We start from the raw sequence: 57,671 nt of genomic DNA on the forward strand, positions 1-57,671 counted from the left end.
GGCCACACCCGTCGTCCGCTACCGCACCCGCGACCTCACCCGGCTGCTGCCCGGGACCGCGCGCCCGGCCTTCCGGCGGATGGAGAAGGTCACGGGCCGCAGCGACGACATGATCATCCTGCGGGGCGTCAATCTCTTCCCCGCGCAGATCGAGGAGGCCGTGCTGGGCATCCCCGGCGTCGCACCCCACTTCCAGCTGCGGCTGACCCGCGAGGGGCGCATGGACCACCTGACCGTGCGGGCCGAGGCGCGCCCGGAGGCGACCTCCGCGCAGCGCGCGGCGGCCGCCGGGGAGCTCGTCCGGCGGGTGAAGGACGGCATCGGGGTGTCGGTGGGGGTCGAGATCGTCGACCCGGAGACGCTGGAGCGGTCGGTGGGCAAGATCAAACGGATAATCGACCTCAGGGGAAGGGGAAAGGACCGGGGGTGAGCGGCCCTCACGGCGGGAGGGCGGGGCGAAGGCGAGAGGGCCCACGGGGCGGGCGAGGCGGGGCGGGCGTGGGGCCCCACAGGCAGGGGCCCCCACGGGCAGGGCCCCACAGGCAAGGGGTCCCACGGACGGAGCCCCCACGGATGGGGGCTCTACGGACGGGGGCTCCACGGGCAGGGACCCCGTACGCCCCTCATACGCCGTAGCGTTCCCTCAGCTCCCGTTTGAGGATCTTGCCGCTGGCGTTCCGGGGCAGTTCCGCCGTGAACACCACCCGCTTCGGCGCCTTGAAGTGGGCGAGCCGCTCCCGCGCGTGGGCGAGCAGTTCCTCCTCCGTCACCGGCGCCCGGACGACGACCACGGCCGTGACGGCCTCGATCCAGCGCTCGTCGGGCAGCCCGACGACGGCGGCCTCCACGACGGCGGGGTGCGTGTAGAGGGCGTCCTCCACCTCGCGGGAGGCGACCAGCACTCCCCCGGAGTTGATGACGTCCTTGATCCTGTCCACGACGGTGAGGTAGCCCTCGGCGTCGCGGACGGCCATGTCACCCGAGTGGAACCAGCCGCCCCGGAACGCCTCCTCGGTCTCCTCGGGGCTGTTCCAGTAGCCGTCGCACAACTGCGGTGAGCGGTAGACCACTTCGCCCGGCGTACCGGCCGGCACCTCCCGGCCCTTCGCGTCCACGACGCCGGCCTCCACGAAGAGCACCGGCCGCCCGCACGACGCCGACCGGCCGGCGTGCTCCTCGGGGCGCAGCACGGTGGTCAGCGGTCCCGTCTCGGTCTGCCCGAAGCAGTTGTAGAAGGCGAGCCCGGGCAGCCGGGCCCGGAGCCGTTCGAGGACGGGCACGGGCATGATCGACGCTCCGTAGTACGCCTTGCGCAGCCCGGAGAGGTCGCGGCCGGTGAACCCGGGATGGCGGGCGAGGTCGATCCAGACGGTGGGCGGGGCGAAGAGGCTGTCCACGCCACCGTTCTCGACCAGTTCGAGGAGGCGGTCCGGGTCGGGGGCGTCGATGATCACGTTCTCGGCGCCGACCGCCAGGTAAGGCAGCAGGAAGACGTGCGTCTGCGCGGAGTGGTACAGCGGCAGGGCGTGGACCGGCCTGTCGGTCTCCTTGAGGTCGAGGGCGGTGATGGCGCTGGCGTACGCGTGCACGAAGGCGCGGTGCGTCATCATCGCACCCTTGGGCAGCGCGGTGGTGCCGGAGGTGTAGAGGAGCTGCGCCAGGTCGTCCGCCCCGGGACCGCCGACGGCGAGGACGGCCGTCCCGGGGCGGTCGGCCAGCCGTTCCAGCAGCGAGCCCGTGGCGTCCCGCAGGGGAAGGGCGCGTACGCCGCCGGGCAGGCGGTGCTCGAGGTGCGGGTCGGTGAGAACCAGGGAGCTGCCGGAATGTTCGAGGATGTGGCGCAGGTCGGCGCCGGTGAGGCGGTGGTTGACGGGGACGTGGACGAGCCCGGCGCGGGCGCAGCCGAGGAAGCCGATCAGATAGGCGTCGGAGTTGTGCCCGTAGGCGGCGACGCGGTCGCCCGCGCGCAGGCCGGTGCCGAGGAGTGCGCGGGCGGCGGCGGTCACGGCGTCGTCGAGCTCGCGGTAGGTCCAGGCGCGGTCCTGGAAACGGATGGCCGTGCGGGTGGGGGTGCGGGTGGCTGTGCGGTGGAGGATGCCGTCGACGGTGCTGGTGCGGGGTGGGGTCATGGGCGGGGTTCTCCCCTACCCGCCCCTTCCCGTAACCGGGGGCTTCGCCCCCGGGCCCCCCTTTTTCCGCGCTTCGCGCGGTGTCCTCAATCGCCGGACGGGCTGATTTCAGCCCGTCCCACCACTACCGGCAGCACTCCCTCCGTCTTCAAGCCGCCCCTACCGGCCGCCATACTGGACGGGCCGGGGGATGCACGCGACGCGACGGGGGCGGCGGCGAGGGATGGTGGAATCCAGGCTGATCCAGGGTCGGTACGAGCTGCTCGACCGGATCGGGCGAGGCGGCATGGGCGAAGTGTGGCGCGCCCGTGACACCTCGCTCGGGCGGCAGGTCGCGGTCAAGTGCCTCAAGCCGATGGGGCCCCGGCACGAGCACTCCTACCTGCGGGTGCTGCGCGAGCGGTTCCGGCGCGAGGCGCGGGTCGCGGCGGCCCTCCAGCACCGGGGCATCACCGTCGTGCACGACTTCGGCGAGTCCGACGGCGTGCTGTTCCTCGTCATGGAGCTGCTCGACGGCCGTAACCTCAGCGAGCTCATGGACGACAACCGGCGGTACCCGCTGCCCGTGCCGGAGCTCGTCGACATCGCGGAGCAGGTCGCCGCGGCCCTCGACTACACCCACCGGCAGGGCGTCGTCCACCGGGACCTCAAGCCCGCCAACGTGATGCGGCTCGCCGACGGCGGCGTGAAGATCTGTGACTTCGGCATCGCCCGGCTCGGTGACATGGGCTACGGCTCCGCCTCGTCCCTCTCCTCCCGTCTCACCGGTACCGGCATCGCCATGGGCACGCCGCATTACATGTCGCCGGAGCAGATCGGCGGCGGTCAGGTCGACCAGCGCAGCGATCTGTACTCGCTGGGCTGTGTGCTGTACGAACTGGCCACGGGCGCTCCGCCCTTCGACATGGACGACGCCTGGGCCGTCCTCGTCGGCCACCGGGACCGGGCGCCCCGGCCGCCGCGCGAGCTGTGCCCCGAGCTTCCCGCGCCCCTTGAGGGCATCATCCTCGACCTCCTCGCCAAGGACCCGGACGACCGGCCGCCCGACGCCGCCGACCTGCACGCCCGGCTGCTCGCCCTCGGCCCGGCCGCCCACGCCGGCACCCTGCCCCGGCCGCTGCCCGGGATCGCGCCGCGGCCGCCGCGCGCCTCGGTGCGGCTGCCCGACCCGCCCCGGCTGCCCGGCTGGGCGAGGAACATGACCACCGGTTCCAAGGCGACCGGCCCCGGCCCCCGGCCGGTCCTGCCGCCCGACCCCGTGGTCTCCCTGACCGGCGCCTGGACCGGCGTCGCCGCCGGAGCCCTGACCGGTCCGCCGGCCAAGGGCGGTGCCGGCGGCCGGTCCGCCGTCGTCGAACTCCCGTCCCCGGAGGTCCTCACCCGGCTCGCCGGACGGCACCAGGAGGCGCTGCGGCTCGGCCGGCTGGGCCGCTGGGCCGAGGCCGGCGAGGCCCACCGGGGCGTCGCCGCCGAGCGGGAGCTCATCCTCGGCCCCGACCACCCCGACACCCTGGCCAGCCGGTACGAGGCCGCGTTCACCCTCAGCCGGCAGGGCCGTACGGGCGAGGCGCTGCGGGAGTACGCCCGCGCGGCGGCCGGCCGGGAGCGGGCGCTGGGCCCCGACCACCCCGACACGCTGGCCGCGCGGCAGGAGACGGCGTACGTCCTCGGGCAGCTCGGCAAGCACGTTGAGGCCCATCAGGTGTACGTGGCGGTGCTCGCCGCCCGTGAGCGCACCATGGGCCCCGACCACCCCGACACCCTCCGCTGCCGCCACAACCTCGCCTTCAACCTCGGCCGGCTGGGCCGGCCGGAGGAGGCGTACGGCATGGCCCGCGACGTCGCCGCCGCCCGCGCGCGCGTCCTCGGCGCGAGCCACCCGGACACCCTCGTCACCCGCTACGAGGTCGGTTACGCGCTGGGCCGGCTGGGCCGCTGGACCGACGCGCTGCGGACCTATCACGAGGTCGCCGCCGCCCGGCAGCGGGTGCTGGGCGCGGAGCACCCCGACACCCTCGCCGCCCGTTACGAGGCGGGCATCTGTCTCGGCCGGCTCGGCCGCAGCGGGGAGGCCCTGAAGCTCTTCCGCGAACTCGTCGACGAGCGCACCCAGGCGCAGGGCCCCGACCACCCCGACACCCTGCGCGCCCGGCACTGCCTCGGCGTCAACCTCGGCCGCCTCGGCCGCTGGGAGGAGGCGCTGGCCGAGGCGCGCGACGTCTGCGCGCTCCGCGAAGGTCTGCTGGGCGCCGACCACCCCGAGACGCTGGTCAGCCGTCGCGAGATCGCGGTCGGGCTCGGCTGGCTCGGCCGTTGGAAGGACGCCCTCGTGCTCTACCGCGAGGTCGCCCAGGCCCGCCAGCGCGTCCTGGGCGCCGACCACCCGGACGCCCTGACCAGCCGTAACGACGAGGCCCACTGCCTGGAGCAGCTCGGCCGCTCGACCGAGGCCGTCGAGCTCTACCGCCAGGTGGCGGCGGTCCGGAGGGCACGGGCGGGGCGGGGACAGCCGCACGGGGGCTGACGGAGGGGCGGTGCGCGTGAGCCGGAGGTGTACGAGCGCGTCGTCGCGGACCACCGCACCCCGGGACCGGCTCCACCCGTCCGCCCGCCCATACACCCATCCGCCTGTCCGCCCGCCTGTCCGCCCGTCCGTCCACCCGCCCGTCCGCCCGTCCACCCGTCCACCCGTCCACCCGGGCCGAATTCATCTGACGCATCATCAGAAACCTCTTCCCTCGACCGGCGGGCTGCGGCATCCTGCCGCCCATGCAGACGGAGCTGAGCCGGCGACTGGGCATCGAACACGCGGTCTTCGGCTTCACCCCCTTCCCGGCGGTGGCCGCCGCCATCAGCCGCGCCGGCGGGCTCGGCGTGCTCGGGGCCGTGCGCTACGCGGACCCCGGCGCCCTCCACCGCGACCTCGACTGGATCGAGGCCCGCACCGGCGGCCGGCCGTACGGACTCGACGTCGTCATGCCGGCGCGGAAGGTCGAAGGGGTGACCGAGGCCGATGTCGAGGCCATGATCCCGGACGGCCACCGGCGGTTCGTGGAGGAGACGCTCGCCCGGCACGGCGTCCCGGGGCTCGGCCCCGGCGACCGCTCGGGCTGGCGCATCACGGGCTGGATGGAGGACGTGGCCCGCGCCCAGCTCGACGTCGCCTTCGACCACCCGATCGCCCTGCTCGCCAACGCGCTCGGCCCGCCGCCCGCCGATGTCGTCGCCCGCGCGCACGCCCACGGGATCCTCGTCGCCGCGCTGGCCGGCAGCGCCCGGCACGCGGTCCGGCACGCCGAGGCGGGCATCGACATCGTCGTCGCCCAGGGCTACGAGGCGGGCGGCCACACCGGGGAGATCGCCACCATGGTGCTCACCCCCGAGGTGGTCCACGCGGTCGACCCGCTGCCCGTACTGGCCGCCGGCGGCATCGGCGGCGGCGAGCAGATCGCCGCCGGCCTCGCCCTGGGCGCCCAGGGCGTCTGGCTCGGTTCCCTCTGGCTGACCACCGACGAGGCCGAGCTGCACTCACCGGCCCTGACCGCCAAACTCCTGGCCGCGGGCTCGGGCGACACCGTCCGCTCCCGCGCCCTCACCGGCAAGCCCGCCCGCCAGTTGCGCACCGCCTGGACGGACGCCTGGGACGACCCCGACGGCCCCGGCCCCCTCCCCATGCCGCTCCAGGGGCTGCTCGTCGCCGAGGCCCTCTCCCGGATCCAGCGGTACGAGGCCGCACCGCTGCTGGGCACACCGGTCGGCCAGATCGTCGGCCGGATGACCTCCCGGCGCCCCGTACAGGCCGTATTCGACGAGCTCACCAGGGATTTCACCCGGGCGGTGGCGAGGCTGGGGCGGATCGCGGGCGGGACGGAGGGGGCGTGACGGAGCGGGCGGCGACGCGGTGGGCCGTACGGGGCGGGCCGGCGCCGACGGCGTCCACCGGCGGATCGAGGGCTTCGCGTGCGAGAGCGCCGTCACCCCCGGCGCGGCCGCCGGCTCCCGGAACACGGCCGGCCCGCCACGACGGCCCGGAGCGGGCCGGGCCCTCGCGGTGCCCGGCGGAGCGTGACCGCGCCGACCGGGCACCGACCGGCCGGGCCCCGAGCGAGTTCCGGCCGGGCGGCACCCGCCCGGCACGACCGAGAGGACGGACCACGCCATGCCCCAACCACCCAACGGCTTCTGGGCCCTGGCCGCCGCCGACCCCGGCCGTGCCGTCCTCACCACCCCCACCGGCGGGACCTGGACCGCGGGCCGGCTGCACTCCGCCGCCAACCGGCTCGTCCGCGGGCTGCGCGAAGCCGGTCTGCGGGCCGGGGACGCCTTCGCCGTCCTCCTCCCGAACGGCGTCGAACTCCTCACCGCCCACCTCGCCGCCACCCAGGCCGGCCTCTACCTCGTCCCCGTCAACCACCACCTCGTGGGGCCCGAGACCGCCTGGATCCTCGCCGACTCCGGAGCCCGGGTCCTGATCGCCCACGAGCGTTTCGCCGCCACCGCGACCGCCGCCGCGGACGAGGCCGGCCTGCCCGCCGCCCGCCGCCACGCCGTCGGCGACATCGCCGGCTTCCGCCCGTACGCGGACCTCCTCGACGGCCGGCCCGGCACCCCGCCACCGGACCGCACGCTCGGCTGGGTCATGAACTACACCTCCGGCACCACCGGCCGCCCCCGGGGCATCCGCCGCCCCCTGCCGGGAAAGCCCCCGGAGGAGTCCTACCTCGGCGGATTCCTCGGCATCTTCGGCATCAAGCCCTTCGACGGCCATACGCACCTGGTCTGTTCACCGCTCTACCACACGGCCGTGCTCCAGTTCGCCGCCGCGTCCCTGCACCTCGGCCACCGCCTGGTGGTGATGGACAAGTGGACGCCGGAGGAGATGCTCCGCCTGATCGACGCCCACCGGTGCACCCACACCCATATGGTCCCCACCCAGTTCCAGCGGCTCCTGGGCCTGCCCGAACGGGTCCGCGGAGGCTACGACGTGTCATCGATGCGCCATGCCCTGCATGGCGCCGCGCCCTGCCCGGACCACGTCAAACGCGCGATGATCGACTGGTGGGGGAACTGCGTCGAGGAGTACTACGCGGCCAGTGAGGGCGGCGGTGCGTTCGCCACCGCCGAGGACTGGCTGAAGAAGCCCGGAACCGTCGGCAAGGCATGGCCCATCAGCGAACTCGCGATCTTCGACGACGACGGGGAACGGCTGCCGCCGGGCCGGCTCGGCACCGTCTATATGAAAATGACGACCGGAGGGTTCGCCTACCACAAGGACGACGCCAAGACCCGGGAGAGCCGCATCGGCGACTTCTTCACCGTCGGCGACCTCGGCCACCTCGACGAGGACGGCTATCTCTTCCTGCGTGACCGCAAGATCGACCTGATCATCTCCGGCGGCGTCAACATCTACCCCGCGGAGGTCGAGTCCGTGCTCCTCGCCCACGAGGCCGTGGCCGACGCGGCCGTCTTCGGCGTCCCGCACGACGACTGGGGCGAGGAGGTGAAGGCCGTCGTCGAACCCGCGGAGGGGCATGCGCCCGGGGCGCGGCTCGCGGAGGAGCTTCTCGCGCACTGCGCGGGGCGGTTGGCGGGGTACAAGCGGCCGCGGTCGGTGGAGTTCATCGCGGCGATGCCGCGGGATCCGAACGGGAAGCTGTACAAACGGCGGCTGCGGGAGCCGTACTGGAACGGGGGGCGGGGGCGGTAGCCGGGGGCGGTGTGCCCTGCGGGCGGCCTTTTCCCCACCCCGCCCCTTCCCGAATGTCCTCAAGCGCCGGACGGGCTGAAAATCAGCCCGCCCGGGGCACCTCCCCCTCCCCCACCCGCGTCACGACCACGAACCGCAGATCCGGCTGCTCCGCGGGCACCAGCACATGGCTGGTCACCTGTACGTCCACGCCGTCGTGGCACGGCAACCGCAGCCGGAGCCGGTGTCCGCCGGGGTGTTCGACCACCGCGTGCTGCTCCGCCCAGATCCGGCGGCACGTGCCATTGGCCGCCAGGATGTCCGCGATCAGCGCCTGGATCTCGGCGTTGCGCGGCGCCCGGTGGCTGGCGACGCGCAGCATCGGCAGGTAGATGCGGGCGCAGGTGTCCTCCCAGCCGAGGATCTGTTCGCGGGCCTCGGCCGAGGTCAGGGCCCAGCGCATCAGGTTGGGGCGCGGGCCGAGGGTGAAGGGGAACCACTCCGTCATGGGGGCGTTGGCGGCGACGATGTTCCAGGCGGCGTCGGAGACGTAGGCCGGGTGCGGCGCCTGGTGTTCGAGGAGGGTCACGGTCGCCGGGTCCACCGCGGTCCCGGCCCGGTGCACGCCGCTCATGGGCGGGCGGCGGCCGGAGACGCCGAGGAAGAGCGTGAGGGTCTCGGTCTCGCTGAGCCGCAGCGCCTCGGCGACCCGCAGCAGGAAGGCGTCCGAGAACTCCCGGGGCGCGCCGGTCTCCAGCGCCCGGTACCAGCCCTCGCTCACCCCGGTCAGCCTGGCGACGTCCGCCTGGGACATCCGGGACCCCGCGCGGTGTCCCCAGACGCGCAGCTCGGGTATCCGGCGGCGGTCGACGCGCGCCCGCCAGGCGCGCAGCAGCCGGCTGACGGACTGTCCGCCCGCCGGTGTGGCAGACAGGGCCGCCGGGCCCCCCGGTCGCGTCGGCGACTCGGGACTTTGGTCCTGTTTCACCTTCGGATGTCTCCCCCGGCTTTAACTGATCATTGCCATGCCCGTTTCTACCGGATCGGGGCGGCGCTGACCAGTCCGGTCCAACTCCTGAACAATGCCCGGTGAGTTGTTTAACGATTGATTTTGCATACGCGCCACCTTCCGCGACCCGCACTGGAACTCACGACACTGCGAGTGACGGATTTCCTGTTGCAGACTCTGAGGGCGAAGAAGGCGTCGCGGCCTCGACCACCCCGCGCTGCCCGATGCCGCGTGTCCATGGATGGGAACCCATAAGGATTCGTTGGAGGTGTCAGAATATGCGCTTTCAGATTCTCGGCCCTTTGCGGATCGCCGACGGCCCCGACGTGGTCGTGCTCCCGCCCTCGAAACCCACCGTCCTGCTGGCCGCCCTGCTGCTGCGGCCGGGCACGGTGGTGCCGGTCGCGTTCCTGCGGCGGGCGATCTGGGGCGACGAGGAACCCTCCTCGGCGAAGGCGGCGTTGCACGCCTGTGTGCTGCGGCTGCGGAAGACGTTCGCCAAGTACGGGATCTCCGGCGCGGTGATCGAGTCCGTGCCGGGCGGGTACCGCGCCGCGGTCGAACCGGGCTCGCTGGATCTCGTCGACTTCCGCGCGCTGCGGGCCCGGGCGCAGGCCGAGCGGGACCCGGAGGCCGAACTGTGCCTGCTCAAGGAGGCGCTGGCGCTGTGGCAGGGACCGTTGCTGACCAACGTCCCGTCGGACCTGCTGCGCCGGGACGAGATGCCGCGGCTCGCCGAGGAGCGGCTGCGGACGGTCGAGCGGGCCTGCGACATCGAGCTCCGGCTGGGCCGTTGCGGCCAGGCGCTCGTCGAGCTGTGGGCGGTCGCGCGGGCCCACCCCGGGCACGAGCGGTTCCGCGAGCAGCTCATCGAGGCGCTCTACCGCACGGGCCGGCAGGCCGACGCCCTCGCCGAGTACCGGGAGGTCAAGCGGTACCTCCAGGACGAACTGGGGGTGGATCCCGGACCGGCGCTGCGACGGCTCGAACTGAGCATCCTCCGGGGTGACGACATCGGGCCGCGGCCGGAAACGGACGAGCCGGCCCCCACCCCCGCGTACTCCGGCACGGCGGCGCCCTCCCCCATCGCCGCCGTGCCGGGCTTCACCGGCCGGGAGGCCGACGGCGCCGCGCTCGCCGGACGGCTCACGGCCGACCGCGCGGCACCCGCGATCGTCGTGCTCTCCGGCGCTCCCGGCATCGGCAAGACCGCGCTCGCCCTGCACACCGCCCGGCAGGTCGCACACGCCTTTCCGGACGGCCTGTACACCGCCCGGATGACCCACGACGACGGGACGCCGAGGGCTCCCGGCGAGGTGGCGGCCGAGCTCCGGGGGCGCACCGGGGGCCCTCGGCGGCTGCTGGTCCTGGACGACGTGACCGGCGCCGACCAGGTGCGGCCCCTGCTGCCGGCCGAGGCGGGCGCGGCCGTGCTCGTCACCAGCAGGCTCGGCCTCGCCGGGCTCCTCGCGGCGCACGGCGGCTGGGCCCACCGGCTCGGCGCGCTCACCGAGGACGAGTCCTTCCGGCTGCTGACGACCGTCCTCGGCGACGGCCGCGCCGGGGCGGAGGCCGGGGCGGTGCACCGGCTGGCGGCGGCCTGCGGGCACTTCCCCTTCGCCCTGCGCATCATGGCGGCGCGGCTGCTGACCCGGCCGCGCCTGACGGTGGCCGACTGCGTGGCCTGGCTGCGCGAGGACCCCGTCGCCCGCCTGTCGCTGCCCGACGACCCGCGCCTGTCGGTGCCCGGGCTGTTCACCGGCGCCCTGGACCGGCTGGACCCCCGGCTGGCCGACGCGTTCCTGCGCGTCGGCGCCTCGCCGCCGGAGCGGCTCTCGGTGACCGGCACGGCCGGCCTGCTGGGAGTGGTCCCGTCACTGGCCGAGGAACTCCTGGAACGGCTGGTGGACGTGAGCCTGCTCGAAGAGGGCCCGGCCGGCCGCTATCACATGCACGAACTGCTCCGGAATTTCGCCCGCCGGGCCACCGGATTTCACGACGACCCACCCGCGCTGTCGATGCGCCACTGAATTCATCCGTCTCCTTCACGAGGTGTGAAACTCATGCTGGAAGCCTACGAAGCGATTAACGAGACCCGGCCCCGGATCCGCCGGGACGTGCTCTTCACGGAGACGCCGGACGGCGTGCTGTTCCACAACGCGCACGGCGGGTTCCATCTCAATTCCAGGTCCGGCTACCGTTTCGCCACCCTGATAGTCCCGCACCTGAACGGGGAGCACCGGGTCGCCGATCTCTGCGAGGGGCTCGGCGAGCCCCAGCGGGCCATGGTCGGCCGGCTGGTGCGGACGCTGTACGAGCGCGGGTTCGCCCGTGACACCCCCGTACCGGACGGTCCGTCGGTCACGCCGTCGGCCCCGGAGGTCGCCGAGCGCTTCGCCCCGCAGATCGCCTACGTCGACCACTACGCCGACGACGCGGCCCGCCGCTTCCAGGAGTTCCGTGCCGCCCGGGTCGCCGTGGTCGGCGAGGACCTCGTCGCCCGCTGGTGCGTCCTCGCCCTGGTCCGCAACGGCAGCGCGGCCGTCGGCCATCTGGCGGGCCTCGACACCGTGGAGAACCGTTTCGCCGAGGTGCGTACCGAGGCCGCCGCGCTCACCGCCGGGGGCTGCCCCGTCGACCTGGAGACGATCCCCGCGGACGGCCCGGTGCGCTGGAGCGACCTGGCCGCGTACGACGTCGTCGTGGTCACCGGCGGCCACGAGGGCGCCGCGCGGCTCTTCCGGCTGGTGGCGGCCGGGGTGCCCGCGGGCAAGTCCCTGATACCTGCGGCGATGTTCGGTGACCGCGCCGTCGTCGGCCCGCTGATGACACCCGGCACCGCCGGCTGCTGGGCCTGCGCCGTCCTGCGCCTCGGCGCCCACGGCGACGCCGCCGCGGCGGCCGACCTGTGGAGCGGCATCTGTCTGCCGGCCGGTGACGGACCGCCGGCCCGGGAGGCCGGCCGCGGCCTCGCCGCGATGCTCGGCAACCTCCTCGGCTACGAGGTCTTCCGCCTCACCACGGGGGCGCTGCCCGCCGAGACCCGGGGCCAGGTGATCGTCCAGGACGCCGAGTCCTTCGACGTGGTCGCGGAGCCGCTGCTGCCGCACCCCCGCTGCCCGTTCTGCCGGGACCTGACGGCCGGCACGGCGCCCTTCGCGGCCCCCGCCCCGGAGGAGCCCGCACCCGCCGGGGGCACCGCGCCCGACCTCGACACCGAGGCACTGCTCGCCGAGCTCAACCGCCGGCAGGTCCTGGTCCGCCCGCACACGGGCGTCGTCGAGCGGTTCACGGACGAGCCCTGGACGCAGACCCCGCTGAAGGTCGGCGCCGTCAGCCTGCCCACCGGGCACGCCGGACAGCGGAACATCGCCGCCTTCGACGTCCACACCGTCGCCGGAGCCCGGCTCACCGCGCTCGACGCCGCCGCCGGCGCCTATGCCGAGCACGTCGTCCCGCTGCGCGGCGTCCTCACCGGGCAGGCCCTCGACGACGCCCGCCGGGACACCCGCGCCCTCGCCCCCGCCGCGCTGACCGTCGCGAGCGGCCTCGCCGCCGACGCGCCCGATCCGGCCGCGTGGGTCCGGGCCGCCTCGCTGACCGGCGGGGAGCCGGCGCTGGTGCCGGCCGGCGCGGTGCGCACCTTCGGCCCGTACAACCGCGACCGGGTCCACACGCCGACGACGGCGGGCACCGGCGCGGGCCGTACGGCCGCCGAGGCCACGGCGCGCGGCCTGCTCTCCGCCCTGTGCCACGACGCGCTGGAGCGCGCGGTGCGCGGCACGGGCGGGGCGACCCTGGTGGCCCCGGAGGGGCTCGGGGCGGACCCGGAGCTCGTCTTCCTGCTGAGCTCGGCCCGCAACCTCGGCGTCGAGTGCGAGCTCCTCGACCTCGGCGAGTCGGCCCGTTCCTCCGCCCATGTGCTGCTCGCCCGCGCCTTCCTCCCCCGGACCGGCGAGCGGATCTGGGCGGTGGCCGGCGAGACCGACTGGCGGCGCGCCGCCGCCGGGGCGCTGCGCGACCTGCTGGGCCAGGAGCAGCTCGGCCGGGAGCTCGCCGAGCACGGCGAGCCCCCCGTCGACCTCGGGGACCCACTGCTGGGCGACCTGGAGCCGGCGGCCCTCGCGGTCACCGGGGCGGGCGACGCCCGCGTGGGCGAGGCCACTTCGTACCCGGCGATCCTGGACCGGCTGCGCGCGGCGGGGCGCGAGGCGCTCGTCGTGCCCACGGACTCGGCCGACCTCCTGGCCGGTGGCATCACCACCGTCCGGGTGCTCCTCACCCGCGAGGACACCCGCGCGGGCGGCGGCGAGCGTACGGACGGGGCGGCCCGTGCCCACTGAGACCACGGCCGCACCGGCCGTGCCCTCCGTGCCGGGGACGCCTCCCGAGTGGGAGCGCGTGTGCCGGGACCTGGCCGCTCTGCTGCGCGACTCCGGGTCCGGGCCGGTCGAGGTCACGGCGCTCGGCTTCCGGGACGGGCTGGCCCAGGGCCCCTCGTCCGGCCCCTCGTCCAGTCACAGTCCCGTGCCGCGCGTACAGCTCTACGGGCACCACGCGCTCGTCGGACCGCTCCCCCGCGCCGGCGGCGAGGGCGACGCGGCCCGGCCGTGCCCCCGGTGCCTGGCCCGCCGCTGGCAGTCGGTGCGCGGCAGGGCGCTGCGCGACGCGCTGGAGCTGGGCTCGGGCACCCGGGCCGCCGGCGTGCCGCCGTACGCCCTGCCGTTCCTGGCCGACACGATCGCCGCACTGCTGACGGCGCACCGGGAGCGGGAGGCCGGAAGGGCCCGCGAGGCGTCCACGACCGCGGGGGACGAAGCGGCCGCGGGGACCGGGGGCACCCGTGACACCGGCACGGCCGGCGCCGACGGCCCCTTCCCCGCCGTCCACCTCGTCGATCTGGAGACCCTGCGCGTCAGCCGCCACCCGCTCGTCCCCGACGCCGAGTGCCCGGACTGCGGGCGCGGCGTCCCCGACGACGCGCGGACCGCGACGCTCACGCTGCGGCCCGCGCCCGAGCACCGGCCCGGCTCGTTCCGGGTGCGCGGGATCGGCGCGTACGACCTGCCGACGGAGGCGTTCGCCAATCCGCTGTGCGGCGCCCTCGGCCCCGGTGTGGTGCACGACGTGGCGTCGGCGACGACGTCGGCGACGGTCGGCTGCTTCGAGCTGCGCTCGGGCGAGTACCTGCGCGAGACGTTCTGGGGCGGCCACGCCGACTCGTACGCGGACAGCGCCAGGATCGGCGTCCTGGAGGGTCTCGAACGGGCGGCGGGGATGCGCGCCCGCGGCCGGCGGACCCGGGTGCGGGCCTCCCTGGCGGCCCTGCGGGCGCGGGGCGAGGCGGCCGTCGACCCCCGCGAGTGCGGTCTGTACCCGCCGGAGTTCCACCGCGCCGAGCCCCGGGTCACCCCCTTCACGCCCGACCGGGAGATCCCCTGGGTGTGGGGGTACTCGCTGCGGGACCACCGCCCGCTGCTGGTGCCCGAGATCCTCACGTACTACGGCACCCCGGGCCTGGAGAACCGCTTCGTGCAGGAGAGCTCCAACGGCTGCGCCTCGGGCGGCTCGCTGGAGGAGGCCGTCTACTTCGGGCTGATGGAGGTCGTCGAGCGCGACGCGTTCCTGCTGGCCTGGTACGGGCGGCCGGCGCTCCCCGAGATCGACCCGCGGACCAGCGCCGACCCCCGGACGCGGCAGATGGTGGACCGGCTGGCGATGTACGGCTACGAGGCGCGGTTCTTCGACACCCGGATCACCTTCCCGGTGCCGGTGGTCACCGCCGTCGCGGTCCGCGCCGACGGCGGCCCCGGCACGATGTGCTTCGGCGCGGGCGCCGGCCTCGACCCGGAGGCGGCGCTCGCCGGCGGGCTCTGCGAGATCGCCACCGACGCGGTGAACATCCGCGGCCGGGCCGAGCGCGACGGGGAGCGGCTGCGGGCCATGGCCGCCGACTTCGACAAGGTGCTGGCGCTGCACGACCACCCGCTGGTCTACGGCCTCCCGGAGATGTCCGGGCACGCCGGGTTCCTGCTGGCGGCGCGGGGGCCGAAGCGTTCGATGGCGGAGCTGTACGGGCCCGGCACCCGGGTGCTGCCCGCCTCGGGCGACCTCAGGGACGACGTCGAGCGGTGCGTGGCGACGGTGGCGGACGCGGGGTTCGACGTGGTCGTCGTCGACCAGACCCTGCCCGAACAGCGCGACCTGGGCCTGCACACGGTCTCCGTGCTCGTGCCGGGGCTGCTCCCCATCGACTTCGGGTGGCGGCGACAGCGGGCGCCGCACATGCCGCGGATGCGGACGGCGCTGCGCGAGGCCGGGCTGCGCGACCGCGATCTGCGGCCCGGGGACCTCAACCCGGCCCCGCACCCCTTTCCTTGATCCCTTGCCCCCTTGGCCCCTTGGCCCTCTGTTCCCCCGCTCTCCGCCCACCCCTCTGATTCCCCCACTCCCCGGCCGATTGAGCTGAAACGAGCCGAACACCTAAGGAGAACCCGTGGGTTTCGCCCATGAATACGCGGCTGCGATCATGCACCGCGGCAGGATCCCCATGGAGCCCGTCGACTTCGTGCCCGACTGGTCGGACCGGCCGCGCAAGGGGAAGTTCTACCCGGGCGCCGAGTCCGTCCCGCTGCCGGACGGCGCCCTGCCGGACCCCGGCGCCACCGTCCAGGAAGGCGTCTTCGGCGCCTCCGGGCCCCGGGACGAACCGTTCACCCTGCCCCTGCTGAGCGGGATGCTGCTCGACTCCTACGGCCGCGTCGGCCGCCGCCTGGGCGTCCAGGCCAACACCGACCTGCCGTCCCTGCCGCTCTACACCGACGCCAACTGGTCCCGGGGCAGCGCCTCGGGCGGCGGCCTCTACCCCGTCACCGTCTACTGGGTCAGCGGCCCCGGCGGCCCCTTCACCCCGGGCGTGCACCACTACTCCACGACGCACCACGCCATGCAGCGCCTGCTGACGGGCGACGTCACCGGAGAGGTCCGCGAGGCCCTGGGGAACGGCACGACCGCGGACCAGTTCCTCGTCCTCGGCGTGAAGTTCTGGCAGAACGCCTTCAAGTACAACAGCTTCTGCATGCACGCGGTCAGCATGGACGTCGGTGCCGCCCTCCAGACCTGGCGCGTCTGGGCGCGCGCCCGCGGGCTGCGGGTCGAGCCGGCGCTGTGGTTCGACGAGGAGCGGCTGGCCCGGCTGCTGGGCGTCGACGCCGCCGAGGAGGGGATCTTCGCCGTCGTGCCGCTCTCCTGGGAGGGCGCGCCCCCGGCGGCGGCCGCCCCCGTACCGGTCGCCGAGGGCCCCGCGCCGCGCGTCCGCCGCACCGAGAGCGAGCGCTCCCGCCGGGTCGTCGTCTTCGAGACGGTGCGGCGCGTCCAGGCCGCGACCGTCGGGCACGCCGCCGACCGCCCGGCGCCGGGCGCCCTCGCCCCGGCCGCCGCCCTGCCCGCCGGGAGGGCGAGCGCGTGGCGCTGCCGGAGGCCCCGCCGCTGGCCATGGGGGTGCGCGAGGCGCTGCGGCGCCGGCGCAGCAGCTTCGGCCGCTTCGACGCCCGGCGGCCCCTCTCCGCCGGGGAACTGGCCGCGACCCTGGCGGCCGCCGCGGCCACGTCCGTCGGCGACGACGCCGCGGTCCCCGGCGGACCGCCGCTCGCCAAGCTGTACGTCTTCGTCAACCACGTGGCGGGCGTCGCGCCCGGGGCGTACGAGTACGTGGCCGACGACCACGCGCTGCGGCTGGTGAAGCCGGGGCCACCGGGCGCCTTCCTCCAGAAGAACTACTTCCTGTCCAACTACAACCTGGAGCAGGCCGGGGCCGTCGTCGTGCCCGCCGTCCGCACCGCGGCCGTCCTGGACGCGGTCGGCGACCGCGGCTACCGGCTGGTCAACGCCACGGTCGGCGCGGTCGCGCAGACCTTCTACACCACGGCGGCCGCCCTGGGGCTGGGCGGCGGGGTCGCGCTCGGCTTCGACACCGTCTCCTTCGTCGAGGAGCTGGATCTCGCCGGAAGCGGCGAGGCACCACTACTGATCATGCTCATCGGCCATGAGCGGCCCGGCTCCGCCGACTTCCGCTACGAGATCGCCTGAGCGGCACGGGGAAGCCATGACCCACCAGACCACCCACCGGACCACCCCGGACGACGGCGCGAGCTGGGCGCTCGGCCCCCGGTTCATGCTGCGCGTGGCCGGGCTGCCACTGGAGTCCGTGCACGGCCTGCGCTGCCCGGAGGCCGGCGACTGGGCCGACCGCGCGCTGCACGCCGAGACCCGGCTGCGGTCGCGGGGCGCCGAGCTCAGCGACCGGCTGCACCCGCTCGTCAAGGGCGCCGGCGACGAGCACGCCCGGCGCCGGCTGCTGCGCCTGCGCCGGGAGGTGTTCAACGGCAAGCGGCCGGCCGCGCCCGAGGAGGCCGTCGCCCTGGTCGCCACCGCCGACCCGGCGACCGCCGAGGCGGTCGCCGGCTGGGTGCGCGACCACCGGGCCCTGGAGGCGCTCCGCGCCGAGGGCGCCGCGCTGCTCGCCGCCGGGACCGCCCGCAGCCGCGCCGAACTGCGCCGCCTGCTGGGCGAGGAGCGGCTGCGGCTCGGGCTGCTGCTCGCGTCGCCGACGCTGGAAGGCCGGCTGGACGCGTACGCGCGGACCGATCCCGCCCGGCGGCCGGACAAACGGCTGCGCAAGGTCGAGCGTTCGGCCCTGGCCTATCTCTACCGGACCGCCCGTAAGACCAGCCCCTTCAGTACCTTCACGGCGGTGGCCCTCGGCCGCTTCGCCGCGCCCGGCCCCGAAGCCCGCCCGGGGGACGGCGAGGAGACGATCCGCCTCCCCGAGGTCTGGTCCAGCCACCCCCGGCTCAACGTCGTCGTCCTGGCCCGGCTCACCGAGCTGATCCTCGCCGACCCCGCCCGGCGCGCCGACCTGCCCGTCGTCCTCGCCTCCGGCTGGGGGCACGACGACGACCGGATCCGCTACGTACGCCGCTCGCTGACCGCGGGCGACGACGGCGCGGCCGTCACCTTCGACGTGGCCGGCGACCGGCTGTTCTTCCTCCGGCGCAGCGGCACCCTGGAGCGGCTGCTCGCCCTCTTCGCACGGCGTCCCGAGGTGCGGTACGAGGAGCTGGCGCGGTGGCTGGGCGAGGAGCGCGACGCGGACCGGGAGGAGTGCGAGCGCTATCTGACGGCGCTGCTGGAGCTGGGCATGGTGCAGATCCCCGCGCTGCGCACGGATGTCCACGCGGCCGATCCGCTGCGGGCCTTCCGCGACTCCCTGCGCGCCGTGGCGCGCCCCTGGGCGGAGGAGCTCGCGGAGGCCCTGGAGCGGCCGGTCGCCTGTGTCGACCGCTACGCCGCGGCCGGCGCCGGGCGGCGCCGCGAGCTGCTGGCCGAGCTGCGCGAGTCGCTCGCCGGGATCCAGCGGGGGCTCGGGGCCCCGGAACCGGCGCTGCCGCAGACCCTGCTCTACGAGGACGTGCGCGCCGGGTCCGGCGACCCGGCGGCGGAATCCGCCGTGAGCTGTGACCCATGGGCCTGGGAGGGCCCCGACGGCGGCCCGTTCGCGTCGCTGCGCTCGCTGGAACGCGTGCTGCCCGCCTTCGATCTGACGCTGCCCCAACGGCTCACGCTCAAGGGCTTCTTCCGGGCGCGGTACGGCCGGGGCGGCCGCTGCGAGGACCTCCTGAGGCTCGTGCACGACTTCCACGAGGACTTCTACGACCAGTACCTGACCTTCGCCGCGCGCCGGAAGCCGTTCGACGAGGACGGTTCGTACGTCCCCGAGCCCAACTGGCTGGGCCTGCCCCAGATCACGGCCGTGGACGCGGCCCGTGCGGAGTGGACCGCCCGGATGCGCCGGCTGTGGGACACCGCGCGGGGCGCCGAGGAGATCCGCGTCCACGCCGGTACGGTCGACGCCGTCGCCGGAAAGCTCGCCGGGGTGGCGCCGGACTTCGCGCCGCAGAGCCACTTCCTCCAGCCGGTGCGCCGCGACGGGGATCCGCTGGCCGTGCTCAACCAGTCGTACGGCGGGCTCGCCTTCCCCTTCAGCCGCTTCACCCACTGCTACGACGACGCCGAGGGGGACGGCGGCACCCTCGCCGACCGCGTCCGGCACGCCGCGGCCGCCGCGCAGCCGGAGGGCGCGGTGTTCGCCGAGATCACCGGTGGCTTCGTCACCAGCAACCTCAACCTGCACGGGCGCCTCACGGACTACGAGATCGTCTGCCCCGGCGAGACCAGCTCGGTTCCCGGGGAGCACCGGATCCACCTCGACGACCTCTATGTCGAGGACGACCCGGCGGCGGACCGGCTCGTGCTGCGCTCACGGCGGCTCGGACGCGAGGTCGTCCCCGTCTACCTCGGCTATCTCGTGCCCCTGGCGCTCCCCGAGATCCCCCGCACCCTGCTGCTGCTCTCCCCGACCTCCATGGCGCCGCTCGACGTGTGGGGCGGGGTCCCGGAGGGCGCGCCCGAGAACGGGGTGACCCGCCGGCCCCGGGTGCGCTACGGCGGCCTGGTCCTCAGCCGGCGCAGCTGGACCGCGCCCGCCTCCGCGCTGCCCGCACGCCCCGCCGGTCCCGGGCCGGAGGACGACGCGTCCTGGTTCCTCGCCTGGCGGCGCTGGCGCGCGGAACACCGGCTGCCGCTCCGGGTCTTCGCCACCGTCACCCCGGCCGGGACCGCCGGTGGTGCCGCGCGGGCCAAGCCGCAGTACGTCGACTTCGACAGCCCCCTCTCGCTCACCGCCCTGGACGGGCTGCTGAAGGACCCCGGGGACCGGGTGGTCCTCCGTGAGGCGCTGCCCGACGAGGACGGTCTGCGCGCCGTCTCCGACCGGGGCACCCATGTCGTCGAACTCGCCGTCGAGACCCTCCGCAACGACCGCAAAGGAACCGGTGCGCCGTCATGACCGTATCCAGCCCCGAACCCGCCGGCCCCCCGGCGGCCGCGCCCGGCGCCTGGCAGGCCCTGCACATCCACTACGCCGCGAACCCGGCGCCCCTGATGACCCGGTGCGTCGGCCCGCTCGTCGAGGGACTCCTCGCCGACGGCCTGCTGGAGAGCCACTTCTTCATCAACTACTGGCTGGAGGGACCCCACATCCGGCTGCGGCTGAAGCCCGCGACCGAGGCGGCCACGGAGGCCGTGCTCGCTCGCGCCGAGGAGGCGGTCGCCGCCTTCCTCCGGGAGCGCCCCGCGCTCTACGAGGTCGACTCCTCGGGGTTCCTCAACGAGTTCTACAACACCCTCTTCGAGCTGGAGTTCCCGGCGGACGAGCGGGACGGCTTCCTCGCGTCCGACGGGCGGATGAGGCTCAAACCGAACAACAGCTTCAGCCGGCAGCCCTACGAGCCGGAGTACGGCAAGTACGGCGGCCCGGCCGGGGTCGCGCTCGCCGAGTGGCACTTCCGGCACTCCAGCGAGCTCGTCATCGACGCCGTGCGCGGTATGAATCTCCACCTGCGGACCGTACGGCTGGGCACCTCGGCCCAGCTGATGATGGTGATGGCCGGCTGCTTCCTGCCCGACCGGGAGGAGCTCGCCGGATATCTGGACCGGTACCACGTCTTCTGGCACAAGGCGTTCTCCGGGACGAACTTCATCGGCGCGGGCGAGTACGACCGCGGCTACGAGACCACCGGCCGGGCACTGGCCCGGCGCTTCGAGGCGGTCCTGGACGCCCTGGCCCGGGGCGAGTCCGACCGTCTGCCGCGCTTCCTGCGCGGCTGGGCCGCGCACTGCGCCGAGCTGCGGGAGCGCGCCACCGCGCTGGCCGTGGGCGGGGAGCTCGTCTTCCGCTCCTGGGACGGCACCGCCGACGAGCGGGTGACCGACCCGGCCGTCGCCCTGCCCCTGCTGCTCTCCCCCTATATGCACATGACCAACAACCGCCTCCATGTGACGATCCGCGACGAGGCGTACCTGTCGTACGTCCTGGGGCGCGCCCTGCGCGAGGAGAGCGTCCGATGACCACCGGGCTGCTCTCCCAGCGGCCCGCCCTGCGCGCGGAGGTGCTGCGCAGCACGGCGCTGCGGCGCGGCCCGGCCCTGGTGCACCTCGTGAAGGACCCGCGCAGCGGGCAGTCGTTCGAGGTCGGGGTCAAGGAGCACTTCCTGATGGCCCGGCTGGACGGCACCCGCACGCTCGGGGAGATCGGCGAGGAGTACGCCGCGCGCTTCGGCCGCAGGCTGGGCGAGGCCAACTGGGGGCAGTTGCTGCGCCTCCTGTGGGAGCGGGGGCTGCTGACGGGCGCGGAAGCCGCCCCGGCGCCCGCCCCGCCCGGGGCCGGCGACGGGCGCCGCACCCCGTTCAAGGGCACACTGCGGCTGACCGCGGACGCCGCGGCCACCACCGACCGGCTGCACAAGGTCTTCGGCCCGCTGCTGTCCGCCGTGTGCGTGGTGCCCGTACTGCTGCTGGCCCTCGGCATGGAGCTCTTCGTGGGCCTGCGCCTGGGCGACTTCGCGCACGAGGCGCTCCGGCTGTTCCGGCAGCCGGCGGCGCTGCTCGCGGTGTTCACGCTGCTGTGGGTGAGCACCGCGCTGCACGAGCTGGCCCACGGGGTGGTGGCGCGCCGCTTCGGCGGGACCGTCAGCGAGATCGGGCTGCGCTGGCACCTGCCGATGGTCTTCATGTACTGCAAGGTGGAGAACTACCTCTATCTGCCCACCCGCTGGGCGCGGGTGGCCACCGCGGCGGCCGGCACGGTGATGAACCTGGCCTTCCTGCTGCCGTTCTGGCTGCTGTGGTCGCTGCTGCCCGGCGGCGACCCGGCGCGCGGCCCGCTGGCCGGGCTGCTGCTGATCGGCTCGGTGCTGGCGCTCACCAATCTGGTGCCGCTGCCGCCGATGGACGGCTACAAGATGCTCGGGCACGCCCTGGGCATGACCGACTACGCCACCGAGAGCCGCCGCTTCCTGCGGCTGCTGTGCGCCCGGGCGGTACGGCGCGGCGACGGCGTCGCCCGCTACCCGCGCGGGGCACGGGTCGCCTACACCGCCTACGGGCTGGGGGCGGTCCTCCTCGTCTGCGGCAGCGGGGCCGGGTTCGTCCTGGTCTGCCACCGCCTCCAGGGGGACCGCTACGGCATATGGGCGGCCGTCGTCCCGGCGCTGCTGGTCGCCGCGCTGGTCGCGGCGACGGGTCCATGGGCGAAACGCCGCGGCCGGGACGCCCGGGCCTTGTCCGCAACACGGAAGTGAAGCTGAGGAATCCATGACACAGAAGAAGCCGACCGGACAGGCGGCGGGCCCCGCCCTGGTACTGGAGGGGGTGCGCAAGCGCTACGGGGACAAACAGGCCCTGGACGGCATCACCCTTACCGTGGAGCGCGGCGAGTTCTTCGGCGTGCTCGGCCCGAACGGCGCGGGCAAGACCACCCTCGTGGAGATCATGGAGGGGCTGCGCCGGGCCGACTCCGGCTCGCTGTCGGTCCTGGGCGCGCCCCCGTGGCCGCGGAACATGGCGCTCCTGCCGCGCATCGGCGTGCAGACCCAGAGCTCCGCGTTCTTCACCCGGCTGACCGCGCGGGAGCACCTCGCGACCGTCGCGGCGCTCTACGGCGCCGACCCGGCCGGCGTGGCGCGCACCCTGTCCCTCGTGGGGCTGGCCGAACAGGGCGGCGTGCGGGTCGACGTGCTCTCGGGCGGTCAGCGGCAGCGGCTCGCGATCGCCTCCGCGCTGGTCCACGAACCCGAGCTGATCTTCCTCGACGAGCCGACCGCCGCCCTCGACCCGCAGGCCCGCCGGGCCCTGTGGCAGGTGCTGCGCGCGCTGAAGGGCGCCGGGCGCACCATCGTCTACACCACGCACCACCTGGACGAGGCCGAGGCGCTCTGCGACCGGGTGGCGATCGTCGTCGCGGGTTCCGTGGTGGCCCTGGACAGCCCCGGCAGGCTGGTCGGGGCCGCGAAGGCGCCGACCCGGCTGCTGGTGCCGGCCGACCGGATCACGGCGGAGCGGGCCCGGGGGTTCGAGGGCGTCGACCGGGTCGTCGTCGAGGGCGGCTCGGTGGTCCTGGAGACCAGGGCGGCGGGCCCGGTGCTGGCCGCGCTCGGCGCGGCCGTGGGGCTCGACGGCGTACGGACGCGCACCGCGACCCTGGAGGACGTCTATCTGGAACTCACCGGTGAGCTCACCGGATCGGAGGGACGCGCATGAGCGCGTACAGCGCACTGACCGCAGCGAGTTACCGCGCCTCGGTCAGGGATAAGACCACGGTCTTCTTCACCTTCGCCTTCCCCCTCATCTTCCTGGTCGTCTTCGGGCTGATCTTCAGCGGCAAGACGGTGGAGGCGAGCGGGCGGGGCTACATCGACTACATCGCGCCGGGCGTGCTGTCCTGGGGCGTCGGCAACGCCGCCGTCTTCGGGGTGGCGTTCACGCTGATGCAGTGGCGGCGGGACGATCTGCTGCGGCTCGTCCGGACGACGCCCACGCCGCTCGCCTCCGTGCTCGCCTCCCGGTATGTCATCGCCCTGGTCATCGGGGCGGTCCAAGCGGTGCTGTTCATCGGTGTCGCGCTGCTGCCGGTGTTCGGTCTGCGGGTGGACGCGACCTGGCCGCTGGCGCTGCCGGTGCTGGTGTGCGGCATCACGGCGTTCCTCGCCATCGGCATGGTGATCGGGTCGCGCGCGGACACGCCCGAGGCGGTGGCGGCGGTCGCCAACTGCGTCATGGTGCCCATGGCCTTCCTGTCCGGTTCGTTCTACCCCCTCGACGCGATGCCGTCATGGCTCCAGTCGGTGTCCAAGGTGCTGCCCCTGGGCTATCTCAACGACGGGATATCGAAGGCGGTCTCCGGGCGCGCCGACCTCGCGTCGACGGCCGTCGCCTGCGCCGGCCTCGCCGTGTTCGCCCTGGTGTTCGGCGTCATCGCGCTCAAGACCTTCCGCTGGAGCAACGAGTCATGACCATGAGCACGACTGCCGCCCCGCCCCCGATGGCCGCCGCGTGCGAGCTCCTCCAGCGGGCCCTCACCGAGCGCTTCCACGCCGCCGCCCGGCCCGCCGGCGCGGCCGCGCCCCTGGTCGTACCGGTGGGCGCGGCCGACGCGTTCCGCCCCGGCGAGGATCCGTACGCCGCGCTCCGCGCCCGCGCCACCGTGCACCTCACCGCGCAGGCGGTGCTGATCGGCCCCTGGGGCGCCACCGACGAGGCGACCGCGGCCTGCGGCAACTGCCTCGCCCGGCGCTGGCAGCGGCTGCGTTCGCGGTCCGAGCGCGACGCGCTGGAGGTGGGCCGCCGGATGACGGCGGCCGGCCCGTGGCCCGTCCTGCCGGAGTACGCCGTGGACACGGTCTGGGCCGTGTACGAGGCGGTCCTGCTCGGTGGCCGCCCCGCGGCCGCGGGCCGCCCGGCGGGCGAGTGGCACACCGCCGCGGACCTCCCGCTGCCCCAGGTGTCCCGGATCGACCTGGCCACCTTGCGGATCACCACCCTGCCGCTGCTCACCGAGGCGCTGTGCCCCGCGTGCGTGCCGGACCCGGAGCCCCGGGCCCGGCCGGAGCTGGTGTCGCGGCCCAAGCCCGGCGCGGACGCGGCCCGGCTGCGCCCGGCCGGCTCGTACCCCCTGCCGAGGGGCGCGCTGGCCAACCCCGTGTGCGGCGCGCTCGGCGAGGGCACCTGGCTCAACGTCGCGTCGCCCACGACCTCCCCCGTCGCGGGCTCCGTCTTCGTGCGCACCTACGCGGGCCTGTCCGACGTCACCTGGAGCGGCCAGGCCAACTCCTTCGGGTCCAGCCGGACGCTGGCCTTCCTGGAGGGTCTCGAACGGTACGCGGGCATCCACCGGCGGCACGGCGGCACGCCCGTGGTGGCGGCCTACGACGAGGTCCGCGCGGAGGCGATCGACCCGCGCGACTGCGGCACGTACGCACCGGAGACGTACCGCGACGACCCCATGGTGACCCCGTTCGACCCCGCCCGGGAGATCCCCTGGGTGCGGGGGTACTCCCTGCGCGACGACCGCACGGTGCTGGTCCCGGCCCGGGCGGTCTACTACGGCGCGGGGCGCGGCAGTGACAACTTCGTCTTCGAGAGCTCCAACGGCTGCGCGACCGGCAGCTGTCTGGAGGAGGCCGTCCTGTTCGGCCTGCTGGAGCTGATCGAGCGGGACGCGTTCCTGCTGGGCTGGTACGGCCGGGCCCGGCTCACCGGCATCGACCTGGCGTCCTGCCGGGGCGGCGCGGTACGGGCGATGGCCGACCGGGCGGCGCTCCAGGGGTACGACGTCCGCGCCTTCGACAACCGCGTCGATCTGGCGGTGCCCGTCGTCACCGCGCTCGCCGTGCGGCGCGACGGCGGCCTCGGCACGCTGTCCTTCGCGGCGGGCGCGCGGCTCGACCCGGAGGAGGCCGTCGAGGCGGCCCTGTCGGAGGTGCTCACGTACCTGCCCCACCTGGACCGCCAGGTGGCGGAGCACCGGGCGGAACTGGAGGAGATGGCCGACGACTTCTCGAAGGTCCGTCACCTCACCCACCACGCCCGGCTCTACGGGCTGCCGCGGATGGCCCGGCACGCGCGCGAGTACCTGGAGCCCGCGGCGGTGCGCCCGGTGGACGAGCTCTACGCCGGCTGGCGGGAGCGGCGGCCTGCCACGGGCGATCTCCTCGACGACGTCCTGCTGTGCCGGGACGAGCTGACGGCCGCCGGGTTCGACGTGATCGTCGTCGACCAGACCTCGCCGGAGCAGGAGCGCATGGGGCTGCACACCGTGTCGACGGTCGTCCCCGGGCTGATCCCGATCGACTTCGGCTGGGACCGGCAGCGGGTCCTGGGCATGCCCCGGCTGAGGACGGCGTTCCGGCGCGCGGGGCTGCGGGACACGGACCTCACGGACGCGGAACTGCGCCGCGTGCCGCACCCCTTCCCCTGACGCACCCCTTCCCCGGCGCGCGCCTGACCCGGGCGCGCGTCTGCCCCGGGCACAAAGCCGGCGGCCCTCCCCGGGCGGGAGATCCCGTCCCGGGGAGGGCCGCCGGCGCGTGGGCCCGAGGAGATCAGGCGGAGCAGCTGGTGGTGCTGGTGGTGCTGGAGCAGGTGCTCGTGGAGCTGGAGCTGGTGGAACCGGCGAGGACCACCTCGCTGGCGTCCGAGTAGTCCGAAATCTCGAAGGTCTCCGACTCCAGCTCCAGGATCTCCTGGGCGAGGGAGGCGAGTTCCGTCTTCTGTGCCATGGCGGTCTCCTTGGCTGTCCGTGCGCGGCGGTCGCCCGCCGCGCCGTGCGTGCGTTGCTCCGCAAGTCCACCAGGGCCCGCTGACCGATCACTGTGCCGACCGCTGACACGAGGCGTCAGCGGCCCCGTCCTCATCGTCCCTCGACCAGGAGTCGCCGTGCTCACCAAGGACCTGCTGGAAGCGGTCACCACCCTCTACGTCGACCTGCACGCGCACCCCGAGCTGTCCGGGGAGGAGGAGCGGACCGCGGCCCGGTTCGCCGACTGGCTGACGGCGGAGGGCTTCCGGGTGACGGCCGGGGTCGGCGGCCACGGCGTGGTCGGCGTGCTGGAGAACGGCGCGGGCCCGCTGGTCGCGCTCCGCGCCGAGCTCGACGCCCTGCCCGTCCGGGAGCGCACCGGGCTGCCCTACGCGAGCCGGGTGACCGCCCCGGTGCCCGTCATGCACGCCTGCGGCCATGACCTCCACCTGGCCGCGGCGGCGGGCGCGGCGAGCGTACTGGCCCGGGACCGGGGGCGGTGGCGGGGCACGCTGATGCTCATCGGCCAGCCCGCCGAGGAGACCCTGAGCGGTGCGCGGGCCATGCTCGACGACGGCCTCCACGAGCGGTTCGGCCGCCCGGACGCGGTGCTGGCCCAGCACTCCGCGCCACTGCCCGCGGGCATGGTCGCGCACGGCGCGGGGCCCGTCACGGCGGGCGGCGTCACCCTCCGGGCCGTTATCCACGGGCGCGGCGGGCACGCGGCCGTGCCGCATCTGGCGGTGGACCCGGTGGTGACCGCCGCCGCCACGGTGCTCCGGCTGCAGGGCGTGGTCGCCGCCGAGACGGCGCCCGCCGAGCAGGTCGTCCTCACCGTCGGCGAGCTGCGCGCCGGCGACCGGGCCAACGTGGTGCCCGACCGCGCCGAACTGGGCCTGACGGTACGGGGCTTCTCCGAGGACGCGCTCGACCGGGTCTGCGCGGCGGTGGACCGGATCGTACGGGCGGAGTGCGCCGCCTCGGCCTGCCCGGCGCCGCCGGAGATCACCGTGGTGAACCGCTCCCCCGTGAACCTCCCGGACCCCGGCCTGACCGCCGCCGTCCGCGAGGCCCACGAGGCGGCTTTCGGCGGGCCCCGGGTCGCGGCGTGGCCGCCGGCCATGGCGACGGAGGACTTCCCGCTGTTCGCGGCGGACGGGGTGCCGACGGCGTACTGGATGCTCGGCACGGCCGGCCCGCGCGCCTGGGCGGCCGCCCCCGGGACGACCGCGGCGGAGAAGCTCGCCGCGCTGCCGCCGAACCACTCGCCGCTCTTCGCGCCGCACGTGCGCATCGCGCTGCCGACGGGGGTCACGGCACTGGTGACGGCGGCCCTGTGCGGACTGGGGAGCCCCGGGTGACGGAGGGCGTTGGAAGGCGGTGGACGACAGCGGAGGGCAACGAGGGCAAGACAAAGGCGAGAAGGTGTACCCACTCCTCGCCACTCTTAACTTATAGCGTACTGGGGGCCTTGCGGCAAGGCCCCGGTGGTGGGGCAGAATCGCGCATCTCAGCCGGAGCCTTGGGAAAAAACGGGGGATGTACGGGTATGTGCGAAGTGCGCGTGTTGTCGGTTCACAGGTCGTGCGGTGACGTCGGATCGGTGCGGGGGCGCGTACCCCGGGTGCGGGCGCTCGGCGCCGGGATACGGGTGGGTACGCCGTCGGCCGCCGTGGCGGCGACCTCGGATCGGAGCTGACGCCATGACCTCCTTGACCACCAGCGCCTTCGACCTTCCCGGCCACCTCTCCGCCAAGGCCGACCCGGCCCTGACCCGCGGCGACGAGCGGCACTTCGCGGCCGTCTCGGAGAGTCTGGAGCAGGCGATCGCCGAGCTGTCCGACCGCCTTGAGGCCGCGCGCAAGGCTCCCGGCGGCATCGGCCGCGAGGCCATGGACCGCGACGCGGAGATCCACCGCCTCACCGGGCGCCTGCGCACCCTGCACCGCTTCGGCCTGGACCTGTGCCTGGGGCACTTCGTCGCGGCGGACGGCGCCGGGCCCGTGTACATCGGCCGCCTCGGCCTCACCGACAGCACCGGGCGCCGGCTGCTGCTCGACTGGCGCTCGCCCGCGGCCGAGCCGTTCTTCGCGGCGACCCACGCACACCCGATGGGCCTGGTGAGCCGCCGCAGGTACCGCTGGACCCGGGGCCGGATCAGCGACTACTGGGACGAGGTGTTCACCGCCGACGGGCTGGAGGGGCACGCCGCGCTCGACGACCAGTCCGCGTTCATCGCCGGCCTGGGCGGCAACCGTTCGGCACGGATGCGCGACGTGCTCTCCACCATCCAGTCCGACCAGGACGCCGTCATCCGGGCGGGATCCCGCGGCGCCCTCGTCGTCGACGGCGGCCCGGGCACGGGCAAGACCGTCGTCGCCCTGCACCGCGCCGCCCACCTCCTCTACTCCGACCCCCGTCTCGGTCACCGCCGGGGCGGCGTGCTCTTCGTCGGTCCGAGCCGCCCGTACCTGGCCTACGTCGCCGACGTCCTGCCCAGCCTCGGCGAGGAGGGCGTGCTGACCTGCACCCTGCGCGACCTCGTCGCGGAGGGCGCCGGAGCGGCGGTCGAGACCGACCCCGAGGTGGCCCGGCTGAAGGCGTCCGCGGACATGATGAAGGCGATCGAACCGGCCGTCCGGATCTACGAGGAGCCGCCGACCGAGGGGATGACCGTCTCCAGCCACTGGTCCGACATATGGCTGAGCGCCGACGACTGGGCGGCCGCGTTCGAAGCGGTGGAACCGGGCACCCCGCACAACGAGGCGCGCGAGCAGATCCGGGAGGAACTGCTCACGATCCTGATCGACAAGGACGACAGCGACGTCGAGCCCGGCCTGCTGCGGAGGTCGCTGCTGCGGGACCGGGACCTGACCCGGGCCCTCGACCGGGCATGGCCGATGCTGGAGGCGACCGACCTGGTCGGCGACCTGTGGACGGTCCCCGCCTATCTGCGCGAGTGCGCCCCCTGGCTCGGTCCCGACGAGGTCCGCAGGCTGCGGCGCGCGGACCCCCGGGCGTGGACGGTGTCCGATCTGCCGCTGCTGGACGCGGCGCGGCAGCGGCTCGGCGACCCGGAGGCGTCCGTCCGCGAGCGCCGGCGCGAGGCCGCCGTCGCCGCCGAACGCGCGCGCCGGGCCGACGCCATCGACAGCCTGCTGCAGAACGTCGTGATCGACGAGAGCGAGGGCGCGGTGGGGATGCTGCGCGGGCGGGACCTCCAGGACACCCTGGTCGACGAGAGCGCGCTGCCCGGTGCCGGGCGGGAGCCGCTCGACGGCCCGTTCGCCCACGTCATCGTGGACGAGGCCCAGGAGCTGACCGACGCCGAGTGGCGGATGCTGCTGCTCCGCTGCCCGTCCCGGAGCTTCACCGTCGTCGGCGACCGCGCCCAGGCGCGGCACGGTTTCGCGGAGTCGTGGCGGGAACGGCTCGAACGGGCCGGGCTCGACCGGATCACCGTGGCCTCCCTGAGCATCAACTACCGCACGCCGGAAGAGGTCATGACGGAGGCCGAGCGGGTGGTCCGCGCCGCGCTCCCGGACGCCAATGTGCCGACCTCCATCCGCGGCAGCGGCATCCCCGTCGTCCACGGCTCCACCGCCGACCGGGACCGGGTCCTCGGCAGCTGGCTCGCCGAGCACCCCGAGGGCATCGCCTGCGTCATCGGCGATCCCACGTTCCGCGCGACGCCCCGCGTCCGGTCGCTGACGCCGGAGCTGTCGAAGGGCCTGGAGTTCGACCTGGTCGTCCTCGTCGACCCGGAGGCGTTCGGCGAGGGCGTCGAAGGGGCCGTCGACCGCTATGTCGCGATGACCCGCGCGACCCAGCGACTCGTGGTCCTCACCAGCTCCTGACCCCGGCCGGGCGCTCAGCGGCGGACGCGGGGCATGCCCAGGCCGAGCCAGGAGATGATCTCGCGCTGGATCTCGTTGTTGCCGCCGCCGAAGGTGAAGATGACGGCGCTGCGGTAGCCGCGCTCCAGCTCGCCGTGGAGCGCGGCGCCGGCCGAGCCCTCCTTGAGGGGGCCGGCGGCGGCGAGGATCTCCATGAGCCAGGCGTAGGCGTCGCGGCGGGCCTCGGAGCCGTAGACCTTGACGGCCGAGGCGTCCTGGGGGGTGAGTCCGCCGCGCTGGAGGGCGTCCACCATGCGCCAGTTGAGCAGCTTCATCGCGTCGAGCCGCAGGTGCGTACGGGCGAGGCGGCCGCGGACCCAGCCGAGGTCGGCGACGCGGCGGCCGTCGGCCAGCTTCGTGGCCGCCGCCCAGTGCTGGACGTCGCGCAGGGCGCGGAGGGCGGTGGCGCCGTGCGCGGCGAGGGTGACGCGCTCGTGGTTGAGCTGGGTGGTGATCAGCCGCCAGCCCTTGTTCTCCTCGCCGACGAGGTGGGTGACGGGGACGCGGACGTCGTCGTAGTAGCCGGCGGTGGTGCCGTGGGAGGCGAGGGTGCTGATCGGGGTGCAGGAGTAGCCGGGTGAGCTGGTGGGGACGAGGAGGATGCTGATGCCCCGGTGGGGCGGGACGCCGTCGGTGACGGGGGTGGTGCGTACGGCCAGCCAGATCCAGTCGGCCGTGTCCCCGTTGGTGGTCCAGATCTTCCGGCCGTTGACGACGTACGCGTCGCCGTCGCGCACCGCGCGGGTGCGCAGCGAGGCGAGGTCGGTACCGGCGTCGGGCTCGCTGTAGCCGATGGCGAAGTCGAGCTCGCCCGAGAGGATGCGGGGCAGGAAGTACGCCTTCTGCTCCGGGGTGCCGAACTGCATCAGGGTGGGGCCGACGGTGTTGAGCGCCATCAGCGGGAGCGGCACTCCGGCCTGCGCGGCCTCGTCGAAGAAGACGAACTGCTCCATGGGCGTCATACCGCTGCCGCCGTACTCCTTCGGCCAGCCCACGCCGAGGCGGCCGTCGGCGCCGAGCCGGCGGACGGTCGCCCGGTAGAAGCGCTTCTGCTCGGTGGGGTCGAAGTGGCGCGCGGCGGCGCCGCCGGGCACCAGCTCGGCGAAGTAGGCGCGCAGTTCGGCGCGGAACCGCCGCTGTGCCGGGGTGTACTCGAGGTCCACCGGGCCCTCCCGTGTCTCGCCGCCGCTGTGACGGCGCACACAGTAGAACCGGTTACAGAAATACGGAAGGGCGGGGGCGGCCGGCGGGGGCGGGCTCTGTCCCCGACCCGCCCCTTCCCGAAACCGGGGGCAAGCCCCCGGGCCCCCGGACGGGCTGACTTCAGCTCATCCGGGGGCACCTCCCAGCGGTAGCTGGGGAGTTTGAGGACCGGGGTCCGGGGCGGAGCCCCGGTTCGGGAAGGGGCGGGGACAAAGCCCCGCGCAGCGGCCCCGCCCTCCCGGACGGCCGTCGGTGCCGCGGTCAGCGGCCCGCGTGCCTGCGGTGCCGCCCGCCGGAGGCGGCCGGGCTCCCCGGACGGCGGCGGTTCCGCGGCACCGAGCCGTGTGCGTGGTCGCCCTGCGCCGCCGCGAGCTCGGCCCGCTCGCGCTCCAGGCCGAAGCGCTCCATCAGGGGGATCCGGTGCAGGTTCGGCTCCAGCCAGACGTGCCACAGGCCCGTGACGAAGGTGATCGCCGAGCCGGCGATCAGCACCGAGCCGAAGGTGTCGGTCGGGTAGTGCGCGCCGACGTACATCCGGGAGAAGGCGACCAGCAGCACGGCGAGGACGCCGCAGACGAGGACGGTCCGCCGGTGCCGGCTCTCCCGGAGGAGGAAGTACGCCGCGACGACGACGGCGACGGTGAAGGCGGTGTGCCCGCTGGGGAAGCTGTTGGAGCCGATCTCGGGGTCGAGCATGAACTCGCGCGGCGGACGGGGCCGGGCGACGATGGCCTTCGCGATCTGCGTGCTGTTCCAGCCGACCGCGACCACCAGGAAGGTGGCGGCCGCCTTCGTCGGCCTGCGGCGGACGAACAGCAGCCAGCCGCTCCAGATCGCCAGGATGATGACGCCCGCCACCGGCGAGGCCAGATAGCTGATCCCTTCCATCACGTGGTTCAGCCACTCGGCGCGGGTGTGGATCTGGATCGTGCGGTCCAGCCGGAGGTCGTGCGGCTGGATCAGGTGGGTGTGCGCGGCGACCATTCCCAGCGTGATCGCGAGCGCGAACAGCAGAATGGAATTGCGCAACCAGTGGCGCACGTACGGCATCGGTGGGGCGTCCTTTGTATCGGTAGGGCGGTACCGGCACGGCAGTACACGCGAAGGTGACGAATGCGCGCCGCGCGGGTGTCTTCGGCGCGGCCGTACAGCAAAGCTACACGCGCCGCGGACCCGGTCCCCGGGGACGCCGGTCCCGGCCCGTGAGCAGGGACGATGCGTGAGGGAGTTATACCTGACGGTGACCGGCGGAGCGGGGGCCGGGGCGAGGGTTCAGCCGATCGTGGCCCCGGGCGTCAAGGCGCCGGGTCAAGGCGCCGCCCGCCGGGGCACGGGGCCGGGCCCGGGGCGGACCCGGTGGCGCGGCCCGGGGTCGCCGACGCGGTGGCGGAGCTCGGCCGCGCCCGCCCCGGTGAGCCGGTCGAGGCCGGCCGGGCGGCCGGTGAGGGCCAGCAGGATCGAGGCGATGGGCCCCTCGACGTCCCGGCCCTCGCCGGCCGCCCAGACGGCGTCCGTCGCGGCGAAGCGCAGGCCGTGCAGGCGTCTGCGGGCGTGGAAGGGGAAGCCCATGGTCCAGACGCGGGTCGCGGCGGCCGCGGCGGCGGGCGGCGGCATCTCCCGGGGGCGGCCGAGCGGCAGCGCGATGTCCTGGCCGTGCACCAGGACGTCGAGGAGGGGCTCCAGCGGGGTCGTCCCCACGGCGTGACGGTGTGATCCGGCCATCCCGCGCAGCTCGGCGGCCAGGGCCGCCGTGGGGCGGCGGGCGGCGTAGCGGCGGGCCGTGTCGCGGACCATGCGGTCGAAGCTGCCCCGGGCCCGCAGGAGGCCGATCAGCACGGCTCCGGGGCCGGTGCGGGACAGGGCGAGGTGCGCGGCGACGTCGCGGACCCGCCAGCCCGCGCACAGGGAGGAGCGCTCCCACTCCTCGTCGGAGAGCTCGTCCAGCAGGTCGGCGAGGCCCAGCCGCTCGATATCGGTCGCCTGCCAGATCTCGTCGGTGTCCATCGGGTCCATCCCCTCGCACAGCGCGCGACCAACTGTCCATTTTAGCCTGATCTCTCATGGAGTGCCCCTGTTTCAGGGGTGTCACTTCGGCCCCGGACGCCTCCCTGCTCCCTCGCGCCCCACTGGCCGGATCCGGTCCCCGTCCGCTCAATGCCGCTCAACGGTCCGGCCGTTGACGGAGTCCTGCCGGGCGTACACCTCGGGGGAACCCACAGGAAGCACACCGGGAACACGAAGAGCGGGAAGAACGGGAAGAAGGGGCGGGAACGCATGAGGATACGCACGGTACGCAGGGCACTGGTAGGGGCGCTGGCCACGGCGGCGGTGACGGCGGGGGTCCTCACGGTCCCCGCCTCGGCCGCCGCCGGGGCCGGTATCTCGGCCGGTGGCAGTACGGGGCACGACCCGCACACGGCCACCCGGGCCGCGATGGAGGCCCAGGTGAAGGCCGGGATCCCGGGGGTGCTGGGGCAGACCCGGGACGGCGCCGAGGTCTGGAAGGCGTCCTCCGGGGTCGCGGACCTCACCACGCAGCGGCCGCGACGGGACCAGGACCGCTTCCGGATCGGCAGCGTCTCCAAGGCGTTCGTCTCCGTCGTCCTGCTCCAGCAGGAGGCCGAGGGCAGAATCGACCTGGACGACACGGTCGACCACTGGCTGCCGGGCACCGTCCGGGGCAACGGCCACGACGGCCGTCTGATCACCGTCCGGCAGCTGCTCAACCACACCAGCGGGATCTACAACTACACCGACGACCCGGGGTTCCGGGAGAAGATCACCACCGGCTTCCCGGAGCACCGCTACGACACGTTCACGCCGCGTCAGCTGGTCCGCATCGCCACCGCCCACGAGCCGTCCTTCCGGCCGGGCACGGGCTGGGGCTACTCCAACACCAACTACATCCTCGCCGGGATGGTCGTGGAGAAGGTCTCCGGCCGCTCCTACCCCGAGGAGATCGAGCGGCGGGTGATCAAGCCCCTGGGGCTGCGCGCCACCACCCTGCCCGGCACCTCGCCGCGGATCCCCGGCCCGCACGGCCGCGGCTACAGCAAGCTGGCGGACACCCCCGACGCGAAGATCTACGACACCACCGAGCTCAACCCCTCCTGGGGCGGCGCGGCGGGTGAGATCATCTCCACGGCCGGTGACCTGAACCGGTTCTACCGCGCGCTGCTCGGCGGCGAGCTGCTGCCGCGCGCGCAGCAGCGCGAGCTGCTCACCACGGTGCCCACCGGGAGCGGCGCCCCCGGGGGCTACGGCCTCGGCGTCTCGTCCCTGAGGCTGTCCTGCGGGACGGACGTCTGGCTGCACACCGGTGGCATCCACGGCTCCACCACCCTGGCGACGTCGTCCGCGGACGGCCGTCACACCAGCGCGTTCAACCTCAACGGCGACTGGACCGGTGACCTCGACGCCCTGGTGGAGGCGGAGTACTGCGGCGCGGACGCCCGGCCGTCCGGCAAGGTGGCGGCCCTGACGGCCCTGACCGACCTGCGCTGAACCGGCCCCGTAAAGCTGAACCGACCCCGTAAAGCGGGACGGCTCCCGCCCGACATCCTCAAGGACGTCCGGCGGGAGCCGTGTCATATGCGGCCGGCCGGGTCAGCCCTGGCAGACGCCGCGCGCGTAGTCGAAGGTCGCGGTGGCCTGCGAGTACTGCCACTGCGGGGCCAGCAGCTTAGCGTCGAGCTGCTTGGCCGCGTCCGGGCTCTCCACCATGTAGCCGAAGTCCTGGAGCCATGAGGGGTAGAGGTTCTTCGAGCCGACGTAGAAGGCGGAGCCGTCCACCGAGACCAGCTTGTGGTGCTGGGCGTAGGGGTGGCCGTCGGCCCACTTCGGGCTGGCGGAGCTGCGGAAGGTCGCCAGCTGGAGGTTGGAGCACATGGCGGTCTTCGCGGCGCCCTGGTCGCCGGTCAGCAGGGCGAGGCGGTTGCGGAGCAGGTCGCTGACCTCGTTCAGGGACTTGATCTGCGAGTAGCCGCCGCTGCCGACCGTGCCGCGGTTGGCCGGGTCGCTGACGACGATGCGGACCTTGACGCCGGCGGCCATCTTCGCGGCGAGGGCGTCGTAGAGACGGACGTCGTAGCGGGGCAGCGGCGGGCAGGTCGCGTTGAGGTCCTGCTGGGAGATCTCGATGTGGCTGCTCGCGCTGGCGACCAGCGCGCGCAGGGCGCTCTCCTCGGGGTTGACCGTGTCGTAGTCACGGTCGGCGTTGGTGCGATCGGGCAGGCCGACGACGCACTTGGTGTCGGACGCGGTGGGCAGCGTCGGACGGAAGGAGGAGGACGGGTCGCTGTCCTTGATGCCGACACCGAGGCCGCCGACGGCGATCACGGGTACGTCGCCGGTGGGCTTGGCCGCGCCGGCGTTCGCCTCCTTCTCCATGGCCGGCATGCACCCGGCGCCGTTGGAGGACGCGAACCAGACGCTGGCGATGTTGCTCTTGTTCTCGCACGTCCAGGACCAGAGCGTGTCCAGATACTTGCCCGCGGAGCCGGCGGCGGGGCCGGTCAGGGCGACGTCGACGTCCGACACCGGGTGGGTGGTGTCGAGGTAGTCGTCCTTCCAGCTGTTGATGCCGCCGGTGATCGCCGACTGGCCGTCGACGACGAGGAGCTTCGAGTGGTTCCACGAGAAGGCGGTCTTCGACGTGGTCATCGAGGCGACGTTCAGGGTGACGTTGCCGGCCGCCTTGCCGAGCTTCGACACCAGCTCGTCGCGGTACTTCGAGGGCAGCACGGTCGCGTGGTAGACCGGCGCGGCACCGACCAGGACGCGGACCTTCAGCTTGTTCCCGGACTCCGCCGAGGACTTGAGGCCGGCGACGATCGCGTCCTGGAACGCGCCGTTGGGGAAGGGCGCCAGCGTGGATATGTCGACGGTGCGCTGCGCCTTGGAGATGTTCTCGGTCATCTTGGCGAGCAGCTTCTTGGTGCCGGGGCGGTCGGCGCACTTGTCGTCGCCCCAGCAGCCGGGGGTCTGCAGCAGCCAGTCGGCCGGGTCACCGGCCGAGGCGTCGAGCTTGTTGCCCGCGGTGCGCTCCCACACGCTCCCTTCGAGACCGGGCGAGACCTGACGCAGCGTCTTCTCGACGGCGTCCAGGTGCGGGGTCGGGGAGCCGGAGTCCGCGAGTGCCGGGGCGGCGGGCAGCACGGCGAGAGCGACGGCCGAGGCCGCCGCGCACCCGGCGAGACGGTTGAGACGGCGTAGCCGGTGGCGAGCCATTTCGCATCCTTATCGAGGTGTCAGGAACGGGGGTGTGTCGACGGGCGAGACGCGGGCACGGCGCCTCGCGGATCCGCGTCCGTCGTGACGGACGGTACGCGCAAGATCAACTCGATGAAGTTACCAGTCCGGAAGGGGTGCTTGGACACCCTGGGGCAAGCCGGAGCGAGCCCGGACGGGTCCCGGGATTTCTGGATTCAGCCCTTGACAACCCCCGGGGAGACCCTCGATGGAATCCCTCGCTCCGACCCCCCGGGACCGAGGCCGGGGCACCGCACCGAACCCCGACTCGGCTAAGGGTCGTTCGTACGCCTCTCGGAGGAGCCCCACACCGGATCGGAGCCCTCAGATGTATGTCACACGGGCTTCCTGGCTGATTACCCGCCGCACCGCCACGCCTTAGGTTTCTTGATCAACGGTGGGCTTCCCCGCTCCCCCGGCGATCCAGAAGTGAGGCAGGCATGTACGGCAAGGCTTTCGCACCCGAGTACCGGGGCTCCCTGGGCGACCTCTCCGTGAACGCGTCCCTGGAGGAGGTGCTGGCGAAGGCCACCGAGCAGCTCCGCAGAGCCGAACGGGGCGGCAGCGACCTGGAGTCGGCGCACGCCGGGCTGGCCGTCGCGGAGGCGAGCCGCCGGCTCGGCCGGGTCGCGGAGGCCGAGCGGGCGTGGAAGGGCAGCTACCGGGCCGCCCGGCGCGTCGGCGACCTGGGGGCGATGGCCTGGGCGGTGTGGAGCGGCGGCACCCTGTCCCGGCAGCGGGGCGACCTCGCGCTGGCCCGGCGGTGGCTGGCCACGGCCGCCGAACTCGCCGAGCGCGGCGGGGACATCGTGGCCCGCGGCTACTCGCTGGCCGGGCTCGCCGAGACCGGCCGGATCCAGGGCGACTACCAGGCCGTCGGCGAACTGCACGAGAAGCTGCTGGCGGAGGCGCGGAAGCGCGGCGAGGCCCGGCACACGGTGTGGGCGCTGGAGGGCATCGCGCAGATGCACCGCAACACCGGCTCGTACGACACGGCGCTGGCGATGTTCGAGGAGGCGGCCGGGATAGCCGGCCGGGCGGACGACGCCCGGGGCCGCGCCTGGGCCCTGCGCGGCATCGCCGATGTGCGCTCCGCCCGCGGGGAGACGGAGCCCGCGCTCGCGCTGCTGTCCGAGGCCGAGGCCACCTGCCGGGAGATGCGGCTGGTCAGCGCCCTGGCCTACAACCACAAGATGCGCGGCAACGTCTACTTCCGCGCGGGCCGCTACGCGGAGGCGCGGGACGCCTACGCCGGCGCCCTGGAGGAGTTCCTGGCCATGGCCGAGCCGCGCGGCGCCGCGCTGGCCCGGCTGGGGCTGGTCAAGTCCCGCGCCCGGCTGGGGCGTGCCCCCGAGGAGACCGCCGCCGACCTGGACGAGCTGCACCGCACGCTCGGCGGGATCGGCCTGCTGCACGCGCGGGACATGGTCGACAAGGCCCGCGCCGAGCTGGGGCTCGCCCCCGTCGGCGCGGCGGCCGCCCGCTGAACTCCCCCGCTCCACGCCTTCCGCCGCGCCCGGCCCCGGCCCCGGCCGGCGACCGCGCCCGCCGCTCCCGGCCGCACCGACCGGCCCCGTACCCGACCGGCACGACCACGACCGGCCCGTTCCCGGCCGCCCCTCGTCCACGACCACGGAAAGAGAAGCTCCCATGACCTCGCAGACCGGCCTCCAGGTGCCCGTGCCTCCCGCTCTCGACCGCTGCCGGATCCTGGTGGAACCGGCCCTGACCACGGCCGTCCGGAGCCTCCACCCGCTGCCCCGGCTGATGACGTCCTTCTCCCTCGGCTGGTGCGACGCCGACGGCAGGCCCACCTCCGCGCCCGGCGGCAAGGGCATCCGGCAGGCCCTCGCCGTCCTGGGCACCGAGGCCGTGGGGGCGCCCGGCGACCTCGCCGTGCCCGCGGCGGTGGCCGTCGAGCTGGTGCACACCTTCTCGCTGGTGCACGACGACATCATGGACGGCGACGAGCGACGCCGGCACCAGGAGAGCGCGTGGAAGGCGTTCGGCACCGGCCCCGCGGTCCTGACCGGCGACGCGCTGTTCGCCCTCGCCGTACGGACGCTGGCCGGCGCCGGCGGCGACCACGGCGGTACGGCCGTCCGGCACCTCGCGGAGGCCATGGGCGAGCTGGTCCACGGACAGGCGGACGACCTGGTGTTCGAGAGCCGGCCCTGGGTGGGGACCGACGCCGTCGGCATCCCCGAGTACCAGGCGATGGCCGCCCGGAAGACCGGTGCCCTGCTGGGCTGCTCCGCCGTCCTGGGCCCGGTCCTGGCGGGCGCCCCGGCACTGCTGGTGAGCGCGCTCTCGGAAGCCGGGCGGCAACTGGGGCTGGCGTTCCAGGCCGTCGACGACCTGCTGGGGATCTGGGGCGACCCGGCGACCACGGGCAAGCCGGTCCACAGCGACCTGCGCCGCCGGAAGAAGACCCTCCCGGTGCTCGCCGCCATGGCCCTGGACCCGGTGGCCGCCCGGCACCTGGTGGGGCTGCTGGGCTCGGGAATGCCGGTGGACGCCGACGACGCCTACCGCGCGGCGGCGATCGTCGAGGAGGCCGGGGGCCGGGAGTTCGCCCTGGAGGACGCCCGCCGCCATGTGGCGTCGGCGCGGGAGTGCCTGCGCGCGGTACCGCTGGCGGAGCGCGCGACGGACGAACTCGTCGAGATCGCCGAGTACCTGCTGGACCGCCGGCTGTGAGCTGAGCCGGCCCGGCGCGGTCCGGCAGCGCCCCGAAGGGGCGCGGGGAACCGCGCGACGGGCCACGACGCACCCGCGGACGACTCGCCGGAGTTCCGGCGGAGCGCTCAGGCGGCGGGCTCCGCCGGTACGGGCAGTGGGTTCCCCTCGCAGGCTGTGTCCCGGTCCGGAACCGCGCCGGTGAGGAGGTAGCGGTCCACGATCGTGTCCACGCAGGCGTTCTTCTCCAGGTACTGGCCGTGGTCGCCGCCGGTGACGGTCACCAGGCGCGAGCCGCGGAGCGCCTTGTGGGCACGGAGCGCGCCCTCGTAGTGGGTGGCCGGGTCGTGGCGGGAGTTGAGCATCAGGACCGGCGGCAGCCCCTTGCCGGTGACGTCGACGCGCGGCGCCGCACCGGCCGGCCAGGCCGCGCAGGTCGCCGCGAAGGCGAGCTCGCGGGCGCCCATGAGGGGGTACGCGGCGGTGTCCTTCGCGCTCTGCCGCACCCAGTGCCCGGTGTCCCGGGTCCACGGGGTGTCGTTGCAGGTCACCGCGAAGAACTCGGCGAGGAACTCCTTGCTGAGGTACCGGCCGAAGATCAGGTCGACGTTCCGCCGCTCCTCGTCCGTCGCCGTGTCCCAGTGGTCGAGGGCGGCGAGCGCGCCCGCCAGCACGGGGAAGGCCGCGCCTTTGTAGAGGGCGAGGATGGCGCCGTTGTCGAACTGGTTGGGCGCGAGGGTCTTCCCGCCGCCGATGGTCAGCGGCCGGGCGGCCAGCGCGCCGCGGCGCCGCTCCCAGTTCGCCTTGGCCTCGGCCGGGGTGCGCCCGTAGTGGTAGACGCGGTCGTACCGCGCCAGCCAGGGCAGGAAGTCCTCCTCGAAGCGGCGCTGGTAGCTCATCGGCTGCCCCTTCTCGAACTCCTCCCAGGTGCCGTCGAAGGCGATGTTGCTGTCGAGGACGGCGCGTTCGACGCGCTGCGGGAAGAGGGTCGCGTAGGTCGCGCCGATCTTCGTGGCGTAGGAGGGCCCGTAGTAGGAGATCTTCCGCTCGCCGAGCAGGGCGCGGTAGAGGTCGATGTCGCGGGCGGTCTGCTCGGTGGTGACGTAGGGCAGCAGATCGCCGCTGCGGGCCCGGCAGCCGGCCACGAACTTCCGGGAGTTGTCCAGGACGCGAGCGAGGGCGGCGGGCGAGCGGTCGCGGAAGTCCCCGGCGAAGAAGTCGGTGAATTCGGCGTCGTCCTGGCAGCTCACTCGGGTGCTGCGGCCGACGCCGCGCTGGTCGAAGCCCACCACGTCGTAGACCTCGGCGATCTTGGGCGCCGCCTTCACGAAGCCCGTGGGCCTGAGCAGTCCCTCGCCCCCGGGCCCGCCGGCCGCCATCAGCAGCGTCCCGCGCCGCCGCGCCGGGTCGGCCGCCCGCTGCCGCGACACCTGCACGGTGAGGTCGGCGCCGGTGCCGGGGTGGCGCCAGTCGCGCGGGACGGTCATCGGCGCGCACTCCAGCGTGGCGCCGGGCGCGCAGGGCTGCCATGCGAGGCGCTGCTCGGTGTAGCGCTGCGGCACCGGCCCGGCGGGCCGGGCCTGGGCGCCGGCCGCCGGGCACAGCGCGGCGGCGATCGCCGCCGTCACCACGCCGGTCACGGTGGAGCGGATCCACCGCGCCTTCCTGATCCTGATCCGGGACATCGATCCTCCTGGGCGTCTTCCGTACGCCTCGATGTTCCGGTGCGGGAGGGGTCCCGATCGATCCCCCTGGTATCCGTATCCGGGGTGGTACCAGTTGCACCATGGCGGGCGGCGCGGTGCGGGCGGCGGCGCCCGGAGGTCACTTGAGGAAGGTCACCTCGGGGTGGCGGGCGGACGGCCGGTCGAGCAGCGGGCTCGGCTTGCCGCGCAGCTGACGGTCGAAGAAGGCGGCCACGTAGTCCCTGGTGAGGGCGGTCGCCCGAGTGGCCGACAGGGTGCCGAGGGCGCCGGGGCGGTCCTTCTCGGGGAGCTGGGCGGGCAGGCCGAAGCGGTCCACGATCCAGGGGGCGTCGGTGAAGGTGAGGTGCCCGCCCTCGGGCACGTCGAGCCAGCGCTTCCAGCCGGTGAGCCGGCTCCAGGTGTGCTCCCAGTTCTCCCGGACGTCCGACGCCGCGCCGCGCTGCGCGCCGAGCAGCAGGACGGGCTTGCGCAGGCCGGCGGCGGGCGGCTCGGTGAAGAAGTTGCCGTCCAGGTTGACCGCGGCGGCCACGCGCGGGTCGTCGCGCATCACCTCGACGGCGCTCGCGCCGCCGATGGAGTGTCCGGCGACGCCGATGCGGCGGGCGTCGACGCGCGGCGCGGCACCGGGGCGGGTGAGCCGGTCCAGGACGAACCGGAGGTCCTTGCTGCGGTTGCGGACGACGGCGCCGCCGGCGGACTTCCCGCAGATCAGGCAGGTCTCGACGCGTCCGCCGGGGAACTCCACGGCGGCCTCGTAGGTGTGGTCGACGGCGGCCACGGCGTAGCCGCGGGAGGCCAGGTCCTCACCGAGGGCGGTGAGCGTGAGGCGGCTCATCCCGAACCCCGGGGACAGCACGACCAGCGGCCGGGCCGCCGGCACGGGGCGCGCGTCGGCGACGGCCTGGGTGCGGACGCCAGCGAGCGCCTCGGTGCCGAGGATCTGCCGGGACAGCGCCTTCGACGCGTACGGCGCCTTCTCGCCGCGCGAGGGGAGGGCCGGGTACCACATGGTGACCATGAGTTCCCGGGAGCCGGCCGAGGGCCGCCACGGGTCCGGGCGCGAGGAGTCGACCAGGTGCAGCGTCCTGGTGCCGATCGGCGCCCGCGTGGTGGGAGCGGGCACCTCGGCGGCGGGGCGGCCGGACGCGGGCGACGGGGCGGCGACGGCCGCGGGGGCGGGGGCGGCGGCAAGGGTCATGAGCAGGGCGGCGGCTACGAACGACCGGCGTGAGCGGGGTGTCCTCAACATGATCGTCACCGTAGATCACGTGGCGCCTGCGGCGGGCTTGTTCCCCGGCCCCGCCCCTTCCCGCTGCATCCGATGTGCGGCTCCGCCGCGTGGCGGGGGCAAGCCCCCGGACCCCCTTTTCCGCGCTGCCGCGCGGTGTCCTCAATCGCCGGACGGGCTGAATTTCAGCGAGATCCGCGCGAAGCTCCGCAACGACTCCGTCCCCGGGGCGAAATAACCCGTGTGGCCCCGCGCCCCCGTCGACGGCACGACCCGCGCCCCGAAAGCCGCGCCGGTCGGGTCCGCCCCGTGCCCCAGGCCGAAGAGTTCGACGTGGGGCACCCGCCCTATCCAGTCGGCGTCGTTGCGCCGCACCGCCCACACCCGGGCCCCCGTGCGCAGCCCGGCCGCGGAGTCGGCGCGGACCCCGGGGCTGCCGAGCAGGACGAGGTCGCCGGCCGTGTTGCCGTCGAGGGCGTGGGCGGCCAGGCCGCAGACGACCGAACCGTAGCTGTGGCAGAAGACCGCCGGTGCCTGCGGGGCACCGAGCCCCGCGAGGAAGCGTTCCAGCCGCGGGGCGCCGGCCTGGGCGAGCCGGCCCGTGGCGGCGTCCAGGCCGAGGCCGACGGGGGTGGTGTAGCCCGCCCAGGCGATCACCGCGTTGGGGGTGTCCGGGGCCTGCCGGGTCATCTCGGCCCGCAGCGACCGGGCCATGCCGGCGGGGGTGCCGTAACGGTCCTTCGCACGGTCGAAGGAGGCGAGGTCGATGTCCGAGCCGGGCACGACGACGGCCGTGCGCCGGGCCGCCGCCCAGTCCCCGTAGACCTCGGCGAGCTGGCCCCGGCCGCGCGGGTCGAAGGCGAGGATCTGCCGGCCGGGCGCGAGCAGCCGGGCGTAGCGGTCGGCCAGGGCGCGGGCGCGCTCGCGCTCGCCCCGGGGCAGGTCCGGGTCGGCGGCGCGGGCGCGGGCCGCGGCGCGCTCGGCGGCGACGGCCCGTGCGTTGGCCTCGTACCGCAGGGGTACGGGCGCGCCGTCGAGGTTGCCGACGACGAGGGGGTGCCGGGCGGCCAGCTCGTGCCGCCGGGTCTCGCCGAGGCCGGCGAAGAAGGCGGCGACGTCCCGTGGCGCGGCCGTGGCCGGGTCGGGCAGGTCCCGGCCGAGGGAGTGGTCGGCCCGCCAGGCGGCGGTTCCGGCCGGCGGGCCGGTGACGGCGGTCTGCTCGTCGCCGGTGGCCCAGCCCGCCGTGCCCGCGACGACGGTCGCCGTGAGCGCGGCGGCGATCAGCGAGCGCTTGAAGCGGCGCATGGATGTCTCTCCCTCGTCCTATGTGGTGACGGAGGGAAAGTTAGGAAGGGAGTGACGGATGGGGCGTCACACCAGGGGGCCAACCCATGGGTGATACCGGGGTAGGGGGACGGTGACGGCGGGCGGGACCGGAGCGGCGCGCGTTTCCCCCGGCCTCCCCCGACCGCCCCTACCGGGTGACGCCGCCCCGTACGGCCGGGAACGCCCCTGGTCCCGGACCTACAATCGGCCGGTGCTGGATGTGAGTACGCGCCGTCTCCGCTGTTTCCTCGCCCTCGCCGAGGAGCTCAGCTTCACCCGGGCCGCGAGCCGCGTACGGCTGGCCCAGCAGGCGCTGAGCCAGCAGATCCGCAAGCTGGAGGAGGGCCTCGGCGTACGGCTCTTCGAGCGGACCACCCGGCAGGTGTCGCTCACCGCGGCGGGGGCCGCGCTGCTGCCGCAGGCACGGCGGGTGATCGGCGCGTGGGAGCACGCGCTGGCGGTGCTGGACGACTGCCGGCGGGAGGCGGTGACGCTGCGGCTCGGCTTCGTCGCGGGCGCGGCCCTGGAGCTGACCGGGCCGGTCCTGGAGGAGTTCGCCCGCCGGCGCCCGGAAGTGTCCCTGACCCAGCGGGAGTTCACCCGGGAGGACCCGTCGGCGGGGCTGGGCCGCGGCCTGGTGGACGTGGCGTTCGTCCGGCCGCCGTTCGGGACCGCGGGCCTGTGTCTGCGGGAGTTGCTGGTCGAGCCCCGGGTGGCGGGGCTGCGGGCCTGCCACCCGCTCGCCGGGCGGGAGTCCCTGTCCGCCCGGGACCTGCGGGACCTGCCCGTCGTGGCGGTGCCGCACCCGGATCCGGTGTTCAGCGACTTCTGGACGCTGGCGGGGCCGGCCGGCGGCGGAGCCGAGGGGCCCCGGCGCGTCACCATGGAGGCGGCGACGCCGGCCGAGGAGCTGGCGCTGGTCACCACGGGCCAGGGCTTCACGGTCATGGCGCTGTCCGCCGCCCGCTACGCGCCGCACCCCGGGATCCGTTACGTTCCGGTCCGCGACATCGAGGGCTCGGCCCTGGCCGTGGCGTGGCGCCGGGACTCGGACTCGGAGCTCGTCGAGGACTTCGTCGCGAGCGCGCTGGCCGTGCGGGACCGCGAGCAGGCGGTCGTACGGGCGATCCGCGGTGAGGCGGGGGCGCGCGAGGACGGGTGAGGGCGGACGAGGACGGGTGAGGCCGGATGAGGGCGGGGGCCCGGTGAGCGGGCCGCGAGCGGGCTCCGGCGCCCGGCCCTGACCGGCCCGGCACCGGGTCCCCGGGCCCCTCCCGCCGGTCACCGTCCGTCACGGCTTCGCGCCCGGGACCGCGCGGCCGGGTCCATGGCACCGCCCCGCCGCCGGGGCGTCCCGGCAGGATCGGGCTCCGTTCCGACCCGGCTCCGCGACCGCCGGACGACCTTCGGTGAGCACCGTGCCGGGCGGCGGGCCGTGTTGCGCAATCGTCTGGGAACCGACGTCCGGCCGACGCACGGCTGTTACAAAACAGCAGGGAAACAGCAGGTTGCGGATCATAGGATCGAACTCATGACCAGTGGGTGATCAGTTCTATTTACTTCTCTCACCCCTTTGTTTCATTGAGTTTGATCACCGCGCTCTTGGCGCAGGAGAGTAGGGGACACACCTGTGCCAGGGCACATACCGCGGCGACGAGTGCTTCAGGTCGCCGGTGGCGGCATCGTCGTCGGAGCGGGCGCGGTGGGCGCCTGGCAGTGGCTGGCCCCCGAGGCGAAGGAGGCCGGCGCCAAGGGCGCCTCGGCCCGTAACGCCAAGGTGGCGGCCTCCGAGTCGTTCGTGCACGTCATCGCCCACCCCGATGACTCGCTGTACTTCATGAACCCGGAGCTGGAGCAGTCGGTCCGCAGCGGCGCCCCGGCCGTGACCGTCTGCCTCACCGGTGGCGAGTCCGACGGCCGCAACGAGCTGTCGAACGCCCACGACTACCGCAGGATGCCCGAGCGGCGGCCGGAGTTCGTCCGCGCCCGGGTCAACGGCTTCCGCCAGGCCACGGCCCGGATGGCGACCGGCGACTCGCTGAGCCCCTGGGAGGTGGAGACGCTCACCCTGCTGCCCGGCTTCGAGGTCGAGGTCCAGACGCTGCGCGCGGCGCCCCAGGTCCAGCTGATCTTCCTGGAGCTGATCGAGGCCCGGACCCTGCGCAATCCCCGCAAGGAGAGCCTGCGCGGCCTGTGGCTGGGCGCGGTCCCCCAGCTGACGACGCTGCGGCCGACCGCCACCCCGGTCGGCCGCACCTTCCGCTACGGGCGCCAGCAGCTGATCGACACGCTCGTCGCCGTTTTCGAGCGCTATCAGCCGACCGTCGTGCGCACCCTCGACCCGAACCCGACGCACGAGCCCAAGCAGCGGCACTTCCCGAACACGCCCCCCGTTCTGGAGGGCATATCGAAGTACGACCACCAGGACCACACCACCTCGGCGTTCTTCGCGCAGGCGGCCCTCGCCGAGTACTGGGGCCGCAAGCACTCGCGGCCGACCGCCGTGGAGAGCTACATCGGCTACGAGGTCTCGCAGCTGCCCAGCAACCTCGACCGGGCCACCACCGACCACAAGGTGAAGTTCCTCGACACCTATGGCTGGGCCGACGGCAAGGACTGCGGTGACTCCGCGGGCTGCGGCGACCGCAAGGTCGGCGCCCGCTCCAAGGCGGTCCGCTGGTCGAACAACTGCCGCCACCGCGCCACCGGCACCACGCGCTGGGTGCAGCCGCTGCCCGATAAGCGGCTCGCGGCCTTCGCCCTCCTCGACGGCGCCGTGCACTGCTGGACCGAGTCCCGGCCCGGCAGCGGCGTCTGGTCCTCGGCCGCCCCGGTCGCCGGCCCGATGCTGGAGGGCCAGGTGCAGGCGGTGCGGCACGCCGACGGCACCCTCCAGCTGTTCTCCGTCCGCACGGTGCTGCCGGGCAAGGAGAAGGACGACCGGACCCACCGGCGCGAGGTCGTCACGGCCCGCCAGACCGGGATGAGCTCCGGCACCCCGACGTTCGGCTCCTGGGAGCCGCTCGGCTCCCCCGAGACCGAGGACGGGCGCTCCATGGAGATGGGCTACCCGGTCGCGGCCGTCGGCAAGGACGGCGTCGTCCAGGTCTTCGTCCGCACCTTCGACGGCGGGGTGGCCTTCCGCGGCGGCGCCGGCGGCCAGGGCTGGACGGAGTGGGAGACCCTCGCCTCCCCCGGCCCCGAGCCGCACGTCATCGACGGGCTGGACGCGGTCGCCGACGAACAGGGGCGGATCCACGTCCTCGCCGCCGACACCCGCACGGTCCACCACTGGATGTCGCAGGAGCCCGGCGGCACCCCGCAGCCGGCCGAGCCGACCCGGCTGCCCACCTGCACCGGCCCGGTGACCCTGGCGGCGCTCCCGAGCGGCGGCATGCGCGTCGCGATGCGCCAGCCCGACACCTCCCGGGTGATCGTCGCCGACCGGCCGGAGAACGGCGCGTGGAAGGTGTCCGCCCAGTGCGAGCCGCTCGGCGGCTACGAGCGGGTCGGTGTCGCCCAGGCCGGGAACACGACCGTACTGGCCGACCGTGACGGCAAGGGCCGCGTCCGGCTCTCCGCCGGCTCCGGCCGCCCGGGTTCCTGGCAGGACCAGGGCATCCCCTACCGCGGGACGCCGGGCATGGTCCAGGACGCCGAGGGCCGTGTGGTGACGGTGGTGCTGGGGATGGACGGGAAGCTGAGTTCCGCGCGTCAGCGGGATTCCGGGGGTGGGGCGTTCACGGCGTGGGTGTCGCACGACGGTAAGACGCAGGGGGATGTGGCGTCGTAAGGGGTGACCGTTCCGGAGGCTGTTCCCTGCGGGGCTTTTTCCCCTACCCGCCCCTTCCCGGAACCGGGGGCTTCGCCCCCGGGCCCCCTTTCCGCGCTCCGCGCGGTGTCCTCAAACGCCGGACGGGCTGAAATCAGCCCGTCCGGCCCTTGAGCCCCGGTATCGGGAAGGCGCGCAACCTACGCGCGGGCCGCGCCGAGGTGGTCGGTGATCAGCTTGTTGATCTCCGCCTGGTGGTTGGCCAGGAAGAAGTGCCCGCCCGGGAAGACGTGGAAGTCGAAGGAGCCCTCCGTGTGCTCACCCCACGCCTTCGCCTCCGCCAGGGTCACCTTCGGGTCGTCGTCGCCGGTGAGGCCGATGACCGGGCAGCGCAGCGGCTCCCCCGGCTCGTAGGCGTAGGTCTCGGCGGCGCGGTAGTCCGCGCGGATGGCCGGGAGGACCATCCGCAGGAGCTCCTCGTCGCCCAGGACCTTGGTGTCCGTGCCGCTCAGGGTCTTCATCTCGTCGATGATGCCGTCGTCGTCGCGCAGGTGGACCGTCTCGTGGCGGTGCGCCGACGGCGCCCGGCGGCCCGAGGCGAAGATGCCCGCGAGCACGGTGTCCTTCTCCCGCTCGAAGCGCCGGGCGACCTCGAACGCGACCGAGGCGCCCATGCTGTGCCCGAAGAGGGCCAGCGGCTTGTCCGCCCAGGGCAGCAGCGCCGCGAACACCCGGTCGGCGAGGTCGGGGATGTTGTCTATGAGCGGTTCCTTGCGGCGGTCCTGACGGCCCGGGTACTGCACGCACAGGACCTCGACGGACTCCGGCATCGCCTGGGACACCGGGAAGAAGAAGCTCGCGGAACCGCCCGCGTGCGGCAGGCACACCAGCCGGACGTCGCCGTCCGGGCGCGGGTGGAACCTGCGGATCCAGAGGCCGTTGTCCTCGGTCTTGTCGATCACGGAACGATGTTTCCTTCCAACGGAGAATCGGGACGGGCGAAAGGGAACGGCGAGGAGCGCGAGGTGTGACGGCCCCCTGGCGGGGCCCGCCGCGCCGCCTCGCCCGGCCACGGTACTCACCCGGGGCGCGGGCCCCGCCGCCTCGTCGGCCGTCCGGTCCCCCGCACGCCACGCGCCCCGGGCGCGCGCCTCAGGGGCGCGCGCCCGGGGCGTCCGGCCTTACTTGGCGGTGACGTCCTGCTTGATGACGCGCTCGATGTTGCGCTCGGCGAGCGCCGTGATCGTCACGAACGGGTTGACGCCGATGGAGCCGGGGATCAGCGCGCCGTCGGTGACGTAGAGGTTCTTGTAGCCGTTGACCCGGCCGTAGTTGTCGGTGGCCTTGCCGAGGACGGCGCCGCCGAGCGGGTGGTAGCAGAAGTCGTCGGCGAACGCCTTGAGCTGCTTGCCGAAGAGGTCGTACCGGTAGATCGTGGTGTTGGCCTTGTTGATGCGGTCGAACAGCGACTTCGCGGCGGCGACCGCGGGCGCGTTCTGCTCCCGGGTCCAGCGCAGGTCGGCGCGGTCCTTGGCGGCGTTGTAGACGAAGGTGCCGCGCTGGGGGTTCTTGGTGATCGCCAGGTAGAGGCTGACCCAGGTCTCCAGACCGGCCGGCATGGGCGCGATCTCGGCGAAGACCGGGGCGTCGGGGTTGTCCCAGTCGTCGATGCCCAGGGCGGGGATCGAGGACTGCTTGGTGCCCGTGGGGTTCCACATGTGGTTGGCGCGGGCGGTCATGATGTTGCCGTTGGGGCCCCAGCCGGCGCCGACCTCGGAGCTGAGGTTCGGCAGGGTGCCGGTCTCCCGGGCGCGGAGCAGCAGTTCGGTCGAGCCGAGGCTGCCGGCGCCGAGGAAGAGGTGGCGGCAGGAGATCTCCTTGGTCGCCAGCAGCTTGCCGTCGGCGTCCTTCTGCTCGACGGTCAGCAGGTAGTTGCCGTCCTTCTGCTGCCGGATCGTCTTGACCTGGTGCAGGGTCTCGATGGTGACCTTGCCGGTGCCGAGGGCGGCCGCGAGGTAGCTCTTGTCCAGGGAGACCTTGCCGTGGTTGTTGCCGTAGATGACCTCGGCGTCCAGCGCGGACTTGGGCACCGAGCCCTCGGCCTCGCGCTTCATGTACTCCCAGTCGTAGACGTTGGGCACGAAGGTGGTGCTCAGGCCGGCCTTCGACGCCTGCTCACGCGAGACGCGGGCGAACTTGTACCACTCGGTCTCCTCGAACCACTTCTTGTCGATGTTGCCGACGCGGAGGGTCGAGTTGGCGCGCGGGAAGTACCGGTCGTACATCTCGGCGGCGTCGACCTGGGGCAGCACCTCCTCGAAGTACGAGCGCCGGGGCGTGACCGCCATGCCGCCGTTGACCAGCGAGCCGCCGCCGACGCCGCGGCCCACGTACACCGACATCTGGTCGAAGTTCACCCGGTCCAGGACGCCCGCGTAGGGGTCGATGTCCCGGTTGGCGAGGTCCAGCCAGAGGAAGGAGCCCAGCGGGGCCTCCGTCCGGGTCTTGAACCAGCTGGAGCGCTTGTCGGGCTTGAGCATCCCGCTGAAGACGTTGCCGTCCGGGCCGGGCTGGTTCCACAGCTGGCCCATCTCCAGCATCAGCGTGCTCACGCCGGCCTCGCCGAGGCGCAGCGCGGAGACGGCCGCGCCGTAGCCGGTGCCGATGACCACTGCGGGCACGAAGGTGCCGCCCGCCACGGCCTTGCCCGCGGCGGCGGCGCGGGGGGCCGCGGAGATGGTGGTCGCGCCCGCGAGGGCGGCCGCGCTGAGGGCGGCCATGCCGAACAGACGACGCCGCGACAGGTGCTGGTTGTCTACCACGCTGGTGATACCTGACCTTTCGAACAATTACGGAGGTACTTTCGAACCGTGGATGGTCTGGGGGGTGCGCGGCCGCCGGGCCGCGCCCGGGCTACCAGGCGACCGGCAGCCGGTGGACGCCGTAGACCTGGGTGTCGTGCCGGAGCGGTATCCCGTCCGCCGGGACGGCCAGGCGCAGGCGGGGGAAGCGGCGCAGCAGCGCGTCGATCCCGGCGCGGAGTTCGACGCGGGCGAGCTGCCGGCCGAGGCACCGGTGGGTGCCGTGGCCGAAGGCCAGGTGGCCGGTGGCGTCCCGGGTGAGGTCGAGGACGTCGGGGTCGGGGTGGCGGGTGGGGTCACGGTCGGCCGCGGCCAGCGAGACCGTGACGATCTCGCCCCGGCGCACGAGCACGCCGTCGATCTCGGCGTCCTCCAGGGCCGCGCGGGTGGGGCCGTGGTGGACGACGCCGAGGTAGCGGAGCAGCTCCTCCACCGCGCCCTCCGTCAGCGAGGGCTCGGCGCGCAGGGCGGCCGCCCGCCCGGGGTGCCGGAGGAGCGCGAGGACGCTGAGCGCGAGCTGGCCGGCGGTGGTCTCGTGACCCGCGGCGAGCAGCAGGAAGGCGAGCGAGGCGAGTTCCTCGTCGGCGAGGTTCCCGGCGCCGTGGACGAGGCCGCTGAGGAGGTCGTCGCCGGGCTCGGCACGCTTGCGCAGGACCAGCCCGTGGAGGGCGGCGGCGAGGCCCGCGAAGGCCGCCGTGACCTGGTCGGTGGAGGCGCCGTGCGCGCTCCAGGCCGCGAGATCGCGCCGGAACCGCTCCCGGTCGGGGGCGGGCACGCCGAGCAGTTCGCAGAGGACGAGGGAGGAGAGCGGGAGCGCGAAGTCCCCGACGAGGTCGGCCGTCCGGCCGGCGCGCTCCATGGCGTCCAGCAGTTCCTCGGCGGCCTTCTCGGTCCGCTCGGCCAGGAGGCCCATGCGCCGGTCGGTGAACTGGGCGGTGAGCAGCTCGCGGTAGCGGCGGTGTCCGGGGGCGCCCTGCGGGAGGGGCGTTCCGGCGGGGTCCGCCGGGTCCTCCTCCAGGATCGCCGCCCGGGGCACCGGGGGGTGTCCGGGTTCGGCGCGGGCGCCGAACCGGGGGTCGGATAACACCGTGCGGGCGGTGGCGTGGCCGGTGACGAGCCAGCCGGTGTGCCCGTCGGTGAACGTCGTACGGGACAGGGGCTCGCGTTCCCGCAGGGTCCGTATCTCCGCCGGCGGGTCGAAGAGGTTCTCGCGCGCCGTGGAGAACAGCGGGCATGCCGCGGCGGACGGGAACGGCGAGGGCGCCGCCGGTGCGGCTCCGGTCATGTCCCTCCCCCTTCCCTGGCCTCGCGTCGTCGTCGGCACGAGGTGTCTTTCCGTGTCCGGCACCCACGCCGGACACGCGTTCGATACCTTCGGTAGGACGGTATGAAGGGCTCCGGATCGCTGTCAACGAAATCGCGGGCCGGGGCGCTAACCCTGTGGGGGCGGCCCGTAGGTACGGTTACCGGGGGTTCCCGCAGCGTTTCGGTTCGGTACGGTACGGGTCGACCCGGTACGGGTGGTGTCCTCGGTGCCGTCCGGCAGCAGGTGGGCCAGGCCCACGAGTTCCGCCCGGCCGTTGACGTTCAGCTTCCGGTAGGCGTGCGTCAGGTGCTTCTCGACGGCCCGTGAGCTGACGTCGAGGCGCTCGGCGATGTCCCGGTTGGAGACGCCGTGCGCGGCGAGCCCGGCGACCCGGCGCTCGGTCCGGGTGAGCGCCTCGACGTCCAGGGAGCTGGCCCTGCGGGCCATGGCCTGGAGCTCCCGGGCCGCCCGGTCGGCGAGCCAGGGCACGCCGGAGGCCAGGGCCTGCTCCCGGCCGCGGCGCAGATGGGTCTCGGCGTCGGTCCGGCCGGCCGCGCGCAGCCGCCTGCCGAGGAGTACGGAGGTGCGGGCCCGCTCCATGGCGTTGACGGCGCCCTCCAGGGTGTCCAGGGACTCCCGGAGCAGTTCGAGGCCCCGCTCCCCCTCGGTGAGGGCGCCCCGCATCCGCAGGGCGCGGCCGATCGCCACGGGCGTGCCCCAGGCACGGGCCCGCGCGCACTCCTCCTCGATGAGCTCCTGGGCCTGGACTCCGTGCCCCATGCGGTAGTGCAGGCCGGCGGCCCAGGCCCGCCAGGGGAAGACCGCGGGGTTGCGCCAGTCGGCGCGCTCGGCGGCCCGCCCCCAGTCGAGGAAGTACTCCAGGGCGGTGGGCAGGTCGCCGACGGCGGCGGCCATGGAGCCGCGCAGCAGCTGGAGGCAGGAGGGCTGGTGGCCCTGGGCCGCGCCCTCGCGGCGGTACTCCAGGAGGCGGCGGGTCAGTTCGGCGTCCCGGGTCTCGATGGCGACGAGCACGATGCCGATCATCGACTGGAGGGTCGCCCACTCGGTGACCCCGAGGGCGAGGGCCTCGGCGGCCTGGGCACGGGCCTCCTCCAGCCGGCCCTGGGCCAGCAGCACCTGGGTGAGTTCGATGCCGATGACGCCCTGGGGGACGACGGCGTTCTCCCGGCGGGCCCGCTCCTGCGCGGTGTGCAGCCAGGGGCCGATGATCTCGACGGAGTCGGCGGCGATGAGGATGTGGGGCAGCAGGGGCAGGGCCGAGTAGACGTGGTCCGGGGTGGCGGGCTCGTACTGCAGGACGCGGTTGGCGAGCGGCCCGACCTCGGCGGCCGACATGCTCTGGGTCATGGTCGCGCCGTGCAGGAGGACGGTGACGAGTTCCCGCTCGGCGGCGGTGCCCAGCGGGGGCGTGGGGCCGAGGGCCCGCAACCGGTCGGCGCAGGTGAGCAGCCGGCCGGGGCCGGCCACCGCGATGTGCCGCAGCCGGGCCTCCAGCCGCAGGGCCAGCTCGCGGTCCTCGCCGGCGATCAGCACCGGGTCGCCGAGCTCGGCGGCGACCTTGCAGACCACGTCGACGGAGGGCGGCGGGCAGCCGCCGAGCTGGGACGGGGGGATGCGGGAGGCGGCCATGGCGCGCTGGGTGGCGGTCGGGATGAGCAGCAGCGCCTGGGAGATGTGCCGGATGGCGGCGGGCGGGTCGAAGGCCCGCTCGACGGTGGCGAGGTCGACGAGGAGCGCGGCCCGGTCGGGGCCTGCGGGGGTGCTGCCGAGCAGGGCCCGGCGCAGATAGCGGGCCGCGTCGTCGGGGGCGCCGCGGCGCATGGCGGCGGTGGCGGCCGAGCGCAGCACCTCGATGGCCCAGCCGTCCTGGCAGGAGGTCGCCTCCAGGAGCTGGGCGGCCGCCTGTTCGGCGGGGTGGCCCGCGCCGTGCAGCAGGAGGGCCGCGTAGATGTGGCTGTCCTCGTGTTCCGCCGGGGTCATCGCGTCCTCGACGGCGTCCCGTACGGCCCGGTGGACGAAGCGGGGCTCGGCGGTCGGGGCGAGCAGCCCGAACCGGCGCAGGGAGCGGACCGCCGCGTCCCGGCCGGTCTCGTCGAGGCCGGCGAGCCGGCCGGCCAGCTCCAGGTCGGTGTGACCGTCGAGGACGGCCAGCGCCTTGGCCATGGCCTGGACGGGGGCGGGCTGGGTGCGCAGCGCGGCGACGAGCCGGCCGCGCAGGGACGGCAGCGGGGTGGTGCGTACGGTGTGGGCGCGCTCGGCGTCCGGCGCGCCGGTGCCGGCGAGGGCGTCGAGGGCGGCGGTGAGGAACAACGGGTTACCGGCGCCGACCTCATGACAAGCCGTCAGATAAGCGGGGTCGGCGGGACGGCCGAAGCGGGCGGCCACGAGCTCGGCGGTGCTCTGCGGCGAGAGCGGGTCGGGGCGCAGGACGCGGGCGGCGCGGTCGGTGATCTCGTGGACGCGCGGCTCCTCGCCGCGGGGGTCGCCCTCGCGCAGGGCGACGACGGCGGTGATGCGCAGGTGGGCTATCCGCTTGGCGAGGTGGCCGAGCCAGCGCAGGGAGGGGGCGTCGGCCCACTGGAGGTCGTCGACGAGCAGCAGCAGCGGGGTGCGCGCGGCGCGGTCCGCGGCCAGGGCGAGGAGTTCGCCGTGCGGCTCCGGCACCCCGGGCCCGGCCGGGCGGTCGTCCAGGGCGCCGCCGGGCAGGAGGGGTTCGAGGAGCTGGCCGACGACGCCGAAGGCGAAGTCCTGTTCCAGGAGGGCCGCGCCGGCGCTGAGGACCTGGGTGCCGCGCTTCTCGGCCAGCGGCCGCAGGGCCCGCAGCAGAGTGGTCTTGCCGGTGCCGAGGCCGCCGGTGACGACCAGCAGGGAGCCGCTCGCCCCCTCGGCGGCCTCCAGCGCCTCGGAGATCAGGTCGAGTTCACGCTGCCGGTCGAGCAAGGGGGTCATGGGGTGTTCCTCCGTAGCTGCCCCAGCGCGTCGGCCAGCTCCGAGCGCCCTGAGATGCCCAATTTTCGGTAGGTCTTGGTCAGATGGAGTTCGACGGTGCGCAGGGTCACCGAGAGCTCGGCGGCGATGGCGCGGTTGGCCATGCCGTGCGCGGCGAGACCGGCCACCCGGAGCTCGGCCCCGGTCAGCCCGCCCGGGGCCGCGGGCCGTGCGCCCGGGGAACCGGCCGGGCCGCGCTCCGGGTGGCGGCCGCCCCGCGGGGGCCCGGGCACCGGCCTTCCCGCCGCGCGTGGCCGTACCCGCGCCGTCGGCGGCGAGCAGGGCGGGGACGGCGGCGGGGCCGGCGGGCCCGGCGAGCGCGGCGGTGCCGAGGGACACGAGGGCCTGCCGGTACTGCCAGGTCGCGGGGGCGTCGGCCGGCGGCCGTACGGCGGTGGACCGGGGCGACCGGCCGCCGGCCGCGAGCAGCGCCCGGCGTACGGCGCTGGGCGCGCCCCAGGCCAGGGCCAGCCGGCGTTCCTCGGCCGCCGGCTCGGGGAGCCCGCCGTGGTCCGGGTCCGGCCCCTGGGCGAGGGCGGCGGCCGAACGCCAGGGCAGCAGGGCGGGGTTGGCGACCCCGCGGGCGAGCAGCACCCGGCCGCACTCCAGCAGATCGGCGCGGGCCTCCTCCCGCCGCTCGCCCGCCAGCCGCAGCAGGCCCCGGGCGTACAGCAGGTACGCCCAGGCGAGGCCGTCCTCGGCACCGGTCGGCCGGGCGAGCCGTACGGTCCGCTCGGCGGCGGTGAGGTCGCCGCGCTCCAGATAGACGAAGATCTTCAGGCCGACGAGGCCGGGGGCCATCAGGGGGTGCCAGCAGTGCGGCGGCATGGCCTCCTGGGCCCGGTCGAGGATGGCGGACGCCGCCTCGGTACGGCCCTGGTGCAGATCGACGAGCGACTCGACGAGCAGGGCGAGACCGGCGATCTGATGGGCTCCGGCGCCCTCGGCCCGCACCAGGACGGCGGCGAGCCCGGCCCGCGCCTCGGCGAAGTCGTCGGTCAGGACGAGCGCGTGGCAGGCGGCGAGCTGGCAGGTGAGGGGGGTGCTGTCCCGGGCGGCGGGGGTGAGCGCGGTGCGGGCGAGCTCACGGGTGCGGACGATGTCCTGGCCGTGCAGGGCCCGCCGCCAGGCGGCGACGCCCGCTTCGGCGGGTTCGGTGGGCGCCTCGGCCAGGGCGGGTATGGAGGGCCGGTCCAGTGCGTAGGCGGCGCCCTGCTGGCTGTGCTCGGCGAGCCAGTACAGGGCGCGGAGGGCGGACCGGTCCCGGGGGTCGAGGTCGCCCCGGTCCAGGACGTGGGCGATCAGCGGCTGCGCGGAGACGACGTCGCCGCGGGCGACGAGGAGCTCGGCGGCGTACACCCAGGACGGGCCCGCCGTGGCGTCGGCCGGGGTGAGCAGGGCGCGCCGCAGGTGCCGGTCGGCGGCGTCGGGCGCGTTGGGCAGCGCGGCGACGCTCAGCTCGATGAGGACCTTCACGCGCAGCGCCGGGTCCATCGGTTCGCGCAGGGCGCGCTGGAGCAGCCGGACCGCACCGGCCAGGTCGCGGGCGGTCCGGCGGCGGGCGGCCTCCCGGCGCAGCACGTCCACCGCCCAGGCGGAGCCGATGATCCGGGCGGCGAGCAGCAGCCGGGCCACCGCGCCGTCGGGGACGGCCTCCCGGTGGGCCCGCTCGGCGGCGCGGGCGTAGAGCTCCTCGCGGCGTTCGGAGCCGATCCCGGCGAGCACCGCCTCGGCGGCCCTCGGTTCACGGAAGGCGGGCGGGTCGCCGTCGGTCAGCAGCCCGGTCGGGGCCAGCAGGCGCAGGGCGCGGGCGGTGCCGTGGGCGCGGGGCTCCGCCAGCGCGGCGATCATGCCGGGGGTGCCGTCGGGGCCGCACACGGCCACCGCGCGCAGGACGTCCTGGAGTTCGGCGGGCAGGGTGGCGCAGGTCCGGGCGGCACGGTTGCCGACGGCTTCGGCGACGGTCTCGGCCAGGTGCGGGAGATGGTCCGGGCCGGGGGGCCAGCCCTGGCGGGAGAACCGGCGGATCACCGTGCGCAGGACGGCCGGCCGTCCGTCCATGGCGTGGGCCGCCGCCCGGCTGAAGACCGGGTCGACGGGCCGCCCGTACGCCCCGCGCAGCACCTCGCCCACGCCTTCGGCGGAGAGCGGGGCGAGGGTGAGGGTGTGCGCGGTGACGGCGCGTTCGTCGGCGAGGGAGCACAGGTCGAGGTGTCCGCCGGGGCCGCCGGGCTCGCCGGTGGCGACACCGTGGGTGGTCAGCAGGAGCACGGGCGCGCCGGACAGCCGGCGGGCCAGCGCCCGCAGCACGCCCCAGGACTCCGGGTCGGCCCACTGGGCGTCGTCGACGGCGAGGAGCAACGGCCGCTTCCGGGCGGCGGCGAGGAGGACGCGGCACAGTTCCCGCACACCGTCCGCGCCCTGTTCCGCCTTGTACCGGGACGGGTCGGTGCCGGGCGCCACACAGGCCAGCAGCTGGCCGACGACGCCGAACGGCAGTCCGGCCTCCTCCCAGGAGGCGTGGGCGGTGGCGGAGCCGACGCCGGAGCGGGCGGCGAAGGCGACCGCGCGGTCGAGCAGGGCGCTGCGGCCGACGCCGGGGGCGCCGTGGACGGCGACGGCGGCCGACCGGCCGGCGCCGAGCCCGTGCAGCAGGCCGCACAGCAGCTTCTCCTCGCGCTCGCGTTCCACCAGCGGCGGCGCCCCGCTGAGTCGGCCGTCGACCGTCGGCCAGGATCCCTCTTCCCCGGCCCGGCCGGCTCTCCAGTGCGTCACGGGCCGCCCCCTAGCGACCCGGCGCGTGGGCGCCGGCCGGCGGCCCCACGCGCTCCGGGGGACGGGGGCTCAGCGGGCCGGGGGCGCCCAGGGAGCGGGGCAGTTCGGCGCGGCCGCGCACGTCGAGCTTGCGGTAGACGTTGGTCAGGTGCATCTCCACGGTGCGGGGGGTGACGAACAGGGCGTCGGCTATCTCCTTGTTGCTGACCCCGCGGCGGGCGAGGTCGGCGACGCGGCGTTCGCTGTCGGTGAGCGAGTCGACGGGCGAGGCGGCGAGCTGGGGCATCCGGCCGCCGGCGGCGACGAGGAGCTTGCGGGCGAGCCCGCCGAGGATGTGGTAGCCGCAGCGGGTGGCGAGTTCGATGGCGCCGCGCAGGTGGCGGCGGGCCCCCCGGGTGTCCTCGTGGCGCAGCAGCTCGTAGCCCAGCTGGTACTGGGCCTTGGCCTGTTCGAGCCGGGCCGGGGAGGCGGCGAGCGCGTCGACGGCCTCGGCGAGCAGGTCGAGCCGGGCCCGGCCGTCGGCGACGACGCCGGCGGCCAGCAGCCCGAGGCCGATGCCCCGGGGGGTGCCCCAGCGGCGTACCCGCTCCTGGGCGCCCTCGGCGACGGCGGCGGCCTCGGACCTGCGGCCCAGCTGGACGA

General features: G+C 74.7%; 36 protein-coding genes and 2 pseudogenes (2 of these 38 cut by a window edge). 21 read left to right on the top strand and 17 right to left on the bottom strand.

The window, feature by feature from the left end; all coding sequences use genetic code 11:
* Positions 1-430: the final stretch of a phenylacetate--CoA ligase PaaK gene (paaK, locus tag AF335_RS26840; RefSeq protein WP_102921015.1), read on the top strand. It extends 884 nt beyond the left edge of the window; the window shows 430 of its 1,314 coding nt (coding positions 885-1,314); its start codon lies beyond the left edge, outside the window; its stop codon occupies positions 428-430.
* Between the two features lie 193 nt (positions 431-623).
* Here paaK and AF335_RS26845 read toward each other — a convergent pair whose 3' ends face one another.
* Complete coding sequence (locus AF335_RS26845) at positions 624-2,129, bottom strand: fatty acyl-CoA synthetase (protein WP_102921016.1); 1,506 nt, start codon at positions 2,127-2,129, stop codon at positions 624-626.
* Positions 2,130-2,352: 223 nt separating this feature from the next.
* Here AF335_RS26845 and AF335_RS26850 point away from each other — a divergent pair, with 223 nt between their 5' ends.
* From AF335_RS26850 to AF335_RS26865, 3 genes are all read left to right on the top strand, one after another.
* Complete coding sequence (locus AF335_RS26850; RefSeq protein WP_102921017.1) at positions 2,353-4,653, top strand: serine/threonine-protein kinase; 2,301 nt, start codon at positions 2,353-2,355, stop codon at positions 4,651-4,653.
* Between the two features lie 245 nt (positions 4,654-4,898).
* Positions 4,899-6,011, top strand: a complete 1,113-nt coding sequence (locus AF335_RS26860; RefSeq protein ID WP_102921019.1) for an NAD(P)H-dependent flavin oxidoreductase — start codon at positions 4,899-4,901, stop codon at positions 6,009-6,011.
* 277 nt (positions 6,012-6,288) lie between these two features.
* Complete coding sequence (locus AF335_RS26865; RefSeq protein ID WP_102921020.1) at positions 6,289-7,836, top strand: acyl-CoA synthetase; 1,548 nt, start codon at positions 6,289-6,291, stop codon at positions 7,834-7,836.
* A gap of 82 nt (positions 7,837-7,918) precedes the next feature.
* Here the strand turns inward: AF335_RS26865 and AF335_RS26870 are convergent, their stop codons facing one another.
* Entirely contained in the window at positions 7,919-8,803 is an 885-nt protein-coding gene (locus tag AF335_RS26870; RefSeq protein WP_102921021.1) for a helix-turn-helix transcriptional regulator, read from the bottom strand.
* Positions 8,804-9,102: 299 nt separating this feature from the next.
* Here AF335_RS26870 and AF335_RS26875 point away from each other — a divergent pair, with 299 nt between their 5' ends.
* The 10 genes and pseudogenes from AF335_RS26875 to AF335_RS26920 all read left to right on the top strand — a co-directional run bounded on the left by AF335_RS26875 (position 9,103) and on the right by AF335_RS26920 (position 25,697).
* Positions 9,103-10,854, top strand: coding sequence for an AfsR/SARP family transcriptional regulator (locus tag AF335_RS26875; RefSeq protein ID WP_102921022.1), 1,752 nt, complete (start codon positions 9,103-9,105; stop codon positions 10,852-10,854).
* Between the two features lie 33 nt (positions 10,855-10,887).
* Positions 10,888-13,167 (top strand): TOMM precursor leader peptide-binding protein, encoded by a 2,280-nt coding sequence (locus AF335_RS35980; protein WP_102921023.1) that lies wholly within the window; start codon positions 10,888-10,890, stop codon positions 13,165-13,167.
* Between the two features lie 58 nt (positions 13,168-13,225).
* The gene (locus tag AF335_RS26885) at positions 13,226-15,205 is read left to right on the top strand and encodes a TOMM precursor leader peptide-binding protein (protein WP_376697866.1); all 1,980 of its coding nucleotides are present in this window, start codon (positions 13,226-13,228) and stop codon (positions 15,203-15,205) included.
* Positions 15,206-15,320: 115 nt separating this feature from the next.
* Positions 15,321-16,912, top strand: a pseudogene (locus tag AF335_RS26890) (nitroreductase family protein).
* A gap of 16 nt (positions 16,913-16,928) precedes the next feature.
* Positions 16,929-19,730 (top strand): lantibiotic dehydratase, encoded by a 2,802-nt coding sequence (locus AF335_RS26895; protein WP_228773008.1) that lies wholly within the window; start codon positions 16,929-16,931, stop codon positions 19,728-19,730.
* A complete protein-coding gene (locus AF335_RS26900) occupies positions 19,727-20,791 on the top strand; it encodes a lantibiotic dehydratase C-terminal domain-containing protein (RefSeq protein ID WP_102921025.1) in 1,065 nt (354 codons plus the stop codon). Before AF335_RS26895 ends, AF335_RS26900 begins: the two co-directional genes overlap by 4 nt.
* Entirely contained in the window at positions 20,788-22,023 is a 1,236-nt protein-coding gene (locus AF335_RS26905; RefSeq protein WP_228773007.1) for a metalloprotease, read from the top strand. The genes AF335_RS26900 and AF335_RS26905 overlap by 4 nt, the downstream gene beginning before the upstream one ends.
* A 13-nt stretch (positions 22,024-22,036) precedes the next feature.
* Entirely contained in the window at positions 22,037-22,981 is a 945-nt protein-coding gene (locus tag AF335_RS26910; protein ID WP_102921026.1) for an ABC transporter ATP-binding protein, read from the top strand.
* Positions 22,978-23,733 carry an ABC transporter permease gene (locus AF335_RS26915; RefSeq protein WP_102921027.1) on the top strand — a complete coding sequence of 252 codons (756 nt, stop codon included), beginning with the start codon at positions 22,978-22,980 and terminating at the stop codon, positions 23,731-23,733. Before AF335_RS26910 ends, AF335_RS26915 begins: the two co-directional genes overlap by 4 nt.
* A gap of 2 nt (positions 23,734-23,735) precedes the next feature.
* Positions 23,736-25,697: a TOMM precursor leader peptide-binding protein gene (locus tag AF335_RS26920; protein WP_228773006.1), complete on the top strand. Its 1,962-nt coding sequence runs from the start codon at positions 23,736-23,738 to the stop codon at positions 25,695-25,697.
* 124 nt (positions 25,698-25,821) lie between these two features.
* On the opposite strand, the gene AF335_RS26925 is transcribed toward AF335_RS26920, so the two are convergent.
* Entirely contained in the window at positions 25,822-25,998 is a 177-nt protein-coding gene (locus AF335_RS26925; RefSeq protein ID WP_087929258.1) for a thiazolylpeptide-type bacteriocin, read from the bottom strand.
* Between the two features lie 157 nt (positions 25,999-26,155).
* Here AF335_RS26925 and AF335_RS26930 point away from each other — a divergent pair, with 157 nt between their 5' ends.
* Positions 26,156-27,379, top strand: coding sequence for an amidohydrolase (locus AF335_RS26930; protein WP_244927173.1), 1,224 nt, complete (start codon positions 26,156-26,158; stop codon positions 27,377-27,379).
* Between the two features lie 342 nt (positions 27,380-27,721).
* Complete coding sequence (helR, locus tag AF335_RS26935; protein ID WP_102921029.1) at positions 27,722-29,875, top strand: RNA polymerase recycling motor ATPase HelR; 2,154 nt, start codon at positions 27,722-27,724, stop codon at positions 29,873-29,875.
* Positions 29,876-29,889: 14 nt separating this feature from the next.
* Here helR and AF335_RS26940 read toward each other — a convergent pair whose 3' ends face one another.
* The 3 genes from AF335_RS26940 to AF335_RS26950 all read right to left on the bottom strand — a co-directional run bounded on the left by AF335_RS26940 (position 29,890) and on the right by AF335_RS26950 (position 33,121).
* Entirely contained in the window at positions 29,890-31,077 is a 1,188-nt protein-coding gene (locus AF335_RS26940; RefSeq protein ID WP_102921030.1) for an acyl-CoA dehydrogenase family protein, read from the bottom strand.
* Between the two features lie 301 nt (positions 31,078-31,378).
* On the bottom strand, positions 31,379-32,167 hold the full coding sequence (locus tag AF335_RS26945; protein WP_102921031.1) for a phosphatase PAP2 family protein: 789 nt from the start codon (positions 32,165-32,167) through the stop codon (positions 31,379-31,381).
* Positions 32,168-32,425: 258 nt separating this feature from the next.
* Entirely contained in the window at positions 32,426-33,121 is a 696-nt protein-coding gene (locus tag AF335_RS26950) for a maleylpyruvate isomerase family mycothiol-dependent enzyme (protein WP_102921190.1), read from the bottom strand.
* Positions 33,122-33,391: 270 nt separating this feature from the next.
* Here AF335_RS26950 and AF335_RS26955 point away from each other — a divergent pair, with 270 nt between their 5' ends.
* Entirely contained in the window at positions 33,392-34,621 is a 1,230-nt protein-coding gene (locus tag AF335_RS26955; protein ID WP_102921191.1) for a serine hydrolase domain-containing protein, read from the top strand.
* 102 nt (positions 34,622-34,723) lie between these two features.
* Here the strand turns inward: AF335_RS26955 and AF335_RS26960 are convergent, their stop codons facing one another.
* Entirely contained in the window at positions 34,724-36,346 is a 1,623-nt protein-coding gene (locus tag AF335_RS26960; protein ID WP_102921032.1) for a phospholipase D-like domain-containing protein, read from the bottom strand.
* A 461-nt stretch (positions 36,347-36,807) separates the two neighbouring features.
* Here AF335_RS26960 and AF335_RS26965 point away from each other — a divergent pair, with 461 nt between their 5' ends.
* Both AF335_RS26965 and AF335_RS26970 read left to right on the top strand, forming a co-directional pair.
* Positions 36,808-37,854, top strand: a complete 1,047-nt coding sequence (locus AF335_RS26965; protein ID WP_102921033.1) for a tetratricopeptide repeat protein — start codon at positions 36,808-36,810, stop codon at positions 37,852-37,854.
* A 163-nt stretch (positions 37,855-38,017) separates the two neighbouring features.
* Positions 38,018-39,067, top strand: a complete 1,050-nt coding sequence (locus tag AF335_RS26970) for a polyprenyl synthetase family protein (RefSeq protein ID WP_102921034.1) — start codon at positions 38,018-38,020, stop codon at positions 39,065-39,067.
* 107 nt (positions 39,068-39,174) lie between these two features.
* On the opposite strand, the gene AF335_RS26975 is transcribed toward AF335_RS26970, so the two are convergent.
* The 3 genes from AF335_RS26975 to AF335_RS26985 all read right to left on the bottom strand — a co-directional run bounded on the left by AF335_RS26975 (position 39,175) and on the right by AF335_RS26985 (position 43,285).
* The gene (locus tag AF335_RS26975) at positions 39,175-40,731 is read right to left on the bottom strand and encodes an alpha/beta hydrolase (protein ID WP_102921035.1); all 1,557 of its coding nucleotides are present in this window, start codon (positions 40,729-40,731) and stop codon (positions 39,175-39,177) included.
* A gap of 139 nt (positions 40,732-40,870) precedes the next feature.
* Positions 40,871-42,001 carry an alpha/beta hydrolase family protein gene (locus AF335_RS36305; RefSeq protein WP_102921192.1) on the bottom strand — a complete coding sequence of 377 codons (1,131 nt, stop codon included), beginning with the start codon at positions 41,999-42,001 and terminating at the stop codon, positions 40,871-40,873.
* Between the two features lie 141 nt (positions 42,002-42,142).
* A complete protein-coding gene (locus AF335_RS26985; RefSeq protein WP_102921036.1) occupies positions 42,143-43,285 on the bottom strand; it encodes an alpha/beta hydrolase in 1,143 nt (380 codons plus the stop codon).
* 232 nt (positions 43,286-43,517) lie between these two features.
* Between AF335_RS26985 and AF335_RS26990 the strand changes: the two genes are divergently transcribed.
* Both AF335_RS26990 and AF335_RS26995 read left to right on the top strand, forming a co-directional pair.
* Complete coding sequence (locus AF335_RS26990; RefSeq protein ID WP_170127817.1) at positions 43,518-44,468, top strand: LysR family transcriptional regulator; 951 nt, start codon at positions 43,518-43,520, stop codon at positions 44,466-44,468.
* A 495-nt stretch (positions 44,469-44,963) separates the two neighbouring features.
* Positions 44,964-47,099: a PIG-L family deacetylase gene (locus AF335_RS26995; RefSeq protein WP_244927174.1), complete on the top strand. Its 2,136-nt coding sequence runs from the start codon at positions 44,964-44,966 to the stop codon at positions 47,097-47,099.
* 179 nt (positions 47,100-47,278) lie between these two features.
* Here AF335_RS26995 and AF335_RS27000 read toward each other — a convergent pair whose 3' ends face one another.
* The 7 genes and pseudogenes from AF335_RS27000 to AF335_RS27020 all read right to left on the bottom strand — a co-directional run.
* A complete protein-coding gene (locus tag AF335_RS27000; protein ID WP_102921038.1) occupies positions 47,279-48,040 on the bottom strand; it encodes a thioesterase II family protein in 762 nt (253 codons plus the stop codon).
* A 219-nt stretch (positions 48,041-48,259) separates the two neighbouring features.
* Positions 48,260-49,858, bottom strand: a complete 1,599-nt coding sequence (locus AF335_RS27005) for a GMC oxidoreductase (RefSeq protein ID WP_102921194.1) — start codon at positions 49,856-49,858, stop codon at positions 48,260-48,262.
* A gap of 133 nt (positions 49,859-49,991) precedes the next feature.
* On the bottom strand, positions 49,992-51,224 hold the full coding sequence (locus AF335_RS27010; protein WP_102921039.1) for a cytochrome P450: 1,233 nt from the start codon (positions 51,222-51,224) through the stop codon (positions 49,992-49,994).
* A gap of 147 nt (positions 51,225-51,371) precedes the next feature.
* On the bottom strand, positions 51,372-54,215 hold the full coding sequence (locus AF335_RS36485; RefSeq protein WP_184743850.1) for an AAA family ATPase: 2,844 nt from the start codon (positions 54,213-54,215) through the stop codon (positions 51,372-51,374).
* Complete coding sequence (locus tag AF335_RS36490) at positions 54,212-54,358, bottom strand: LuxR C-terminal-related transcriptional regulator (RefSeq protein ID WP_228773021.1); 147 nt, start codon at positions 54,356-54,358, stop codon at positions 54,212-54,214. Before AF335_RS36490 ends, AF335_RS36485 begins: the two co-directional genes overlap by 4 nt.
* Before the next feature lie 2,170 nt (positions 54,359-56,528).
* A pseudogene (locus AF335_RS36495) lies at positions 56,529-57,029 on the bottom strand (ATP-binding protein); the annotation flags it as partial.
* Positions 57,030-57,039: 10 nt separating this feature from the next.
* Positions 57,040-57,671 carry the 3' end of a helix-turn-helix transcriptional regulator gene (locus AF335_RS27020; protein WP_102921041.1) on the bottom strand. 2,284 nt of this gene lie beyond the right edge of the window, so the window shows 632 of its 2,916 coding nt (coding positions 2,285-2,916); the start codon falls outside the window, past its right edge — the gene reads right to left on this strand; its stop codon occupies positions 57,040-57,042.

The sequence above is a fragment of the Streptomyces eurocidicus genome (genome assembly GCF_002891295.1).
Taxonomy (GTDB): Bacteria; Actinomycetota; Actinomycetes; order Streptomycetales; family Streptomycetaceae; genus Streptomyces; species Streptomyces eurocidicus.

What these genes read in the sequence shown, in the direction of transcription:
- AF335_RS26860 (WP_102921019.1), top strand. Translation starts at nt 4,899, where the DNA reads ATGCAGACGGAGCTGAGCCGGCGACTGGGCATCGAACACGCGGTCTTC.
- AF335_RS26875 (WP_102921022.1), top strand. Translation starts at nt 9,103, where the DNA reads ATGCGCTTTCAGATTCTCGGCCCTTTGCGGATCGCCGACGGCCCCGAC.
- AF335_RS26865 (WP_102921020.1), top strand. Translation starts at nt 6,289, where the DNA reads ATGCCCCAACCACCCAACGGCTTCTGGGCCCTGGCCGCCGCCGACCCC.
- AF335_RS26955 (WP_102921191.1), top strand. Translation starts at nt 33,392, where the DNA reads ATGAGGATACGCACGGTACGCAGGGCACTGGTAGGGGCGCTGGCCACG.
- AF335_RS26925 (WP_087929258.1), bottom strand. Translation starts at nt 25,998, where the DNA reads ATGGCACAGAAGACGGAACTCGCCTCCCTCGCCCAGGAGATCCTGGAG.
- AF335_RS26910 (WP_102921026.1), top strand. Translation starts at nt 22,037, where the DNA reads ATGACACAGAAGAAGCCGACCGGACAGGCGGCGGGCCCCGCCCTGGTA.
- AF335_RS35980 (WP_102921023.1), top strand. Translation starts at nt 10,888, where the DNA reads ATGCTGGAAGCCTACGAAGCGATTAACGAGACCCGGCCCCGGATCCGC.
- helR (WP_102921029.1), top strand. Translation starts at nt 27,722, where the DNA reads ATGACCTCCTTGACCACCAGCGCCTTCGACCTTCCCGGCCACCTCTCC.
- AF335_RS26965 (WP_102921033.1), top strand. Translation starts at nt 36,808, where the DNA reads ATGTACGGCAAGGCTTTCGCACCCGAGTACCGGGGCTCCCTGGGCGAC.
- AF335_RS26895 (WP_228773008.1), top strand. Translation starts at nt 16,929, where the DNA reads ATGACCCACCAGACCACCCACCGGACCACCCCGGACGACGGCGCGAGC.
- AF335_RS26845 (WP_102921016.1), bottom strand. Translation starts at nt 2,129, where the DNA reads ATGACCCCACCCCGCACCAGCACCGTCGACGGCATCCTCCACCGCACA.
- AF335_RS36485 (WP_184743850.1), bottom strand. Translation starts at nt 54,215, where the DNA reads ATGACCCCCTTGCTCGACCGGCAGCGTGAACTCGACCTGATCTCCGAG.
- AF335_RS26905 (WP_228773007.1), top strand. Translation starts at nt 20,788, where the DNA reads ATGACCACCGGGCTGCTCTCCCAGCGGCCCGCCCTGCGCGCGGAGGTG.
- AF335_RS26915 (WP_102921027.1), top strand. Translation starts at nt 22,978, where the DNA reads ATGAGCGCGTACAGCGCACTGACCGCAGCGAGTTACCGCGCCTCGGTC.
- AF335_RS26945 (WP_102921031.1), bottom strand. Translation starts at nt 32,167, where the DNA reads ATGCCGTACGTGCGCCACTGGTTGCGCAATTCCATTCTGCTGTTCGCG.
- AF335_RS26975 (WP_102921035.1), bottom strand. Translation starts at nt 40,731, where the DNA reads ATGTCCCGGATCAGGATCAGGAAGGCGCGGTGGATCCGCTCCACCGTG.
- AF335_RS26900 (WP_102921025.1), top strand. Translation starts at nt 19,727, where the DNA reads ATGACCGTATCCAGCCCCGAACCCGCCGGCCCCCCGGCGGCCGCGCCC.
- AF335_RS26920 (WP_228773006.1), top strand. Translation starts at nt 23,736, where the DNA reads ATGAGCACGACTGCCGCCCCGCCCCCGATGGCCGCCGCGTGCGAGCTC.
- AF335_RS27010 (WP_102921039.1), bottom strand. Translation starts at nt 51,224, where the DNA reads ATGACCGGAGCCGCACCGGCGGCGCCCTCGCCGTTCCCGTCCGCCGCG.
- AF335_RS36305 (WP_102921192.1), bottom strand. Translation starts at nt 42,001, where the DNA reads ATGTTGAGGACACCCCGCTCACGCCGGTCGTTCGTAGCCGCCGCCCTG.
- AF335_RS26985 (WP_102921036.1), bottom strand. Translation starts at nt 43,285, where the DNA reads ATGCGCCGCTTCAAGCGCTCGCTGATCGCCGCCGCGCTCACGGCGACC.
- AF335_RS26850 (WP_102921017.1), top strand. Translation starts at nt 2,353, where the DNA reads ATGGTGGAATCCAGGCTGATCCAGGGTCGGTACGAGCTGCTCGACCGG.
- AF335_RS26960 (WP_102921032.1), bottom strand. Translation starts at nt 36,346, where the DNA reads ATGGCTCGCCACCGGCTACGCCGTCTCAACCGTCTCGCCGGGTGCGCG.
- AF335_RS36490 (WP_228773021.1), bottom strand. Translation starts at nt 54,358, where the DNA reads ATGGCCAACCGCGCCATCGCCGCCGAGCTCTCGGTGACCCTGCGCACC.
- AF335_RS27005 (WP_102921194.1), bottom strand. Translation starts at nt 49,858, where the DNA reads ATGGCCGCCCTCAGCGCGGCCGCCCTCGCGGGCGCGACCACCATCTCC.
- AF335_RS26970 (WP_102921034.1), top strand. Translation starts at nt 38,018, where the DNA reads ATGACCTCGCAGACCGGCCTCCAGGTGCCCGTGCCTCCCGCTCTCGAC.
- AF335_RS26950 (WP_102921190.1), bottom strand. Translation starts at nt 33,121, where the DNA reads ATGGACACCGACGAGATCTGGCAGGCGACCGATATCGAGCGGCTGGGC.